The 56,276-nt window shown below is 72.3% G+C and carries 53 protein-coding genes (2 of these 53 running past the window's edge); 28 read left to right on the top strand and 25 right to left on the bottom strand.

Features of this window, described 5'->3' with window-relative positions; translation table 11 throughout:
• A protein-coding gene (locus tag ACK8GG_RS06475; protein ID WP_440355825.1) for a PucR family transcriptional regulator crosses the window boundary here: on the bottom strand, positions 1 to 183 show its beginning. 1,047 nt of this gene lie to the left of the window's left edge; the window shows 183 of its 1,230 coding nt (coding positions 1–183); it begins with the start codon at positions 181 to 183; its stop codon lies beyond the left edge, outside the window.
• An 85-nt stretch (positions 184 to 268) separates the two neighbouring features.
• Between ACK8GG_RS06475 and ACK8GG_RS06470 the strand changes: the two genes are divergently transcribed.
• Together ACK8GG_RS06470 and ACK8GG_RS06465 are read left to right on the top strand one after the other, a co-directional pair.
• Positions 269 to 1,360: a ferredoxin reductase gene (locus tag ACK8GG_RS06470; RefSeq protein ID WP_440352949.1), complete on the top strand. Its 1,092-nt coding sequence runs from the start codon at positions 269 to 271 to the stop codon at positions 1,358 to 1,360.
• Between the two features lie 14 nt (positions 1,361 to 1,374).
• Positions 1,375 to 2,520, top strand: coding sequence for a fatty acid desaturase family protein (locus tag ACK8GG_RS06465; RefSeq protein WP_440352950.1), 1,146 nt, complete (start codon positions 1,375 to 1,377; stop codon positions 2,518 to 2,520).
• 138 nt (positions 2,521 to 2,658) lie between these two features.
• Here the strand turns inward: ACK8GG_RS06465 and ACK8GG_RS06460 are convergent, their stop codons facing one another.
• Positions 2,659 to 3,189 carry a DUF421 domain-containing protein gene (locus tag ACK8GG_RS06460; protein ID WP_440352951.1) on the bottom strand — a complete coding sequence of 177 codons (531 nt, stop codon included), beginning with the start codon at positions 3,187 to 3,189 and terminating at the stop codon, positions 2,659 to 2,661.
• A 136-nt stretch (positions 3,190 to 3,325) separates the two neighbouring features.
• On the opposite strand from ACK8GG_RS06460, the gene recQ reads away from it, so the two are divergent.
• Positions 3,326 to 5,155, top strand: a complete 1,830-nt coding sequence (gene recQ, locus ACK8GG_RS06455) for a DNA helicase RecQ (protein WP_440355824.1) — start codon at positions 3,326 to 3,328, stop codon at positions 5,153 to 5,155.
• A gap of 15 nt (positions 5,156 to 5,170) precedes the next feature.
• On the opposite strand, the gene ACK8GG_RS06450 is transcribed toward recQ, so the two are convergent.
• A complete protein-coding gene (locus tag ACK8GG_RS06450) occupies positions 5,171 to 6,745 on the bottom strand; it encodes a glutamate synthase-related protein (RefSeq protein ID WP_440355823.1) in 1,575 nt (524 codons plus the stop codon).
• Positions 6,746 to 6,838: 93 nt separating this feature from the next.
• Here ACK8GG_RS06450 and ACK8GG_RS06445 point away from each other — a divergent pair, with 93 nt between their 5' ends.
• The gene (locus ACK8GG_RS06445; RefSeq protein WP_440355822.1) at positions 6,839 to 8,986 is read left to right on the top strand and encodes an amylo-alpha-1,6-glucosidase; all 2,148 of its coding nucleotides are present in this window, start codon (positions 6,839 to 6,841) and stop codon (positions 8,984 to 8,986) included.
• Positions 8,987 to 9,092: 106 nt separating this feature from the next.
• Here the strand turns inward: ACK8GG_RS06445 and ACK8GG_RS06440 are convergent, their stop codons facing one another.
• A complete protein-coding gene (locus ACK8GG_RS06440) occupies positions 9,093 to 9,692 on the bottom strand; it encodes a hypothetical protein (RefSeq protein ID WP_440355821.1) in 600 nt (199 codons plus the stop codon).
• Positions 9,693 to 9,977: 285 nt separating this feature from the next.
• Here ACK8GG_RS06440 and ACK8GG_RS06435 point away from each other — a divergent pair, with 285 nt between their 5' ends.
• Genes ACK8GG_RS06435 through ACK8GG_RS06415 form a run of 5 tightly spaced genes read left to right on the top strand, consistent with a single transcriptional unit; the run spans position 9,978 to position 15,504 of the window.
• Positions 9,978 to 11,504 (top strand): ABC transporter substrate-binding protein, encoded by a 1,527-nt coding sequence (locus ACK8GG_RS06435; RefSeq protein ID WP_440355820.1) that lies wholly within the window; start codon positions 9,978 to 9,980, stop codon positions 11,502 to 11,504.
• A gap of 16 nt (positions 11,505 to 11,520) precedes the next feature.
• A complete protein-coding gene (locus ACK8GG_RS06430) occupies positions 11,521 to 12,465 on the top strand; it encodes an ABC transporter permease (protein WP_440348796.1) in 945 nt (314 codons plus the stop codon).
• Positions 12,462 to 13,388, top strand: a complete 927-nt coding sequence (locus tag ACK8GG_RS06425; protein WP_440355819.1) for an ABC transporter permease — start codon at positions 12,462 to 12,464, stop codon at positions 13,386 to 13,388. Before ACK8GG_RS06430 ends, ACK8GG_RS06425 begins: the two co-directional genes overlap by 4 nt.
• Complete coding sequence (locus ACK8GG_RS06420; protein WP_440348794.1) at positions 13,385 to 14,374, top strand: ABC transporter ATP-binding protein; 990 nt, start codon at positions 13,385 to 13,387, stop codon at positions 14,372 to 14,374. Before ACK8GG_RS06425 ends, ACK8GG_RS06420 begins: the two co-directional genes overlap by 4 nt.
• Complete coding sequence (locus tag ACK8GG_RS06415; RefSeq protein WP_440355818.1) at positions 14,371 to 15,504, top strand: ABC transporter ATP-binding protein; 1,134 nt, start codon at positions 14,371 to 14,373, stop codon at positions 15,502 to 15,504. Before ACK8GG_RS06420 ends, ACK8GG_RS06415 begins: the two co-directional genes overlap by 4 nt.
• On the opposite strand, the gene ACK8GG_RS06410 is transcribed toward ACK8GG_RS06415, so the two are convergent.
• Positions 15,478 to 16,455, bottom strand: coding sequence for an ArsR/SmtB family transcription factor (locus ACK8GG_RS06410; protein WP_440355817.1), 978 nt, complete (start codon positions 16,453 to 16,455; stop codon positions 15,478 to 15,480). The genes ACK8GG_RS06415 and ACK8GG_RS06410 overlap by 27 nt on opposite strands.
• A gap of 121 nt (positions 16,456 to 16,576) precedes the next feature.
• Between ACK8GG_RS06410 and ACK8GG_RS06405 the strand changes: the two genes are divergently transcribed.
• Positions 16,577 to 16,870, top strand: a complete 294-nt coding sequence (locus ACK8GG_RS06405) for a DUF4287 domain-containing protein (RefSeq protein WP_440355816.1) — start codon at positions 16,577 to 16,579, stop codon at positions 16,868 to 16,870.
• 18 nt (positions 16,871 to 16,888) lie between these two features.
• On the opposite strand, the gene ACK8GG_RS06400 is transcribed toward ACK8GG_RS06405, so the two are convergent.
• From ACK8GG_RS06400 to ACK8GG_RS06375, 6 genes are all read right to left on the bottom strand, one after another.
• Entirely contained in the window at positions 16,889 to 17,854 is a 966-nt protein-coding gene (locus ACK8GG_RS06400; protein ID WP_440355815.1) for an anti-sigma factor RsbA family regulatory protein, read from the bottom strand.
• Positions 17,854 to 18,681: an MEDS domain-containing protein gene (locus tag ACK8GG_RS06395; protein ID WP_440355814.1), complete on the bottom strand. Its 828-nt coding sequence runs from the start codon at positions 18,679 to 18,681 to the stop codon at positions 17,854 to 17,856. Before ACK8GG_RS06395 ends, ACK8GG_RS06400 begins: the two co-directional genes overlap by 1 nt.
• Positions 18,682 to 18,755: 74 nt before the next feature.
• Positions 18,756 to 19,376 (bottom strand): L-threonylcarbamoyladenylate synthase, encoded by a 621-nt coding sequence (locus ACK8GG_RS06390; RefSeq protein WP_440348788.1) that lies wholly within the window; start codon positions 19,374 to 19,376, stop codon positions 18,756 to 18,758.
• Positions 19,377 to 19,466: 90 nt separating this feature from the next.
• Positions 19,467 to 20,837, bottom strand: a complete 1,371-nt coding sequence (locus ACK8GG_RS06385) for an MFS transporter (protein WP_440355813.1) — start codon at positions 20,835 to 20,837, stop codon at positions 19,467 to 19,469.
• A complete protein-coding gene (locus ACK8GG_RS06380; protein ID WP_440348786.1) occupies positions 20,834 to 21,679 on the bottom strand; it encodes an SDR family NAD(P)-dependent oxidoreductase in 846 nt (281 codons plus the stop codon). Before ACK8GG_RS06380 ends, ACK8GG_RS06385 begins: the two co-directional genes overlap by 4 nt.
• On the bottom strand, positions 21,676 to 23,040 hold the full coding sequence (locus ACK8GG_RS06375; RefSeq protein ID WP_440355812.1) for a flavin-containing monooxygenase: 1,365 nt from the start codon (positions 23,038 to 23,040) through the stop codon (positions 21,676 to 21,678). Before ACK8GG_RS06375 ends, ACK8GG_RS06380 begins: the two co-directional genes overlap by 4 nt.
• An 88-nt stretch (positions 23,041 to 23,128) precedes the next feature.
• Here ACK8GG_RS06375 and ACK8GG_RS06370 point away from each other — a divergent pair, with 88 nt between their 5' ends.
• On the top strand, positions 23,129 to 24,262 hold the full coding sequence (locus ACK8GG_RS06370; protein WP_440355811.1) for a PucR family transcriptional regulator: 1,134 nt from the start codon (positions 23,129 to 23,131) through the stop codon (positions 24,260 to 24,262).
• Positions 24,263 to 24,268: 6 nt separating this feature from the next.
• On the opposite strand, the gene ACK8GG_RS06365 is transcribed toward ACK8GG_RS06370, so the two are convergent.
• A complete protein-coding gene (locus tag ACK8GG_RS06365) occupies positions 24,269 to 24,781 on the bottom strand; it encodes a hypothetical protein (RefSeq protein WP_440355810.1) in 513 nt (170 codons plus the stop codon).
• A gap of 81 nt (positions 24,782 to 24,862) precedes the next feature.
• Complete coding sequence (locus ACK8GG_RS06360) at positions 24,863 to 26,362, bottom strand: NAD(P)/FAD-dependent oxidoreductase (RefSeq protein ID WP_440355809.1); 1,500 nt, start codon at positions 26,360 to 26,362, stop codon at positions 24,863 to 24,865.
• 207 nt (positions 26,363 to 26,569) lie between these two features.
• Between ACK8GG_RS06360 and ACK8GG_RS06355 the strand changes: the two genes are divergently transcribed.
• The gene (locus tag ACK8GG_RS06355) at positions 26,570 to 27,817 is read left to right on the top strand and encodes a hypothetical protein (RefSeq protein ID WP_440355808.1); all 1,248 of its coding nucleotides are present in this window, start codon (positions 26,570 to 26,572) and stop codon (positions 27,815 to 27,817) included.
• 93 nt (positions 27,818 to 27,910) lie between these two features.
• On the top strand, positions 27,911 to 28,903 hold the full coding sequence (locus tag ACK8GG_RS06350; RefSeq protein ID WP_440355807.1) for a serine hydrolase: 993 nt from the start codon (positions 27,911 to 27,913) through the stop codon (positions 28,901 to 28,903).
• A gap of 61 nt (positions 28,904 to 28,964) precedes the next feature.
• On the opposite strand, the gene smpB is transcribed toward ACK8GG_RS06350, so the two are convergent.
• Entirely contained in the window at positions 28,965 to 29,486 is a 522-nt protein-coding gene (smpB, locus tag ACK8GG_RS06345) for an SsrA-binding protein SmpB (protein WP_440349219.1), read from the bottom strand.
• Between the two features lie 409 nt (positions 29,487 to 29,895).
• Here smpB and ACK8GG_RS06340 point away from each other — a divergent pair, with 409 nt between their 5' ends.
• From ACK8GG_RS06340 to ACK8GG_RS06330, 3 genes are read left to right on the top strand one after another with little or no spacing between them, the layout of a single operon-like run.
• The gene (locus tag ACK8GG_RS06340; RefSeq protein WP_440356081.1) at positions 29,896 to 30,645 is read left to right on the top strand and encodes a LamB/YcsF family protein; all 750 of its coding nucleotides are present in this window, start codon (positions 29,896 to 29,898) and stop codon (positions 30,643 to 30,645) included.
• The gene (gene pxpB, locus ACK8GG_RS06335; protein ID WP_440355806.1) at positions 30,642 to 31,277 is read left to right on the top strand and encodes a 5-oxoprolinase subunit PxpB; all 636 of its coding nucleotides are present in this window, start codon (positions 30,642 to 30,644) and stop codon (positions 31,275 to 31,277) included. The genes ACK8GG_RS06340 and pxpB overlap by 4 nt, the downstream gene beginning before the upstream one ends.
• Before the next feature lie 19 nt (positions 31,278 to 31,296).
• A complete protein-coding gene (locus ACK8GG_RS06330) occupies positions 31,297 to 32,169 on the top strand; it encodes a 5-oxoprolinase subunit C family protein (RefSeq protein ID WP_440355805.1) in 873 nt (290 codons plus the stop codon).
• Between the two features lie 85 nt (positions 32,170 to 32,254).
• Here the strand turns inward: ACK8GG_RS06330 and ACK8GG_RS06325 are convergent, their stop codons facing one another.
• From ACK8GG_RS06325 to ACK8GG_RS06305, 5 genes are all read right to left on the bottom strand, one after another.
• Positions 32,255 to 33,460, bottom strand: a complete 1,206-nt coding sequence (locus ACK8GG_RS06325) for an MFS transporter (protein ID WP_440355804.1) — start codon at positions 33,458 to 33,460, stop codon at positions 32,255 to 32,257.
• A 232-nt stretch (positions 33,461 to 33,692) separates the two neighbouring features.
• Positions 33,693 to 35,195 carry an SDR family NAD(P)-dependent oxidoreductase gene (locus tag ACK8GG_RS06320; protein WP_440353351.1) on the bottom strand — a complete coding sequence of 501 codons (1,503 nt, stop codon included), beginning with the start codon at positions 35,193 to 35,195 and terminating at the stop codon, positions 33,693 to 33,695.
• A 187-nt stretch (positions 35,196 to 35,382) separates the two neighbouring features.
• The gene (locus ACK8GG_RS06315) at positions 35,383 to 36,111 is read right to left on the bottom strand and encodes an ABC transporter ATP-binding protein (RefSeq protein WP_440355803.1); all 729 of its coding nucleotides are present in this window, start codon (positions 36,109 to 36,111) and stop codon (positions 35,383 to 35,385) included.
• Positions 36,084 to 36,923 (bottom strand): ABC transporter permease, encoded by an 840-nt coding sequence (locus tag ACK8GG_RS06310; protein ID WP_440355802.1) that lies wholly within the window; start codon positions 36,921 to 36,923, stop codon positions 36,084 to 36,086. Before ACK8GG_RS06310 ends, ACK8GG_RS06315 begins: the two co-directional genes overlap by 28 nt.
• Positions 36,920 to 37,900 carry an aliphatic sulfonate ABC transporter substrate-binding protein gene (locus ACK8GG_RS06305; RefSeq protein ID WP_440355801.1) on the bottom strand — a complete coding sequence of 327 codons (981 nt, stop codon included), beginning with the start codon at positions 37,898 to 37,900 and terminating at the stop codon, positions 36,920 to 36,922. The genes ACK8GG_RS06310 and ACK8GG_RS06305 overlap by 4 nt, the downstream gene beginning before the upstream one ends.
• Before the next feature lie 192 nt (positions 37,901 to 38,092).
• On the opposite strand from ACK8GG_RS06305, the gene ACK8GG_RS06300 reads away from it, so the two are divergent.
• From ACK8GG_RS06300 to ACK8GG_RS06275, 6 genes are all read left to right on the top strand, one after another.
• A complete protein-coding gene (locus tag ACK8GG_RS06300; RefSeq protein WP_440355800.1) occupies positions 38,093 to 39,253 on the top strand; it encodes an LLM class flavin-dependent oxidoreductase in 1,161 nt (386 codons plus the stop codon).
• Between the two features lie 119 nt (positions 39,254 to 39,372).
• Complete coding sequence (locus ACK8GG_RS06295) at positions 39,373 to 40,815, top strand: S8 family peptidase (protein WP_440355799.1); 1,443 nt, start codon at positions 39,373 to 39,375, stop codon at positions 40,813 to 40,815.
• A gap of 162 nt (positions 40,816 to 40,977) precedes the next feature.
• Positions 40,978 to 41,778, top strand: a complete 801-nt coding sequence (locus ACK8GG_RS06290) for a DUF1707 SHOCT-like domain-containing protein (RefSeq protein ID WP_440355798.1) — start codon at positions 40,978 to 40,980, stop codon at positions 41,776 to 41,778.
• A 153-nt stretch (positions 41,779 to 41,931) separates the two neighbouring features.
• Complete coding sequence (locus tag ACK8GG_RS06285; protein WP_440348771.1) at positions 41,932 to 42,435, top strand: flavin reductase family protein; 504 nt, start codon at positions 41,932 to 41,934, stop codon at positions 42,433 to 42,435.
• A 79-nt stretch (positions 42,436 to 42,514) separates the two neighbouring features.
• Entirely contained in the window at positions 42,515 to 42,811 is a 297-nt protein-coding gene (locus ACK8GG_RS06280; protein WP_440348770.1) for a hypothetical protein, read from the top strand.
• A complete protein-coding gene (locus ACK8GG_RS06275) occupies positions 42,808 to 43,206 on the top strand; it encodes a hypothetical protein (RefSeq protein ID WP_440355797.1) in 399 nt (132 codons plus the stop codon). Before ACK8GG_RS06280 ends, ACK8GG_RS06275 begins: the two co-directional genes overlap by 4 nt.
• Before the next feature lie 113 nt (positions 43,207 to 43,319).
• On the opposite strand, the gene ACK8GG_RS06270 is transcribed toward ACK8GG_RS06275, so the two are convergent.
• The 6 genes from ACK8GG_RS06270 to ACK8GG_RS06245 form a co-directional block, all read right to left on the bottom strand.
• Complete coding sequence (locus ACK8GG_RS06270) at positions 43,320 to 43,823, bottom strand: NUDIX domain-containing protein (protein ID WP_440352970.1); 504 nt, start codon at positions 43,821 to 43,823, stop codon at positions 43,320 to 43,322.
• Between the two features lie 88 nt (positions 43,824 to 43,911).
• Positions 43,912 to 44,493: a GNAT family N-acetyltransferase gene (locus ACK8GG_RS06265; RefSeq protein WP_440352971.1), complete on the bottom strand. Its 582-nt coding sequence runs from the start codon at positions 44,491 to 44,493 to the stop codon at positions 43,912 to 43,914.
• Positions 44,483 to 46,531: a penicillin acylase family protein gene (locus tag ACK8GG_RS06260; RefSeq protein ID WP_440355796.1), complete on the bottom strand. Its 2,049-nt coding sequence runs from the start codon at positions 46,529 to 46,531 to the stop codon at positions 44,483 to 44,485. Before ACK8GG_RS06260 ends, ACK8GG_RS06265 begins: the two co-directional genes overlap by 11 nt.
• Positions 46,528 to 47,361: an ABC transporter ATP-binding protein gene (locus tag ACK8GG_RS06255; RefSeq protein WP_440352973.1), complete on the bottom strand. Its 834-nt coding sequence runs from the start codon at positions 47,359 to 47,361 to the stop codon at positions 46,528 to 46,530. The genes ACK8GG_RS06260 and ACK8GG_RS06255 overlap by 4 nt, the downstream gene beginning before the upstream one ends.
• Before the next feature lie 50 nt (positions 47,362 to 47,411).
• Positions 47,412 to 48,440 carry a FecCD family ABC transporter permease gene (locus tag ACK8GG_RS06250; protein ID WP_440348764.1) on the bottom strand — a complete coding sequence of 343 codons (1,029 nt, stop codon included), beginning with the start codon at positions 48,438 to 48,440 and terminating at the stop codon, positions 47,412 to 47,414.
• Complete coding sequence (locus ACK8GG_RS06245; protein ID WP_440356080.1) at positions 48,437 to 49,471, bottom strand: FecCD family ABC transporter permease; 1,035 nt, start codon at positions 49,469 to 49,471, stop codon at positions 48,437 to 48,439. Before ACK8GG_RS06245 ends, ACK8GG_RS06250 begins: the two co-directional genes overlap by 4 nt.
• Positions 49,472 to 49,633: 162 nt before the next feature.
• On the opposite strand from ACK8GG_RS06245, the gene ACK8GG_RS06240 reads away from it, so the two are divergent.
• The 6 genes from ACK8GG_RS06240 to ACK8GG_RS06215 form a co-directional block, all read left to right on the top strand.
• Positions 49,634 to 50,665, top strand: a complete 1,032-nt coding sequence (locus ACK8GG_RS06240) for an ABC transporter substrate-binding protein (RefSeq protein ID WP_440355795.1) — start codon at positions 49,634 to 49,636, stop codon at positions 50,663 to 50,665.
• Positions 50,666 to 50,669: 4 nt separating this feature from the next.
• On the top strand, positions 50,670 to 51,521 hold the full coding sequence (locus ACK8GG_RS06235) for a siderophore-interacting protein (RefSeq protein WP_440355794.1): 852 nt from the start codon (positions 50,670 to 50,672) through the stop codon (positions 51,519 to 51,521).
• Between the two features lie 98 nt (positions 51,522 to 51,619).
• Complete coding sequence (locus tag ACK8GG_RS06230) at positions 51,620 to 53,197, top strand: pyridoxal phosphate-dependent decarboxylase family protein (RefSeq protein ID WP_440355793.1); 1,578 nt, start codon at positions 51,620 to 51,622, stop codon at positions 53,195 to 53,197.
• Between the two features lie 72 nt (positions 53,198 to 53,269).
• Positions 53,270 to 54,562, top strand: a complete 1,293-nt coding sequence (locus ACK8GG_RS06225) for a lysine N(6)-hydroxylase/L-ornithine N(5)-oxygenase family protein (protein WP_440352977.1) — start codon at positions 53,270 to 53,272, stop codon at positions 54,560 to 54,562.
• Positions 54,559 to 55,149, top strand: a complete 591-nt coding sequence (locus ACK8GG_RS06220) for a GNAT family N-acetyltransferase (RefSeq protein WP_440348759.1) — start codon at positions 54,559 to 54,561, stop codon at positions 55,147 to 55,149. Before ACK8GG_RS06225 ends, ACK8GG_RS06220 begins: the two co-directional genes overlap by 4 nt.
• Positions 55,146 to 56,276, top strand: the 5' portion of a protein-coding gene (locus ACK8GG_RS06215; protein WP_440355792.1) for an IucA/IucC family protein. Its footprint extends 660 nt past the window's final position; only the first 1,131 of its 1,791 coding nucleotides appear in the window; the start codon lies at positions 55,146 to 55,148; the stop codon falls past the right edge of the window. Before ACK8GG_RS06220 ends, ACK8GG_RS06215 begins: the two co-directional genes overlap by 4 nt.

Here is a 56,276-nt window from a genome sequence, read left to right as displayed (position 1 = left end):
GACGGCGTACTCGATCTTGCCGCGCATCTGCTCGGTGATGGCGCCGGAGTAGCTCGGCACGGTGGTGACGGCGTTGGCTGTCCGTTCGGCGACGAGCGCCAGCCGGGACCGCAGGGCCGCGACGACCTGCTCGCCGAGTTCGAGGGGCGCGACCGGCGGGGTGGGCCCGTTCTGCTCCGACATGATTGTTCGCTCCGAACAAAAAGCTGTGCCTGATTCACTTCCGTTGGTCAAGACCTTATGCCACCAGGGCGATCATGATGAGATCATGAGCACCACCACCCCGCGGCCGTCCGGGAAGATCGCCCTGCGGGACCGCGTTCTGCGGCTCGCCGAGACGATCACCACCCCGCTGCTGCCGGAGGACTACCTCGACATCGTGGCGCCGCTGCGCTCCGGCGCGGACCTGCGCGGCCGCATCGTCGCCATCGACCCGGAGGGGCCGGACGCCGCCACGGTCACCATCCGCCCCGGCCGCGGCTGGCGCGGCCACGTGCCCGGCCAGTACATCCGCGTCGGCGTCGACGTGGACGGAGTCCGCCAGTGGCGGGCGTACTCGGTGACCTCCGTCGCCAGCCGGGCCGACGAGTGCATCTCGATCACCGTGAAGGCCATCCCCGACGGTGTGGTGAGCAACCACCTGGTCCGTCGCGCGCAGCCCGGCACGGTCATCCAGCTCGACCAGGCGCAGGGTGACTTCGTCCTGCCGGACCCGGCCCCCGCCAAGATCCTCTTCCTGACCGCGGGCAGCGGCATCACCCCGGTGATGGGGATGCTGCGCAATGGCGCGCACACCGCCGCCGACGTGGTGCTGCTGCACTCCGCGCCCACCGAGGCCGACGTCATCTTCGGCGCCGAACTGCGCCGCCTCGCCGCCGAGGGCGCGATCCGGCTGGTGGAGCGCCACACCGACGTCGACGGCATGCTCACCGTCGACGAGCTCGACGACCTCGTCCCCGACCACTGCGAGCGTCAGACCTGGGCCTGCGGCCCGATCGGCCTGCTCGACGCCGTCGAGGAGCACTGGGCCGGCCGGGGCGTCGCAGAACAACTGCACACCGAGCGGTTCCGCCCGACCGTCATCTCGCCCGGCGAGGGCGGCACGGTCACCTTCAGCAAGGCCGGCGTGACCCTCGACGCCGACGGGGCCACCGCGATCCTCGACGCCGGGGAGTCGGCCGGGGTGCTGATGCCCTCCGGTTGCCGGATGGGCATCTGCTACGGCTGCGTGCTCCCGCTGCGTGAAGGCGCCGTCCGCGACCTGCGCACCGGCGACATCACCGTGGCCGTGCCCGGTGACGGCGTGCTCATCCAGACCTGCATCTCCGCCGCTGCCGGCGCCTGCGACATCGAACTCTGACGGGAGACCCCGACATGACCGTTATTCAGAAGAAGCCCGACAACGCGATCGCGCACCTGACCGCCGAGGACATCGAGACCCTCGGCAAGGAGCTCGACGCGATTCGTGACCAGGTCATCGCCAGCCGGGGCGAGAGCGATGCCGCCTACATCCGCAAGATGATCTCCCGGCAGCGCAAGCTGGAGATGAGCAGCCGGGTGATCCTGCTCTTCTCGATCTTCCCGCCGGCCTGGATCGTCGGGACCGCGGGTCTGTCGGTGGCGAAGATCCTCGAGAACATGGAGATCGGCCACAACGTCCTGCACGGACAGTGGGACTGGATGCGCGACCCGAAGATCCACTCGACGACCTGGGAGTGGGACCACGTCACCCCGGCCGATCAGTGGAAGCACTCGCACAACGAGCTGCACCACACCTACACCAACGTCATCGGCAAGGACAACGACCTCGGCTACGGCATCATGCGCGTCGACGAGGACCAGAGGTGGCACCCGTTCTACCTCGGCCAGCCGCTCTACAACTTCGTCAACGCCTGCTTCTTCGAGTACGGCATCGCCGCGTACGACCTGGAGCTGGGCAAGAACCTGCGCAAGGGGCGGCACAAGGACCCGGTCTTCCGGGCCCGGGCCAAGGCCGTCGGCCGCAAGATCCGCAAGCAGGTGCTCAAGGACTACATCATCCACCCGCTGCTCTCCGGACCGTCCTTCCTGCACACCCTCGCCGCGACCTTCACCGCGAACATCGTGCGCAACCTCTGGTCCCACTCGGTGATCATGTGCGGGCACTTCCCGGAGGGTGTCGAGACCTTCGAGCGGCGGTCGATCGTGGGCGAGACCCGCGGCGAGTGGTACCTGCGGCAGATGCTCGGCTCGGCCAACATCAGCGGCAGCAAGCTGATGCACATCATGACCGGCAACCTGTCGTTCCAGATCGAGCACCACCTCTTCCCGGACCTGCCGAGCAACCGCTACCAGGAGATCGCCCCGCAGGTGCAGGCGCTCTTCGCCAAGTACGGCCTGAAGTACACCTCCGGCTCCCTGCCGCGCCAGGTCTTCTCCGCCTGGAAGAAGGTCGTGCGCCTCTCCCTGCCGAACCGCAAGCCCACCGACGCCCGCCGCGTCGAGGACCCCACCCCGGCCCTCGCCGGCGCGAACGCCTGATCCACCGCTTCCGGCCGACCACCGCGCGGGTCGCCGGAGTCGCTCCTGCGCCCTGGTCGCAACTTCGGGGATGTCGCCGCTTTCCACGTACGGGATGCGGCAGCATCCCCGAAGTCGTGGACCGGGGGCGCCGCCGGGTCACTCGGTGCGGTCGGGTGGGGGTTGCTGTGGCGGGGGCGAGGAATCCGGGTCGCGGCGGATGATGCTGAACCGGCCGTCGGGCTCCATTCGCAGCTCACGGACCTCGGCGAGGTCCTCGATGCCCTGCTCGCGCAGTTCGCTGCGCAGCTCCGGCACCGAGATCAGCTCCCGGCGCATGTTGCCCCGCATCAGTCTCCCGTCGCGGACCAGCAGCAGCGGCGCCGGGCGGATCAGACGCCCCGCGAATGGCCAGTAGTAGGCCACCGCATCGAGCAGGTACGCCCACCCGATGATCACCACCACCAGGATCACCCCGTCCGCGACGGAGTTGTATCCGCCCGCCATGCCGTTCTGGGCCGCGTCGGCGATCAGCACGATGACCAGCAGATCGGTGACGCCCGTGGTGCCGCTCTGCCGTTTGAGCACCACCCGCAGCAGCGTGAAGAGCGCCAGGTACATGACGCTGCCCCGGAAGACGATCTCCAGAACCGGGGTGTCCGGGAGGAACACCTTCGACCAGTCGGGCATCCCGCTACCTACCCCGGTACGAACCACCCATGCCGTGCTCGGCCGGGCGGCCCTGGTTGATCACCCGTTTTGCGGCTGTCCACAGGCGGCGCGCGCGGTGCGCCGGGCCGGAGGAGGGCGGTCGTAGGATCGGCGGGTGACCTTCCCCCTGAGCCCGGCCGACGACGCCGCCCTCGACGTGCTCCGCCGGGTCTTCGGCTACGACGCCTTCCGCGGCCCGCAGCAGGAGATCGTTGACCACCTCATCGGCGGCGGCGACGCCCTCGTGCTGATGCCCACCGGCGGCGGCAAGTCGCTCTGCTACCAGATCCCGGCCCTGGTGCGGCCGGGCGCCGGGGTGGTGATCTCGCCGCTGATCGCGCTGATGCAGGACCAGGTGGACGCGCTGACCGCCGTCGGCGTACGGGCCGGCTTCCTCAACTCGACCCAGGACCTCGACGCCCGTCGCCGGGTCGAGGCGGACTTCCTTGCAGGCTCGCTGGATCTGCTCTACCTCGCCCCGGAGGCGCTCGGTAACGGCTACACCCAGCAGCTGCTGGATCGGGGCAAGATCTCGCTCTTCGCCATCGACGAGGCGCACTGCGTCGCCCAGTGGGGGCACGACTTCCGCCCCGACTACCTGGCGCTGTCGATGCTCTACGAGCGCTGGCCGGAGGTGCCGCGGATCGCCCTGACCGCCACGGCGACCAGCGCGACCCGGGCGGAGATCGCCACCCGGCTCGGTCTGACCGGCGCGCGGCAGTTCGTCGCCAGCTTCGACCGCCCCAACATTCAGTACCGCATCGAGGCCAAGCGGGAGCCGCGCAAGCAGCTGCTCGAACTGCTGCGCACCGAACACCCCGGCGACGCCGGCATCGTCTACTGCCTCTCGCGGGCCTCGGTGGACAAGACCGCCGACTTCCTGGTCGCCAACGGCGTCGCCGCCCTGCCGTACCACGCCGGGTTGGACGCGGCCACCCGCGCGCGGCACCAGCAGCGCTTCCTGCGTGAGGAAGGGCTGGTGATGGTGGCGACGATCGCCTTCGGGATGGGCATCGACAAGCCCGACGTGCGCTTCGTCGCCCACCTCGACCTGCCCAAGTCGGTGGAGGGCTACTACCAGGAAACCGGCCGCGCCGGCCGCGACGGCCTGCCCTCGACCGCCTGGCTCGCCTACGGCCTGCAGGACGTCGTGCAGCAGCGCAAGATGATCGACCGCTCCGACGGAGACCGGGCGCACCGGCGGTCGCTCGCCGCGCACCTGGACGCCATGCTCGCCCTCTGCGAGACCGTCGACTGCCGCCGGGTGCAGCTGCTCAACTACTTCGGCCAGGAATCCGCGCCCTGCGGCAACTGCGACACCTGCCTGACCCCGCCGCAGTCCTGGGACGGCACGATCGCCGCCCAGAAGCTCCTCTCCACCGTGCTGCGCCTGCACCGCGAGCACAACCAGAAGTTCGGCGCCGGGCACAGCATCGACATCCTGCTCGGCCGCCGCACCGACAAGGTCGCCCAGTACGGCCACGACGCGCTGAGCGTCTTCGGCATCGGCGCAGACCTCGGCGAGGCCGAGTGGCGGGGGGTGGTGCGGCAGCTGCTGGCCCAGGGGCTGCTCGCCGTCGAGGGCGACTACGGCTCGCTGGTGCTGACCGAGGCCAGCACCGAGGTGCTGCGCCGCGAGCGCAGCGTGCCGATGCGCCGCGAGCCGGAACGCCGGGCGGCATCGACGCGGACCGCCAAGGGCAAGCCCGCCGCGGTGGAGCTGCCGCCGGAGGCGGAGCCGGTCTTCGAACGGCTGCGCGCCTGGCGGGCCGCCAGCGCCAAGGAGCAGGGCGTGCCGGCGTACGTGATCTTCCACGACGCGACGCTGCGGCAGATCGCCACCGAGGCGCCGACCACGCTGGAGCAGCTGTCGCGCATCAGCGGGGTGGGGGAGAACAAGCTCGCCAAGTACGGCGAGCAGCTCCTCGCCGCGCTGGCCGGCTGACCCGCCGGGCGCAGGTCAGCCGGTGGCGTCCGGGGAGGGGGTGGCGCTGCCGCCCTGCGGGACGGTGCCGGTCATCAGCGCGATGATCGTCTCGCGGTCGGCGGCCGAGGGCAGCCCCCATCCGGGCCGGTAGTCGTAGACGTCGGCCAGGCCGGTGGCGCGGGTGCGCCCGTCGAGGATCTCGACCGCGTCGGTGGAGATCAGCCCCGGGTGCTCCACCCCGCAGGCCTCGGCGACCTTCATCAGGTCCCGGCGCAGCGTGCCGATGTAGTTCGCCGCCCGGACCGCCTTGCGCGCCGGGTCCAGTCCCCGCGCCAGCCAGGGGTTCTGGGTTGCCACGCCGGTCGGGCAGGTGTCGGTGTGGCACTTCTGGGCCTGGATGCAGCCGATGGCCAGCATCGCCTCCCGCGCGACGTTGACCATGTCGCAGCCGAGCGCGAACGCGACGATCGCGTTGTCCGGCAGGCCGAGCTTGCCGCCGCCGACGAAGACGACCCGCTCGTGCAGCTCGCGTTCGGCGAAGATCCGGTAGACCCGGCTGAAGCCCTGCTGGAAGGGGAGGGAGACCGAATCCGTGAAGATCATCGGGGCGGCGCCGGTGCCGCCCTCGCCGCCGTCGACGGTGATGAAGTCGACCCCGCGGTCGCCGGACCGCATCAGATCGGCCAGCTCGGTCCAGAAGTCCAGGTCACCGACGGCGGACTTGATCCCCACCGGCAGCCCGGTCTCCGCGGCGAGCAGCTCCACCCAGTCCAGCAGGCTGTCGGTGTCGGAGAACTCGGCGTGCCGGGACGGGCTGACACAGTCCACGCCCTCCCGGACCCCGCGGGTCGCCGCGATCTCCGCGCTCACCTTCGCCCCGGGCAACAGCCCGCCGAGGCTCGGCTTCGCGCCCTGGGTCAGCTTGATCTCGATGGCCCGTACCGGGGCGTTCGCCACCTGCTCCTTGAGGCGATCCAGGCTGAAGCGCCCCTGGTCGTCCCGGCAGCCGAAGTACGCGGTGCCGATCTGGAAGATCAGCTCCCCGCCCCGGCGGTGGTACGGCGACAACCCTCCCTCGCCGGTGTTCTGCAGGCATCCCGCCAGTGCGGCGCCCTCGTTGAGCGCGGCGATCGCGTTGCCCGACAGCGACCCGAAGCTCATGGCGGAGATGTTGACAACCGACTCGGGCCGGAAGGCGCCTGGCCGGCCGCGCGCGGCGCCGAGCACCTTGGCGCAGGGCAGCCACACCTCGTGACCGGCGGTCGGCGACGACGGGGGGACCGCCCGTCCGAACGTACGGTGCTTGATGATCGCGTACCCGGGGGTGTACTCGATGTCGTTGTCGGTGCCGAAACCGAAGTAGTTGTTCTCCTTCTTCGCCGAGGCGTAGATCCAGCGGCGCTGGTCCCGGGTGAAGGGCCGCTCCTCGTTGTTGCCGGCCACGATGTACTGCCGCAGCTCCGGTCCGACCTTCTCCAGCAGATAGCGCGCATGCCCCAGCACCGGGAAGTTGCGCAGCAGCGCGTGGTCACGTTGCAGGAGGTCCCGCGCGGCCAGCGCCGCCAGCGCGGCGCCGACGGCGGGTACGGCTCGATTCACCCACTTCATGCCCCGGTCAGTGCCCAGCGGCGCGGCTGCCCACACGTCGGCGACGGCCGGTGGCAGGTGTACCGGTCAGCGCGGCGGGTACCCGCCGCCGTCATGAACCGCGTACAGAACCTGCGGGTTCGTCCCGATCTGCTCTACCAGGCCAGCGGCTGGAGCACGCTGGTCACCGACGTACGCGGCCGGATCGCCGGCGACGGCGCCCAGGGCTACTACTTCCGCAACACCCGGTTGCTGCATCTGGAGACGATCACCGTCGACGGCGACGAACCGGTCCCCTTCAGCACCGCGAACATCGGCGCCCACGCCCAGCTCTCGTACGCCGAGATCGGTGACCGGGAGGCGGTGCCGGTGACGACGGCGTACCTGCTCGTCGAACGGTTTCTGGGTGAGGGGCTGCGGACCCGGCTGCGACTGGTCAGCTATGCCGGCCGCGAGCTGCGCCTGCTGCTGCGGGTGCGGGTCGCCGCCGACTTCGCCGACACCGCCGAGGCCCAGTCCGGGCGGCGCCGCCAGCGGGCCGACGTCGCGACACAGTGGAACGCCGACCGCGATGAGCTGCTGCTGCGGTACCTGCACGAAGGGCTGGACCGGGCGGTCGCGGTCCGGGTCGAGACGACGGCCCCGGTGCGGTGGGAGGCCGGGTCGTTCACCGTCGATGTCACCCTGGCGCCGCGTTCCGAGGCGACGGTGGAGTTGGTCTGCGAACCCGTCTTCGACGGCGAACGCTTCGCCGCCCCGCCGGCGGGCTACCGCGAGACCGCCACGACGGCCGGCCGCGCCCGGCAGCGCCTTGCGGCGGAGATGACCCGGCTGGCGGCCAGCGCCCCCGACGTCACGGCGGCCTGGCACACCGCCGTCGCGGACCTCGCCGCGCTGCCGCTGGGTGAGCCGCCCGGGCCCGCCGCGCCGATCGCCGGGCTGCCGGCCTACCAGGAGATCTTCGGCCGGGACACGATGACCGCCTCGTGGCAGGCGATGCTGGCCGGTCCGACGATGCTCGCCGACAGCCTGCGGCTCGCCGCCGCCCACCTCGGCCGGCGCGTCGACAACTGGCGGGACGAGGAGCCCGGCAAGCCGCTGCACCAGGGCCGGCACGGGCCGCTGTCGGTGCTCGGCGACAACCCCTTCGACGCGTACTACGGCGACTGGTCCACCGGGCCCGACTTCCTGATCTTCCTCGCCCAGTACTTCGCCTGGACCGGGGACCTGGACCTGGTCCGGGAGCTGATGCCCGCCGCCCGCCGGGTGCTGACCTGGATCGAGCGCTACGGCGATCCGGACCGTGACGGGTTCCTGGAGTACGCCTCCCGTTCCCGGGCGGGCCTGCGCAACCAGGGCTGGAAGGACTCCGACAGCGCGGTGGTCGACCACGCCGGGCGGCTCGTCGACACCCCGCTCGCCACCAGCGAGCTCCAGGCCTACTGGTACGCCGCACTGCGCCACGCGGCCGTCCTCTTCGCCGCGACCGGGCATCCGAGAGCCTCCCTCGGGTTGCTGACCCGGGCGGCGGCGCTGCGGCGGCGCTTCCAGCGGGCGTACTGGATGCCCGACGAGGGCTGTTACGCCATGGCGCTCGGCCCGGACAAGCGGCAGGTGCGCTCGGTGAACTCCAACGACGGTCAGTTGCTGGCGTGCGGCATCGTCCCCGCCCGGCTGGCGCCGACGGTCGCCCGACGGCTCTTCGCCCCGGACATGTTCAGCGGCTGGGGGGTGCGCACGCTCTCCTCGGCGCACCCGGCGTACAACCCGTTCAGCTACCACCGGGGCAGTGTCTGGCCGGTGGAGGCCGGCACGATCGGGCTCGGCCTGGCGCGGTACGGGTGCCGGGACGAACTGCACCGTCTCGCCGAGGCGACCTTCTCCGCCGCGGCGCTCTTCGACGGCCACCGGCTGCCGGAGGTCTTCGGCGGGCTGCCGCGCACCGGCGACCATCCGTACCCGGGGGTCTATCCGGATGCCTGCTCGCCGCAGGCCTGGTCGGCGAGCGCGCCGATCGCGCTGGTGCAGGCGCTGCTGACGCTGCGCCCGGCGGCCTCGGCCGGGATGGTGCTGGTGGATCCGCACCTGCCGCCGTGGCTGTCCCAGCTGCGCCTGGAGGGCGTGCGGATCGGACGCCACACCTTCGACCTGGCCGTCCGGCGCCGGCGGGGCGGGCGTACGTCGATCGGGACCCGCGGTGACGCGGTCCGGGTGGTCCGCGCTCCGACCCGCCAGGCGCTCACGGCCCGCCGGCATCGGTGACCCGGCCCCCAATGCGGTGACCCGGCATCCAAGGCGGTGACCCGGCGCGCAAGGTGGTGACCCGGCACCAAAGGCGGTCACCCGGCGCCGAAGGCCGTGGCGCCGGTCAGGCGGTGGCGCGCGCCTGCCGGTTGCCGCGGTGCCGCAGGAACAGGATCAGCGCCGCGGCGACCGTGCCGAGCAGCCCGGCGGCGACCACGAGCCAGAGGCCGACCCCGACCGCCAGCTGCACGGAGGTGTCGACCGCGCCGTCGAAACCGAGAAGGCTGTTCTGCTGGGCGATGCTGTCGACAGTGCTCTGCAACCCCGGCCGCGACTGCCCGATGCCGCGGATCTGCTGTACGCCGACGGCGACCAGGACCAGGGCGAGCAGTCCGCTCAGGACCGACATGCCCAGGTGGTGGTCGCGTCCGGCCACGTTGACCGCGCCGTAGCCGGCCAGGACCAGACCGAGCGTGATCACCAGCCAGCCCTCGGTGCCGTCGAGGCCGGTGAGCACGACCGTGGAACCGAACGCGGTGACCGTCATCCAGGGCAGGAACGCCGCCGCGATCGCGATGACGCCGGCCGCCACCGCCAGCAGCGAGAGGAGGATCTGGACGCGGCGACCGGGCCGGCGACCCGCGTCGGCGGCGGCGTCCGCGGCGGCCGCAGCCGGCCGCGCGGAGGGATCGTCCGGGTGTGACGTGCCGGACGGGGTCGACATGGCAGGCGGCACCGGTCCACCTCTCTGCTCGAACAAACGATTCGCCGCCGGCGGATCACCGCCGGAGTCCGCGGCGCGTCGTGGCGATGCCAGCAACGTAAACCAGCCGCCGACTCCGCGCCAGGCGTGCGGGGAGCGCCGGCGCGCTCCCCGCACATTCGTCGTTAGCGATTCGAGACAGTCACATTGATCGATTCGCCGTGTCTGGAGTGGCGGGGTCCGGCCGGAGCCGCAATGGTGGGAGATCGGCAACTTGTTCGATCCGCCGGGACTTCGGAGGGGAACATGTCCAGAGGACACCGCACACTGGCCGGTGCCGCACTCGCCCTGACCGTCGCGCTGCTCGCCGGCTGCAGCAGCGGTGCGGGCGTCGACGTCGGCGGGGGCGACGCGGCCAAGGGCGGCGTGCTCCGCGCGGCCATCGGCGGCGAGCCGGACCAGCTCGACCCGCACAAGACCTCGGCCTACTACAGCTTCCAGGTCCTGGAGAACGTCTACGACACCCTCGTCGAGCCCGACGCCGAGCTGCAGATGCGCCCCTCGCTGGCGACCGAGTGGCGCACCAGCGACGACCAGCTGACCTGGACCTTCACCCTGCGTGAGGGCCTGAAGTTCTCCGACGGCTCGGCCCTGACCGCCGAGGACGTCGTCTACTCCTACCGGCGCATCATCGACGAGAAGCTCAACGCGGCGTACAAGTTCGCCACCGTCAAGGAGGTGGCGGCGCCGGACGCCACCACCGTGGTCATCACGCTCACCGCGCCCACGCCGAACCTGCTCGCCAACCTCGGTGGCTTCAAGGGCGTGGCGATCGTGCAGAAGGCCAACGTCGACTCCGGTGACATCCGGACCAAGCCGGTCGGCAGCGGGCCGTTCAGCGTGGCCGGCTACACCAGCGGCGACCGCATCGAACTGGTCCGCAACGAGAACTACTGGGGCTCCCAGGCCAAACTCGACGGGGTCACCTTCACCTTCGTCAAGGACCCGACCGTGGCGCTGCAGAACCTGCGCGGCGACGAGGCCGACTGGACCGACAACCTGCCCCCGCAGCAGGTGCCCGGGCTGCGCGACGGCGGCAACCCGACCGTGCAGACCGTTGCCTCCAACGACTACTGGTACCTGGCTCTCAACCAGGCCCGCAAGCCGTACGACGACCCGGCCGTGCGGCAGGCGATCGCCTTCGCCCTCGACCGTGAGGCGATCGCCAAGGCGGCCAAGTTCGGCCTGGCGACGGTGAACCAGACCGCCATCCCGCGCGCCAGCTCCTGGCACTACGACTACGCCCCGTACAACCGGGACCTCGACAAGGCAAAGTCGCTGCTCGCCGGCAAGAGCGGGCTCAACCTGGAGCTGATGGTCACCACCGAGTACCCGGAGACGGTCACCGCCGCCCAGGTCATCGCCGCCAACCTCGACGAGATCGGCATCGAGGTCAAGATCCGTACGCTCGACTTCGCCCAGTGGCTCGACGAACAGGGCAAGGGCAACTTCGACGCGTTCCTGCTCGGCTGGCTCGGCAACATCGACCCCGACGAGTTCTACTACGCCCAGCACCACAGCGAGGGCACGTTCAACTTCCACAACTACCGCAACGCCGAGGTGGACAAGCTCCTGGACCAGGCCCGGGTCCAGACCGATCAGGCAGCCCGCAAGCAGGAGTACGACCGGGCGGCGAAGCTGATCGTCGACGACGCCAGTTACATCTACCTCTACAACCCGGACGTGGTGCAGGGCTGGTCCGACAAGGTCTCCGGTGTCGAGGTCCGCACCGACCGGGCCATCCGCTTCCGCGACGTCGCCCTGGCGCGCTGACCGGGGCCCGGAAGCGATGAGGCGCTTCATCCTCCGCCGGCTGCTCCAGTCGGCAGTGGCGCTGCTCGGGGTGACCCTGGTGGTCTTCCTGCTGCTGCAGATGGTTCCGGGCGATCCCGTCCGGGTGGCGCTCGGGACCCGCTTCGATCCGGAGACGTACGAGGCGTTGCGCAGCCGCGCCGGGCTCGACCAGCCGGCGGTGGTGCAGTACTTCAGCTACCTCGGCAACGCACTCACCGGTGACCTGGGGGTGAGCTTCCGCAGCGGCGAGCCGGTGACCGACATCGTGCTGGCGCGGCTGCCCGCGACGCTGTCGCTGGCCTTCACCGCGCTGCTGCTGGCGCTGCTGATCGCCTTCCCGCTCGGGGTGATCTCCGGGGTCCGCTCCGGCTCGCCGATCGACCACGCCGTACGGATCTTCAGTCAGTTCGGGGTCTCGGTCCCCGACTTCTGGATGGGGATCATGGGGATTCTGCTCTTCGCCGGTGTGCTCGGCTGGCTGCCGCCGTCGGGTTACGTGGCGCTGAGCGAGGACCCGGCGGGCTGGCTCGCGCACGTGATCCTCCCAGCGGCCACCGTCGGGTTGGTGACCGCCTCGATCCTGACCCGCTTCATCCGCTCCTCGGTGCTGGAGGTCCTCTCCCAGGATTACGTCCGCACCGCCGAGGCCAAAGGGCTGCGCCCCCGGGTGGTCGTGCTGCGGCACGTGCTGCGCAACGCGCTCATCCCGGTGGTGACCGTGGTGGCGGTGCAGTTGGCGAGCCTGCTCGGCGGGGTGATCGTCATCGAGGTGCTCTTCGCCTGGCCCGGCATCGGCCGGCTCACCTTCGACGCCGTGCAGGCCCGCGACTACCCGGTGCTGCAGGGCGCGGTGCTCCTGGTGGCCGGGCTGTTCCTGCTCGTCAACCTCCTTGTCGACCTCCTCTATGCCCGCCTCGACCCGAGGATCTCCGTGCGATGAGCCAGGACACCGAAAGCGCCGTACGCGGTGACGCCGGCACCGGCGGCCGTGATGCCGAGAGCGCCCTGCGCCGGGTGCTGACCGCGCTGCGGCACGACCCGCCCGCCATCGCCGGCACCCTGGTGCTGCTCCTGCTCGTGCTGGTCGGCGTGGCCGGTACGCAGCTCGCACCGGCGGGCATCAACGACATCGATGTCGACAACATGCTCGCCCCGCCGAGCCGGGAGCACCTCTTCGGCACCGACGAACTGGGCCGTGACGTGCTCAGCCGGGTCCTGGTCGCCGCCCGGGTGTCGCTGCAGGTGGGCGCGGTCAGCGTCGGCATCGCCCTCGCCGTCGGCCTGACCCTCGGCCTGCTCGCCGGCTACTACCGGGGCTGGGTCGACACCGTGCTGATGCGCTGCATGGACGTGCTCTTCGCCTTCCCGGTGCTGCTGCTCGCGGTGGCGATCGTCGCCGTGCTCGGCCCGGGACTGCTCACCGCGATGGTGGCGATCGGTGTGGTCTACACCCCGATCTTCGCCCGGGTCACCCGCGCCGGAGTGCTCTCCGTACGCGAACAGGTCTTTGTCCGGGCGGCCGTGTCGATCGGCACCTCCGACCTGCGGATCATGCGCCGGCACATCCTGCCGAACATCGCCGCGCCGCTGATCGTGCAGACGTCGCTCTCGCTGGCCTTCGCCATCCTCTCCGAGGCGGCCCTCTCCTTCCTGGGGCTGGGCATCCAGCCCCCGGCGCCGGCCTGGGGGCGGATGCTCTTCGACGCCCGCGGGTTCGTCACCGACGCCTGGTGGCTCGGAGTCTTCCCCGGCGCGGCCATCTTCCTGACGGTGCTCGCCTTCAACCTGGTCGGCGACGCCCTGCGGGACGTGCTCGATCCGCGCCAGCTCACCGTCAGCGAGGCGAGAAGGAGCACCGAATGAGCGACGCGCCAGTGCTCTCCATCCAGGACCTCACCGTCAGTCTCGGTACCCGGCGGGGTGCGGCCCGAGCGGTGGCCGGTGTCGACTGGTCGGTGCGGGCCGGTGAGACCTTCGCCCTGGTGGGCGAGTCGGGCAGTGGCAAGAGCATGACGGTGCTCGCCGCGACCGGCCTGGCTCCGGAGGCGGCCCGGGTCACCGGCCGTGTCGAACTGCTCGGTGAGGAGCTGACCACGATGCCGGCGCAGCGCCGTCGCCGGATGCGGGGGCGGCACGTCGGCTTCGTCTTCCAGGATCCGATGACCTCGCTGAATCCGGTGCTCACCGTCGGCCGGCAGATCGCCGAGCCCTGCGAGGAGCATCTGGGCATGAGCCGCCGGGCGGCCCGCGACCGCGCCGTCGAGCTGCTCGACCTGGTCGGCATCCCGTCGGCCGCCCAACGGGTGGAGGCCTATCCGCACCAGTTCTCCGGTGGCATGCGGCAACGGGTGGTGATCGCGATGGCACTGGCCTGCGAGCCGGATCTGCTCATCGCCGACGAGCCGACCACCGCCCTGGACGTCACCACCCAGGCGCAGATCGTCGAGCTGATCGCCGCGCTGCAGCAGCGCCTCGGCACCGCCGTCGTCTGGATCACCCATGACCTCGGTGTGGTGGCCGGTGTCGCCGACACCGTCGCGGTGATGTACGGCGGGCGCATCGTCGAACAGGGGCCCGTCGAGGCGGTCTTCGCCGACCCGTCCCACCCGTACACGGCGGCGTTGCTGGCGGCGCGGCCCGAACCGGGGCGCGTCGTCGCGCAGCTGCCGGCCATCCAGGGTTCCCCGCCCAGTCCGTTCGAGCTGCCGCCCGGCTGCGCCTTCTGGTCGCGCTGCCCGGTGCGGGCCGACGCGCGCTGCGAGCACGAACTGCCGCCGCTGGCCGAGGTGGCCCCCGCGCACCTGGTCCGCAGCTTCTACCAGCAAGCCCGACAAGGGGAGGGGCGATGAACCGACCCGAGCCGCAGGCCCCGCCGACCGCGCCGCCGACCGCACCGGCTCCGGCCGGCGACATCGTCGCCGAACTCGACGAGCTGAAAGTCTGGTTCCCGGCGCCGGGGCGTACCTCGGTGCGGGCGGTGGACGGGGTGTCGTTGCAGATCCGGCGCGGGGAGACCCTCGGGCTGGTGGGGGAGTCCGGCAGCGGCAAGTCCACCACCGGCCTCGCGCTGCTGCGCCTGGTCGAGCCGACGGCCGGGCGCATCCACGTCGCGGGCGAGGAGGTCACCGGCTGGTCCCGCCGCCGTCTGCGGCGGCTGCGCCGCCGGGTCGCGATGGTATTCCAGGATCCGCAGGCATCACTGGACCCCCGGCGCACCATCGCCGACAGCGTCGCGGAGCCGCTGATCGTGCACGGGCTCGGTGGTGACCGGGCCGGCCGTCGCCGCCGGGTCGCCGAGCTGCTGGAGCTGGTCGGGCTGCGCGGCGATCTCGCGGACCGGCATCCGCACGAACTCTCCGGTGGTCAGCGTCAGCGCGTCGGCATCGCCCGGGCGCTGGCCGGGGAGCCGGATCTGATCGTCCTCGACGAGCCCATCGCCTCGCTCGATCTGAGCGTCCAGGCGCAGATCATGAACCTGCTGCGCGGGCTGCAGGCCGAACTCGGGCTGACGTACCTGTTCATCGCCCATGACCTTGCCGCCGTCGAGCACATGAGCGACCGCATCGCGGTGATGTACCTGGGCCGGATCGTCGAGACCGGCACCCCGGCCCAGATCTACGGCAACCCGGGGCACCCATACACGGCGGCGTTACTCTCGGCGATCCCGGTCGCGGACCCGCTGGTGGAACGCCGGCGGCGGCGCATCATCCTCACCGGTGAGATCCCCAGCCCGGTGGATCCGCCGAGCGGGTGCCGGTTCCGCACCCGCTGCCCGCAGGCCCGCCCCGACTGCGCCGAGACCGACCCGGACCTGATCGAGGTGGAGACCGGGCAGTACGCCGCCTGTCTCTACGCGGTGGAGGCGGTACGGCAGATGCGCGCCCGGCAGGAGGAGCCCGCCCCGCCGAAGCCGCGCTTCGAGCCGGACACCACGACCGGTGGGGAGGCCGGGCTAAGCCGATCGGCCGGGCTGGATTAGGGCTTCGCCGAGGGTGGTGCGGGTGTGCAGGACGCTGGCTCCGGCGCGGCGCGAGTCGATCAGTCCCGACCCTCGCAGGATCGTCAGGTGATGCGAGACGGTGGAGACCGCCAGGCCGCAGGCGTGTGCCAGTTCGGTCGTCGACAGTGGTTGTTCGACAGCCAGCAGGATGCGCGCCCGCCCCTCGCCGAGCAGGGCGGCAAGTGCCTGTGAGCGTTCGGCGGTCTGGCTGGTCCAGGTCTCCGAGACCCCTTGTGCCGGATAGAAGAGGGTTGGCTGAGCGGCGTGTTCGGTCAGGACGGCGCACCGGTTGGCCATCACCGAGGGGACGAGAACAAGGCCGCTGCCGGCGCAGTCGAGGGTTTCCTCGTGGCGGTGCAACCACACCTGCACCGCCCCTGAACTCCAGCTCACCGCTTCGTGGAGTGTCGCGACCATGTTTCCCGTCCCGCTCTGCGACATCCGCCGGGCGCGTACGCCGATGTCGGCCCGCAGCAGCCGCTCGATCTGCGGCCAGTAGGGCGCCATCGCGGCATTCCAGAACGCGCTCCAGGCCTTGGCGATGACATCGCGTGTGCGTAGCGGATTCAGCGCCAGTGTTTCGAGGCTCCGGCGTTGTGGCCCGGTGGTGCGGAGCACGCGTTTGCCCAGATCCGCCGCGACGAGCGCGGGATCGTGCTCGGCGAACCGCGCGATCTCGTCCTGGGGTGTCAGGTCCCATTCGGACCGGACGGTGAAGAAGTCCGGGGCGTATCCGTCGTCGCCCACGACGAGCCGCAGCAGTGTGAGGTCCTCGGGCGCGACGAGCGCTCGGGTGCTGCGCAGCCAGCCCCACTGGAGAGGATGCAGCTGCGGATTCGACATCACGCGCACGGCATGGACAAGTTCGTGCCCGGAGGAGATGCCGAAGCGGATCGCCGAGAGATCGTCGGGAGCGAGCCGGAACTCCACCAACTTTCGATGCACATCGAAACACTAGGCCCGTCCTGCCGTGTGCGGGGATGCTGGACCACGAAGCCCCGCACATTCTGTGCGGCTACCCATTTGACACTGTCGATCAGGAGAAGAGCCGATGTCTTTCCAGGCCTACCTCGACACCATCGAGAAGAAGACGGGTCTCACGCCGCGCCAGCTGGTCGGTCTCGCCCAGGAGCGCGGTTTCGCCGCCGACACCAAGGCGGCACCGATCCTGCAGTGGCTCGCCGACGACTACGGTCTCGGGCGAGGCCACGGGATGGCGCTGGTGTACGTCATCACCAGGGGCGAACAGATCGGCGCAAAGCACGTCGGGACCACCGGTAGCCACCGTGATCCCAAGGACCATCTCTGGCTCGACGGCATCGCCACCAAGCCGGAAGGCTACTGACCCTCGGGCCCCGGACCGTCAGACGGTCTGGAGGTCGAAGTGCGGATCGCCCGCCGTCAGCCACACCGTGTAGCCGTCGGGCTGCTGCTCGAACGAGACGTGGCTGCACGCCTGATGGGTGATCCAGAGCCCCAGCCCGCCGGCGGGCCGGTCGGTGCGGGGGAGCAGTCCGGCCATCGGGTCCCGGGGCCCGGGGCCCGCGTCGGTGACCGAGACGAGCATGCGCTCCTCGGCCACCCAGACCCGCACCCGCACCGGGGGCCGGCCGTGGCGCATCGCGTTGGTGACGGTCTCGCTGACGGCGATGACGAGGTCGTCGATGTCGTCGGCGCCGAGCCGTCCGGGGTCAGCGTCGTAGACCGCCTGGCGGGCCCGGGCCGCCGAAGGATCGATCAGCTCACAGACCGGCGCCGCGTGGTGCAGCGGGTCGCGCAGGACCGGCCGCGGCCGGCTCAGGTAACTGTGCGGGTCGAGGTAATCCCGGCTCGGCAGCCGGCCGCCGTCGGCACTGACGAAGACCGGATGGGTACGGGCGACATCCGCCAGCACCGCGGCCGGGGTGGTGCGGGTGTCATAGGTGCAGATGCCCCAGAGCGGGAAGGCGTCGTAGGCGTCGTTGACGGCCGACTCGTAGCGGCACCACCCGTCCCAGGTGGCCGGCGCGGTGGGAACCTCTCCGGCGACACGGATCTGCGTGGCGCCCTCGGCCACCAGCGTGGCGAGCATCTCCCGGTACGTCTTGATCGCGGCCGCCGGTCGCAGGTACTGCTGCTCGCCGGCGGCGAAACGGATGCCGGAGTTCGCCGGCAGGGCCGAACGCAGCAGCGCGTTGGTCTCTTCCCCGAAGACGGCGAAGGTGGGCTCGCCGGCGGCGAGCCCATCGGTGAGGAAAGGCACCACGACGGCGAGGAACTCCTCGTCGGTGGAGTAGCAGACCGCATCGTGCAGGTAGCCGCGATGCCCGGCTGCCGCGCCCGTCCTCATCAGGCAGCCTCCACCCGCACGTTCTCGAGGCCGAGCATGTCGACGACCCGCGCCGCGGCGGTGTGCGGCGTACGCAGCACGACGTCGGCGTCGCGGCGGCGAGCGTACTCGTGCAGTTCGATCAGACAGCGGTGGTCGATGAACCGCAGCTCCGGCGCCTGGAGCACCAGTTCGCCGTCGACGGGCCGCAGGTCGACGCGGGTCAGCGCGGTGGCGAGGAGCTGCTGGTGGGAAGGATCGAGTTCGCCGGCGACCGTGACGGAGTCGGCCTCGTCGCCGGCGCAGAGCCGGAAGAGCACGTCGTCGGCGTTGGTCGCCGGGTGCATGCAGGCGAGCTGGGCGATGACGTCGCTGCCCAGGACGGTGCGGCTGTAGGCGCACATCGCGGCCATTGGCGCGGTGCGCATGTACCGGTCGATGAGGTGTTCGTAGCGAGCGAAGGCGTCCACCTGCTCGGCACTCCCGATGAGGGCGGTGACATCGGCGGCGACGCGCAGGCCGCGGTAGCCGGCGGCCAGCGCCGCCTCGGTGGCGGCCCGGTAGGCGCTGACCTGGTGCTCGGGCTCGATGACGCTGCCGTAGTCGTAGGCCTCGCCGAGGGAGACGACGTCGGCCGCGCCGGAGGTCAGCGCGGCGGCGAAGCCGTCGATGGCGCTGAGGCGACTGATCAGCGTCGAGCAGTCGCCGTCGGCGACATACCAGACACGCTCGCCCGCAGCCAGGCCCTGCGCGAGGTAGGACCGTGCCTGCTCCTCGAACGCCGCCGGGTCCTCGTACGCCCAGCAGATGTGCCCGTGTGGAGCCAGGAACTCCAGATCGCTGTTCACCCGGGGATCACCATGGGCGAATTGTATGCCTACCCGGCGGGGAAGGCATGAGTGTGTTCACGGGGTGCCGCCGGTCATTGGAAACGGCTGGGGTCCCCGGCGCCTTCGCGCAGGATCTGCGGCTCGGGCAGCGAGAAGTCGACGACCGTCGTCGGCACCACACTGCAGTCGCCGGCGTCGACCACCGCGTCCACGGCGTGATCCAGCCGGTCCTTGATCTCCCAGCCCTGGGTCAGCGGGTCCTCCTCGCCCGGCAGCAGCAGGGTGCTCGACAACAGGGGCTCGCCGAGTTCGGCGAGGATCGCCTGGGTGACGACGTGGTCGGGGATGCGGACGCCGACGGTCTTCTTCTTCGGGTGCAGCAACCGACGGGGGACCTCTTTTGTCGCCGGCAGGATGAAGGTGTAGCTGCCGGGGGTGGCCGCCTTGATGACGCGAAACAGCGAGTTGCTGATGGTGACCAGCTGGCCGAGCTGGGCGAAGTCGCTGCAGACCAGGGTGAAGTGGTGGTCGTCGCCGAGCCGGCGGATGTCCCGGATCCGGTCGATGCCGGCCTTGTTGCCCACCCGGCAGCCGAGCGCGAAGCAGGAGTCCGTCGGGTAGACGATCAGGCCGTCGTTGCGAAGGATCTCCACCACCTGCCCGATGGCCCGGGGCTGCGGGTTGTCCGGATGCACGTCGAAGTACTTCGCCATGTGCGGAGCTTAGGCGACGCGTCCGCCGGTGCGGGCAGCGCCGCGCAGTTGTCGTCAGGTGCCGGGCGCACATCAGGTGCCGGGTGCACGTCAGGTGCCGGGGGCCGGATCGAGCCGGTAGCGCCGCTGGAAGAGCAGCGCGGCGGCCATCAGCACGGCGGGCACCACCGTGAAGCCGATCAGCAGCGCGGTCAGGGCGCTGCCGGACTGGGCGACCGCCTGGCCGGAGGTGGTCGAGACGAAGCCGCCGAGCGCGAGCACCGCCGAGTAGACGTACGGCCCGATCGCCGTGCCGGTCGCCTCCGTCGCGGTCCAGACCCCGGTGTACGCCCCGGCGCGGGAGTCCCCGCGCGCCTCGGCCGCCGCCACGGCGTCCGGCACCATCGAGAAGGCGAAGAGCTGCAGGCCGGCGAAGGCGATGCCCAGCCCGACGGTCACCACCACGGTCACCGCCACCCCGAGCGCCTCGCCGGCCAGCAGCGCCAGCGAGCCCACGATGAAGATGATCTGGGACAGCAGCAGGCCGCGCTGCTTGCCGATGCGCTTGGAGATCCGCAACCAGACCGGCCCGGCGAAGATCGCCGGCGCGAGGAAGGCGCCCATGAAGACCGCGGTCAGGCCGCTGCGGCCGAAGACGTACTCGGTGTAGAAGGGCACCGCCGCCAGGAAGAGGTGGGTGGTGGTGCCGGTGAACAGGTAGGAGAGCACGAGCATCCGGAAGTCGCGGTCGCGCAGCGAGACCCGCAGGTCGTCGAGGGTGGAGTGCGACCGCTGGTCCGGCCGGCGGAAACCGCTGTGCGTGGTGAGTCTGCGGACTCCGCGTATGGCGATCAGTGCGGAGACGGCCATGCCGGCGGCGAGCAGCAGCGCCATCCGGGTGTAGTCGCCGCGGCCGCCGGCGGCGACCAGGGCGGGTGCGGCCACACCGGCGGCGAGCAGTCCGACGGTGAGGAAGAGCATCCGCCACATGAAGACGCGGGTGCGCTCGTGGTAACCGATCAGCAGGTCCGACGGGGTGGTCAGGTACGGGACCTGGAAGCAGGCGAAGAGCAGGTTGCCGACGATGTACCAGCCGCCGACCCAGAGCGCGGCCGAGGTGCCGGTCAGCCCGGCGGGGACGGTGAACATCGCCACCATCGCCAGGGCCAGGAGCACGCCCCAGCGCAGCAGACCGCGCCGGTGGCCGTGCCGGCGCGCCTCCCGGTCGGAGGCGGTGCCGAGCAGCGGGTGGACCACCGCGTCGATGACCTTCGGCAGCAGCAGGGTCAGACCGGCGATGAAGGCCGGCACGCCGAGGGTGTGGGTCAGGAAGTAGAGCAGCAGCAGCCCGGGGACGGTGACCCAGACGCCCATGCCGAGCGAGCCGGTGGCGTAGGCGGCCAGGTCGGGCTTGCGGGTCCGGACGGCCGGCCCGTCGGTGGCGGGCGCGGTGGCCGGAACCGGCTGGGTGGGGCTGCTCATGCCTTCTCCTCGTGGCGCCGCACCACACCGGCGGCGAGTTCGGCGCCCGCGAAGGCGCCGGAGCGGGCCCGGCCGGCGAGCGTCCGGGCGATGATCCGGTCGGTGACCCGCGGCAGGTGCCGGGCCAGGAAGAACTCCACGGCGCCGCGGCGGGTGGTCGTCAGGTCCCGGCGTCCCCGGCGGCCCAGCGCGGCCTTGAGGACCGTGTCCACCACGCCGTCGAGCGGCTCGTAGGAGCTCATGCCTTCCAGGGAGAGCCCGGCGGCGGCGGTGGAGTCGTGGATCGGGCTGCGGACCGCCGACGGATAGACGCAGGTGACGTCGACGTGGGTGCCGATCTCCATCCGCAGGGCGTCGGCGTAGGCGACCATGGCGCGTTTGGAGGCCCCGTACGCGGCGGCCAGCGGCAGCTGCATGACCGCCATCCGGGACGTCAGCATCACGACCCGGCCGCGGGCGGCCACCAGGGCGTCGACGCAGGCCGCGGTCGTGCGCCAGGTGCCGAGCAGATTGATCTCCAGTTGCCGGCGCACCTCCGCGCCCGGAGGCAGTTCGGCCGGGGCCGGCCCGCCGACGCCGGCGTTGTTGATGAGCACGTCGAGGCCGCCGAGCCGGTCGATCGCGGCGGCCACCGCCCGGCGCACGCTCTCGTCGTCGGTGATGTCGCAGGCGAGCACCTCGACCGGGTCGTCGGCGCGGGGTGCCAGGTCGAGGCCGACGACGCGCGCGCCGAGGGCGGTGAGCCGGGCACTGACCGCCTGGCCGAAGGTGCCGGAGGCGCCGGTGACCAGGACACGCAGGCCCTGGGCGTCCCCGCGGCGGCGGGCGGTGGTGCTGCTCATGCGGAGGTCCGTTCGGCGGTGGGGCGGGCGGTGGTGCGGGCGCGCCGGGTCCGGCCGGCCCGGATCTCCCGGGGCAGGTCGGCGACGTAGGCGTCGAAGTCGATGCGCATCATCGGACGGCGGTCACCCCAGCGGGCGGTGGCCGCGCGCAGCGCCCGTTCGACGTCGCGCCGCTGCCGGTCGGGCGGTGGCAGGGCGTAGTCGCCGGCGTACCTCGCTGCGGCGAGTTTCGCCTGGGCCTCGACGACCGGCAGCGCCGCGCCGGTGGACTGCATCAGCCCGACGAAGGTCAGGCTCGGGTCGTCGAGGTGGAAGACCCGCTTGTACAGCGGCATCCGCTCCGGGTCCGGACCCAGCCACCGCGGGGACAGGAACGGAATGCTCACCCGGTAGCCGGTGCACCAGACGATCACGTCCACCGTGTCGGCGCGGCCGTCGGTGAAGACGACCCGGGTGCCGTCGAGGCGGGCGATGCCGGGCCGCGGCTCGACCTCGCCGTGGGTGAGCCGGTGCAGGATGGTGTCGCTGATCGTCGGATGGTTCTGGAAGAAGCCGCCGGCCGGCGCGGGCAGCCCGTACCGCTGGGGCGGGCCGACCGCCAGCCGCAGCATGGTCTCGGCGATGCGCTGGCGGATCCGCCACGGCAGCGCCGCGATGGCGCCGCCGGTGGCGTCGGCGGGGCGGCCGAAGAGGTACTTCGGCATGATGTGCACCCCGTGCCGGGCGGAGAGCAGCACCGGTGCGCCGCCGACGTGGGAGGCGTCGACGGCGATGTCCATCGCCGAGTTCCCCATCCCCACCACCAGGACCCGGCGGCCGCGGAAGATCTCGGCGTCGCGGTAGTCGTGGGCGTGCAGCTGGGTGCCGGCGAACTCGCCCGGGTACGCCGGGTCGGGCAGGCGCGGGTCCCAGTTGTGCCCGTTGGCGACGACGACCCCGTCGTAGCGGTCGGTGCCGCCGTCGTCGGTGCGTACGAGCCAGCCGTCGTCGGTGCGCTCGACGGCGGCGACGGCGGTGTGGAAACGGATGTGCCGGGTCAGCCCGAAGGTCTGCGCGTAGTCGGCCAGGTAGCCGGCGACGAGATCGGCGCTGGGGTAGTCGCTCCACTGCGCCGGCATCGGGAAGTCGGCGAACTCGGTGCGGCCCTTGCTGGTGTTCAGGTGCAGCGAGGCGTACGCGGGGGAGAGGCCGCTGCTGTTGTCGCGGGCCCAGAGCCCGCCGGGGCGGTCGCCCTTCTCGTAGGCGACGACCTCGACGCCGGCGTCGAGCAGCGCCTTGATCGCGGCGAGCCCCGCGGCGCCGGCGCCGATGACGGCGACCCGGCTGGGCCGCAGGCCGGAGGGTTCCAGTGGTGGTGTCACCGCAGCACCATAAAGTCTACTGATGCGGTAGGGAATAGGTGGGGGGACGAGATTGGCCCTGTCGTTGTGCGGGAGCACAATTCAGGCCATGCCGAGCAGTGCCGACTGGACCGCCGTGATCAACCTGATCGAAGAGGTGATGACCGAGGAGGACCTGCTCTCCTCGGCGGTCACGAGCGCCCGTACGAATGTGCGGGAGATCGCCGCGCTCCCCGCCGCCGATATCGCCGGTCACACCCGGGGACTGCTCGCCGCGGCGACCAGGGCGCTGGCCGACCGGCGCGGACCCACCGACGCCGAGCTTGCCTTCGTCGCCGAACTCGCCGCCACCCGGGCCCGGCAGGACGTGCCCATCGAGGCGGTGCTGATGGCGATCCACGTCGCCTCCCGGGTGATCTGGTCCCGGGCACGGGAGATCGCCGCGATCCGCGAGATCCCACCGGCGGCGCTGCTGGACGTTCGGGAACTCTACGAGGACTGGGCCGAGGCGGTACGCGCCCGGCTGATCAGCGAGTACCACGCGGTCAAGCTCAGCCAGGGCACCCGGGCCGGCGACCGGGAGGCCGTCCTGCTGCGGCGGCTGCTCGCCGGGGGCTCCACGGCGGTGCTCGCCGCCGCGGAGGCGGGCCTGCCGGCCGGGGGCGGGCTCTGGCTGCTGACCGCCCGCGCCGGCGAGGACGCCGCCGTCGGCAGGTTGCAGCGGGCACTGCGCGCCCAGCGGCCGATGCTGCTCTCCTTTGACGGCGGGTTCCTCGTGGGCGTGGCGGCCCGGCCGCCCGCCCCGGGGCTGATCGGTGCGGACACGGCGGTGGGGATCGCCGGTCCAGGGGAGCCGGGCGGGCTCGCGGCGCTGCGGCGGCTGGCCATCGCGGCGCTGGCCGCGGCGGAACTCACCGGACGCCGCGGGCTGACCCACATCGCGGAGGTCGCCGTCCTCGCCGCGATCGCCGACCGGCCCGACCTGTCCGGTGCGCTGCTGGAGCGGCACGCCGCCGCGCGTACCGCGCTCGGTGCTCAACTGCGACCGGTCGCGACCGCGGTGCGCGCCTGGCTGGAGGCGGACCGGGACGCAGCGCTTGCCGGGCAGCGCCTCTTCGTCCACCCCAACACCGTGCGCAACCGGGTGCAACGCTTCACCGAGGTGACCGGGATCGATCCGGCCGGCACTGTCGGCGGACTGAACGCCTGGTGGCTCTGTGGCGGCTGGCTGGGCGGGGGCTGAGCGCGGTCACCGGCGTCCAGTGCGGGGCCGTGGCGCGGGACGGGTCCCACCGGACGTGGTCCTGCCCGAGCCGGCGGCGTCACTGCCGGTACCACCCGCCGGTGAACCGGCGGTAGTGCCGGTCGACGATCCGCCCGTCGTGCCGGTGGAAGATCCGCCCGTACTGCGTCCGGTCGTGGGCGGCGGCACGTAGCCCGGCGGCTGCTGCCGCGGCGGCGACCAGCCCGTCGGCGGCGTGAGCCGGCCGGCGCGCACCCAGTCCCACTCCTGGTAGACGCCGTTGACCAGGCGTCCGCAGTCGGGCATCTCCTGGTCGCGGCGGTCCTCGGCGTCGCAGTCGCCGATCTCGGACCGCTGGTAGCGGCTGTCGCTGTACTCGGTGGACGTCCGGGTGCGGTTCGGCGCGGAGCAGCCGGCCAGGCCCACGGCCAGGCTTACGGCGGCCAGCGCCGTCACCACCCGGTGGGCCGGGAAGCTGAGGGAGACGGACGAACCCGCGCGGGGTTGCGGCTGTGGCATCGAGGGTCCTCGTGTCGTTCGGCAGGCGAGCGACATTGTGCGTGATCCTGTCCACAGTGGTGCGAGAGGCCCCCTGCCGGGTCACCCCCGGCTGCGGGCGGGCACGACCGGGGCGTCGCGACCGGTGCCCCCGCGCCCGTTGCCGCCCTTGTCGTGGCTCTGTTCGTGATAGTCCTGCTCGACGTTGACCGACCAGACGTCGTGCTCGGCGCCGTCGGCGATGTTCTCCGCCACCAGCATGGCCGTCAGCATCGAATGGTCCTGGTTGTTGTACCGGTGCATGCCGTTGCGCCCCGCCGGGTGCACGTTCGGGACCTGGGCGGCGAGCCACTCGCGGATCACCTCGACGTTGTGCTGGTAGCGCTCGTCGTAGACCGGGTACGCCTTCGGCATCCGCACCACGTGCCCCGACCCCACGCAACCCGGCCGCACCAGGCCGAGCTGCTCCAGCTCCGCGGTCGCCAGGGCGATCAGATCGGCGTCGGAGCTGTTCCACATGTCGTCGTTCTCGAAGACGAAGTACTCCAGCCCCAGGCAGGTGTGTCCGTCCTTGACCAGGTACGGCGACCAGGAGCCGAAGTTCTGGATCCGCCCCACCCGCGCCCCGGGGTCGTGTACGTAGATCCAGTTGTCCGGGAAGGAGAACTCCGAGGGCACCACCAGGGCCACGGTGAGGAAGTCGCGGTAGCGCAGGTCGTCGGCGGCGGCGCGTACCGGCGGGGGCGCCGGCGGGTCCATCACCCGGACCAGCTCCGAGATGGGCATGGAGGAGACGATGTGGTCGGCCTGTTCCCGGCGGGGGCCGTTGCCGTCGTCGACGGTCACCCCGGTCGCCCGCCGCCGCTGCGGATCGCGGTGCACCCGGCTGACCCGGTGCCGCAGCGTCACCTCGCCGCCGAGGTCGCGGACCCGGTCGGTGCAGCGTTCCCACATCATCCCCGGGCCGAGCTTCGGGTACTGGAACTCCTCGATGAGGCTGGTGACGTCCTTGCTGTTGCGCCGCGGCAGCAGGGCGTTGAGCACCGCCTTGGCCAGCGACAGGTTCTTGATCCGCTGCGCCGCCCAGTCGGCCTGCAGCTGGTCGGCCGGCATGCCCCAGACCTTCTCGGTGTACGTCTTGAAGAAGATCGAGTACAGCCGCCAACCGAAGCGGGCCGAGACCCAGCCCTCGAAGTGCGACTGGTCCTTCGGCGGGCGCAGCCGGGCCCGGGCGTACGAGCCCATGCAGCGGGCCGCCTCGAGCAGGCCCAGGTTGCGCAGGGCGTTGACGGCGCGCAGCGGATAGTCGTAGAGCCCGCCCCGGTAGTAGATGCGGCTCATCCGCGGCCGCAGCAGGAAGTCCTCGTCCGGCAGGATCTCGTGCCAGAATTCCTCCACCCGCGGCACCTTGGTGAAGAACCGGTGACCGCCGATGTCGAAGCGCCAGCCGTCCCGCTCCACCGTGCGGCTGATCCCGCCGATCACGTCGTCGGCCTCGAAGACCCGGGCCCGACGGTCCCGCCTGAGCAGTTCGTAGGCGGCGGTCAGCCCGGCGGGGCCCGCTCCGATGATCACAGTGCCGGGTTCCTGGCCGATCGTCATGATGCTCCCTGTCGCCGCCTGGTCGGTGCGGGCGGCGCTTACCCGTCCTGGCGCGGCTCTCACGTCGCAATCGCGGTCCGTGCTGATCGGCGCGGCACCGCAGACGGCAGTCCCGCCGGTGGTGACGCATCCGGAGGCCGTCGGCGGTGTTTGGCGAACAGGAATCGCGGTATCCCGTCGTTCCGACCCAGGGTCCGGGGGATCACGATGACCGACAGCGGGCAGGCCGCCACCGACCGGGACCGGCCGACCCGCGACGGCCCCGGCCCCGTACGCCGTTACGGCCGCAGAGCCTCGGCGCTCGCTGACCGCTTCCACCCGTGGGGCCTGGTCCTCGGCCTCTTCCTGGGTTCGAAGATCGTCCTGACAGTCACCGGGGTGGTCGCCACCGTCGCCGGGCGGTCCGTGCCGGGAATTCCGCCTCTGGACCGCGCCCAGATGTGGGGGCAGCAGCAGGAGATCTCTCCGTACCGGGCGGTCAACATGTGGTTCGCCTGGGACTCGTTCATCTACGACGGGCTCGCCCGGGCCTCGCTCACCGGCGACTGGACGGGCTTCGCGTTCCCGCTGCTCTATCCGTTTCTCGGCAAGGCACTGGCCGTCGTGCTCGGCGGAAACACCGCCATCGCGCTGCTGGTGATCAGCAACATCGCCTTCCTGGGAATGCTCTACTACGCCTACCGGCTCGGCGAGCGGCTGCTCGGTGACGCCGGCGGGGCGCGGCGCTTCACCACCTACCTGGTGCTGCTGCCGACGGCTTTCCTCTTCCAGGCCGCGCTGACCGAGTCGCTCTTCCTCTGCCTGACCCTGGCCTGCTTCTACTACGCCGAGCGGCGGCGGTGGCTGCTCGTGGGTGTGATCGGTTTCTTCCTCGGGACGAGCCGTTCGGTCGGGTTCCTCGTCGCCGTGCCGTTGGCTCTGGTGCTGTTGCAGCAACACCGGTACCGGCTCGGTCCGCGCTCACTGTGGCGCTACGTCCGTACCGGCTGGCCACTGCTGCTGATCCCGGCCGGCTGGCTGACCTTCATGGCGTTCTGCCGCTGGAAGGGCGGCGACTGGTTCGCCTACAAGAAGGCTCAGGAGGCGGGCTGGAGCATCCGGGTGCAGAACCCGCTGCCGGTGCTGATCGAGGGGTTGGGCAACGGGCGGCCCGCCGACGCCGCCCGGGTGTGGCTGGCCGTGGTGGTGCTGGTGGTGGTGCTCGCGGGGCTGCGCCGGGCCTGGTTCCCGTACCTCGTCTACGCCCTGATCATGGTGGCGGTGCCGTTGTCGATGGGGCCGCCGGTCTACAAGAGCCTGCTGCGGTATCTGCTGGCGGTCTTCCCGGTCGCTCTGGTGCTGGCCCGCTGGACGCGCGACCGGACCGCCGATGTCTGGCTGAGTGCGGCGATGGCACTGCTGCAGGGCGGTCTCTTCGTGGTCTGGCTGGCCTACTGGACGCACTTCATCATCTGAGGCCGGGGTCGTCTATCGTCCTGGGTCGAAGGTCTGCGGCCGGACGGCGGGGGAGCGGTGCGGAGCATTTCCAGGCGAAGAGTCCTCACCGGCGTGCCGATTCTCGGCGCCGGAACCCTGATCGCCACCGCGTGTGGCCCGCAGCCCGCGACACCCAGCTGGGAGCCGGGCGGGGCGTCCGCCCCGGGCACCGCCTCCCCGACGGCGGGCGCCTCCGCTTCCTCCGCACCCTCGGCAACGCCCAGCGCTGTCACGAGCCCCACCTCGGCCGCCGCAGCGGACGGCTGGGCGCGGCTGACGACCGATCTGGGAGCGCTGGTCGCGGCGGCGGCGAGCGCCGGGATCACCATGTCCGTCGCCGTCACCGACCTCGGCGGGCGGTGGGGCGGCGGGTCGCTGACCGCCGGGGCCGGGGCCCGGGTGAAGGCCGCCAGCATCATCAAGGTCGGCCTGCTGGCCGCCCTGCTGCACCAGGTCGACCGCGGCGCCATCGCCCTGGACAAGAAGGTGACCATCCCCGCGGGCGACGCCAATATCGTGGGCGGCTCGGGCACCCTGCGCAACCGCCGTTTCCCGGTCGGGATCAGCCTGCGCGAGCTCGCCGAGCTGATGGTGCAGGTCAGCGACAACACCGCCACGAACGTCCTGATCGACCAGGTCGGGGGCTTCGCCGCGGTCAACGCGTACCTGCGCGGGGCCGGCTTCGCCGAGCTCTACCTGGGCCGGAAGATGCTCCAGCCGGCTGCGCCACCGAAACGGGAGAACTACATCGCCGCCGCCGCGGTCACCGCCCTGCTGGCGGCGATCTGGAACGGCACACTCCTCGGCCGCGGCGCGAGTGACCTCGTGCTCGACCTGATGCGGGGCCAGCGCGTCGACACCAAGTACGGCGCGGTCGTTCCCCGTCGCCACCTGGCGAACAAGACCGGCGAGCTCGCCGACGTCTCGCACGACTGCGGCGTCATCACGCTCTCCGGGCGGGAACTGGCACTGAGCACCACCACGTCCTTCGCCGGCTCCGCTGCCCGCGCCGACCGGTACGTGCAGGACTCCGCCCGGCTCGTCTACGACTTCGCCCGCGCCTGACCGGCGAACCGCCCGGCAAGCCGGGGTCGTGGGTCGGATCCGGCTGGTCCGGCCGCTCCGGTCAGCGGGTGCGGCCTTTGAGGCGCCGGCCCAGCTCCCGGGCGATCTCCCGGTTGGCGTCGCGCTCGGCCAGCGTCTGACGCTTGTCGTAGGAGCGCTTGCCACGCGCCAGGCCGAGCTCCACCTTCGCCCAGCCGTCGGCGAAGTAGAGCGACAGCGGCACCAGCGTGACCCCGCCCTCGTGCAGCTTCACCAGGATCCGGTCGATCTCCACCCGGTGCAGCAGCAGCTTGCGGATGCGCCGTGGGGCGTGGTTGGTCCAGGTGCCGTAGCCGTACTCGGCGATGTGCAGCCCGTGCAGCATCAACTCGCCCTCGTGCTCCTGGGCGAACGCGTCGACCAGCGACACCCGACCCTCGCGCAGCGACTTCACCTCGGTGCCGGCCAGGACCAGCCCCGCCTCGTACGTCTTGAGGATCGTGTAGTCGTGGTGGGCCTTCTTGTTGGTGGCGACGACCTTGCGGCCGGTTTCCCTGGACGCGGCGACCTCCGGTGAAGAGTCGGAGCGGTGACGGACGGGTATCACGATACGACCTCCGCAGATCGGCCCGGCCTCTGTGACGGCTGGGTCGTGACGCAGCCAGCGCGCACCTCAACGGTGCGGTGGCGTCGCCGCCGATCCGTTGCCGCTGCGGGTACGGTCGGTGCCGCTGTGGGTGCGGTCGAGGAAATCCCGGATCAACGGCGCCATCTGCGGCAGGTGGGTCTCCAGCAGCCAGTGCCCGCCGTCGAGAGACCGTCGACCCGCACACGGCGGTGACGCACCGGTGACACCGGCATGGCACTCCTTTCGCCGTCGGCTCCTGCTTCAGGCTGCCCAACGAGGCGGGTGCGCGGGGCCGAAACCGGCGGCGACGCGAAAGTGACGTACGGTTCCAGGCCATGGAAGCGCGGTGCGGCACCGGCCGACAGGAGAGCTGATGTCGGTCCTGATCGATCTCAATAGCGACCTGGGTGAGGGCTTCGGCATCTGGCAGCTCGGCGACGATCTGGCGCTGCTGAAGGTGGTCACCAGCGCCAACGTCGCCTGTGGCTTCCACGCCGGCGACCCGAGCATCATGCGGCGGGTCTGCGCCGAAGCCGTCGCCGGTGACGTGGTGATCGGCGCGCAGGTCGGCTACCGGGATCTGGCCGGGTTCGGCCGCCGCGCCATCGACATGGAGCCCGACCAGCTGCGCGACGAGGTGATCTACCAGATCGCCGCCCTGGACGGGATGGCCCGCGTCGCGGGCGGCCGGGTCCGCTACGTCAAACCGCACGGGGCCCTCTACAACCGCGCTGTCCACGACGTGGCCCAGGCGCGGGCGGTGGTCGATGCCGTGGCCGCCTACGACCGGGCGCTGCCGCTGCTCGGCCTGCCCGGCTCGCAGCTGCTGCGCCAGGCGACGGCGGCGGGGCTGCGGGCCGTACCGGAGGCGTTCGCCGACCGCGGCTACCGGGCCGACGGCACCCTCGCGCCACGCGGCACCCCCGGTGCGCTGATCACCGACGCCGACGAGGTGGCCCGCCGCTGCGTCGCGCTCGCCACCGGCGCCCCGATCACCGCAGCGGACGGCAGCGCCGTCACGGTGGGCGCCCGATCGGTCTGCGTGCACGGCGACACCCCCGGCGCCGTCGACCTGGCCCGCCAGGTGCGGGCCGCTCTGGAGGGGGCGGGCCTGCACCTCACCGCGTTCGCATGAACACCGCCGGCGAACTGCGCGCCCTCCCCGCCGGGCCGCGCGCCCTGCTGCTGGAGACACCCACCCCGGCGTACGCCCGGGCGCTCGCCGCCGAGCTGCGGCGCCGTCGCGACCGGGGTGAGCTCGGCCCGGTCGACGACATTGTCGGCGGCGAGGTGACCGTCCTGGTCGACGGCGTCGACGATCCGGCCGGGCTGGCTGTCCGCGTCCGTTCCTGGGTCGTCCCGGCCGGAGCGGACGGGGACGGCCCGCTGGTCGAGGTGCCGGTGCGGTACGACGGCGCGGATCTGACCGAGATCGCCCGTCGCTGGGGGGTCAGCGAGCTGGCCGCGGTACGCCTGCACACTGCCGTGGACTACCGGGTGGCTTTCTGCGGCTTCGCGCCCGGCTTCGCCTACCTCACCGGCCTGCCGCAACGGCTGCACCTGCCACGCCGGGACACGCCCCGGACCCGGGTGCCGGCCGGTGCGGTCGCCCTGGCCGGCGCGTACGCGGGAATCTATCCGCGCAGCTCGCCCGGGGGCTGGCAGCTGATCGGCCGTACCGAACTGCTTCTCTTCGACGCCGGCCGGGAAGCGCCGGCGCTGCTCACTCCCGGCACCCGGGTCCGATTCGTCGAGGTGCCGGCGTGAGCTTCGTCGAGGTGCCGGCGTGAGCGGCGGACACCTGCGGGTGCTGCACCCGGGGGCGCTGAGCACCGTGCAGGATCTCGGGCGGCGCGGCTGGGCGCACCTGGGGGTGCCGCGCTCCGGCGCGCTGGACCGGGCGGCGCACCTGCTGGCCAACCGGCTCGTCGGCAACCCGGCCACCGCCGCGACCGTCGAGACCACCCTGACCGGGATCGCGGTACGGCTGAGCCGGCCGGCGACCGTGGCAGTCACCGGTGCCTGGGCGGCGGTCACCGTGGACGACCGTCCGGTGCCGTGGGCGGCGCCGGTCGCGGTGCCGGTCGGGGCCCGGATCGAGATCGGCCCCGCGCAGCGCGGTGTGCGCAGCTACCTGGCGGTCGGTGGTGGTCTCACGCCGCCGCCGGTGCTCGGCAGCCGCTCCACCGACCTGCTCTCCGGTCTCGGCCCGGACCCGCTGGCGGTCGGCACCCGGGTCCCGCTCGGCGACGACCCCGGTGTGCCGGCTCCCGTGGACGTGGCCCCCACCGCACTCATCCCCGACGAGCTCTGGCTGCGGCTCCACCCGGGGCCGCGGGCGGACTGGTTCACCGAGGACGCCCTGGCGACGCTGCTGCGGGTGCGGTACCGGGTGTCCGGGCAGTCCGACCGGGTGGGCGTGCGGCTGGAAGGGCCGGGCCTGACCCGCCGGATCACCACCGAGCTGCGCAGCGAGCCGGTGGTGCTCGGTGCCGTGCAGGTGCCGCCGGCGGGGCAGCCGCTGGTCTTCCTCGCCGACCACCCCACCCTGGGTGGCTACCCGGTCGTCGGTGTGGTGCACCCCGACGACCTGGACCTGCTGGCCCAGGCCCGTCCTGGAACCGTGGTGCGCTTGCGGAACGGGCCCGGGCCCGCCTGACGGCGGTTCAGGCCGGGCGGTCAACGCCGGGTCGACCGGGCCCGCGCCGGGCGGGAGCAGGTCGGTCGGCAGGTCGGTCGGCAGGTCATGCGTCGGCTTCGCGCAGTGGCCGCCAGGCCGACAGGACGACCGCCGCCATCACCGCCGCAGCGGCCCAGAACGGGGCGGTGACACCCCAGAGCGCGGCGACCAGCCCGCCCAGGAGCGCGCCCAGCGCCGCCCCGCCGAGGTCGAGCAGGCTGAAGACGCTCCCCACCCGGCCGCGCAACTCCTCGGGCACGGCCCGCTGCCGCACCGAGGTGACGGTGATGCCCCAGACCATCGCGTGCACACTGAAGACGATCAGCACCGCCGCGGCCACCCCGGGACTCGTCGCGAGCGCGAGCGAGATGTGGGTGACCATCTCGATGACCAGACCGGCGCGGAGCAGCCACGTGCTGCCGACGGCACGGGTGAGGCGGGTGGCGACCGTGGTGCCGGCGAGGCCGCCGACCGCGAAGGCCGTCAGAAGGAAGCCGTAGCCGACTTCGGAGAGCCCGAGGCGGTCCCGGCAGTAGAGGACGAAGACCGCAAACGCGGCCCCGAACGCGATGTTGCCCACCCCCATGCTCAGCCCCAGCGTCCGCAACAGGCGATGCCGCCACAGCCACCGCAGGCCGGCCGCGACCGCGTCCCGCACGGAGGACCGTTGCGTTTCCGGTGCCGCAGGGGCACCGGACCGGATGCCTGCGATCAGTGCCGCGGCCGCGGCGAACGTGAGCGCGTTGAGCCCGAAGGGGACCGCGGCGGAGACCACGAACAACCACGCACCCAGCGGTTTCGCGACGAACTGGTTGCCGATGGTGAAGCTCGCGTAGAGCCGCGCGTTGGCCGCCGGTAGCCGTTCGGGGGCCACCACGGCCGGCAGCAGAGCGCTCATGGCGGTGTCGGCGAGGGTCTCCCCGGTGCCGAGCAGGAAGAGCACCAGGTAGATGACGGCCACGGTGACGGTTCCGGTCGCCACGGTCAGCATCAGCGCGGCCAGGGCGGCGGCGCGCAGGAGATTGACGATCACGACCAGGCGGCGCCGGTCGAGCCGGTCGACGAAGGCGCCACTGATCAGGGCGAAGAGCAACCAGGACAGTTGCTGGACGAAGACGGCGCCGGCGACGTACGCCGGGTTGTCGGTGACGGCGGCGACCAGCAGCGGGCCGGCGGCCATGGCGACGCCGTCGCCGACGTTGGAGACCGCCGATGCGGTCCAGAGTCGGGTGAAGTCCGCGCCGGGACGCGCGGATACGGGGGCACGCAAAACAGCTCCTCGAGCCAGGAGAGGGAAACGGTCGTCGTGGGACCGCTCCGCGGCGAGGAGCCCGCGCCACCGGCGTACGGTGGCGGGCGGTCAGCGCGTGGCGTGCGCTCGCGGCGAAGCGGGGACCGTGACCAGGTCGAGGCGCATCTGGACTCCCGGGTGTCGGCGAATGGTCAGCGCAGTGTGACAGGCGTGGCGCGGCGCCGCGAGTCCCTTTTGGACCGCGCCGCGCTCACCAGTCGCTGGGGGCGTAGTCCTTGAGGAAGCAGCCGTAGAGATCCTCGCCGGCCTCACCGCGCACGATCGGGTCGTAGACCCGGGCGGCGCCGTCGACGAGATCCAGCGGCGCGTGGAAACCCTCGTCGGCGAGCCGCATCTTGGTGGGGTGCGGCCGCTCATCGGTGATCCAGCCGGTGTCGACGCTGGTCATCAGGATGCCGTCGGTGAGCATCTCCTCGGCGCTGGTGCGGGTGAGCATGTTCAGCGCGGCCTTGGCCATGTTGGTGTGCGGGTGGCCGGGGCCCTTGTAACCGCGGCTGAACACGCCCTCCATCGCGGAGACGTTCACGATGTACTTGCGCCGGGCCGCCGCTGCGGCCATCGCCGGTCGCAAGCGGCTGACCAGCACGAACGGCGCGGTCACGTTGCAGAGTTGCACTTCCAGCAGCTCGACCGGGTCGACCTCGTGGACCCGCTGCACCCAGCTGTTGACCGGGGCGAGGTCGGGTACCAGGCCGCCGGCGTCGATTGCGGTGTCGTTGGCGATCCGCGCCGGCGTGGCGGAGCCGCTGGTCAGCGCCAGCGCGGTGAGGGCGTGCGGGGTCATCGCCGGAGCTTCGCGGCGCTGCGTGGGCAGGGCGGGCGTGACCGCGCCGGCGCCGATGCCGGTGAAGGTGACAACCTCCGGCAACGGCCCCTCCGGCAGGGCCGCGTTCTCGGCGGCGGCCAGGTGCGCGTACGCGCCGGGGGAGCGGCGTACCGTCTGCGCCGCGTTGTTGATCAGGATGTCGAGGGGGCCCTGGGCGCTGACCGAGTCGGCCAGCGCGACAACCTGGGAAGGGTCGCGCAGGTCGATCCCGACGATGCGCAGCCGGTCCAGCCACTGCCCGCTGTCGGGCATGGCGGTGAAGCGCCGCACCGCGTCGTTGGGGAAGCGGGTGGTGATCGTGGTGTGGGCGCCGTCGCGCAGCAGCCGCAGCGCGATGTACATGCCGATCTTGGCGCGTCCGCCGGTGAGCAGCGCGCGCCGCCCCGTCAGGTCGGTACGCGCGTCCCGGCGTTCGTGGTTGAGTGTGGCGCAGGCCGGACAGAGCTGGTGGTAGAAGGCGTCCACCTCGCGGTAGCGCTGCTTGCAGATGTAGCAGCCGCGCGGGTTGTGCAGGGTGCCGGCGGTGGCGCCCGCCGCGCGCGAGGCGAGCGGAACGCCCTGGGTCTCGTCGTCGATGCGGTCCGGTGCGCCGGTGGCGGTGGCGGCGGTCACCGCCCGGTCGGCGGCGAGCAGCGTGTCGCGCCGCTGCTGACGGCGCAGCTGCTTGACCGTCTTGTAGAGCCGGGCCGTGGCGCGCTGGACGGCGACGACGTCTGGGTGCTCGGGTGGCAGCGTCTCCAGCGTCTCGAACACATCGAGGCAGATGCGCAGTTGCTCCGGGTCGACCCCGGCCGGTTCGGTCCCGTTGTCCCGCTCGGTCCCGTTGTCCTGCTCGGTCCAGTTGTCCCGTTCGTCCACGTGCTCCATGCCCACCGACTGCCTCGTCCCTGCTCACCGCACCGACCGGTCCGGCCCGATCCGCCCCGGCACTGTACGCACCCGGCACGCCACGGCCAAGTCCGGCGCATTGGCCGCTGGTCCGGTTCCGCCCACCGGCGGCGGAACCGGACCAGCGAACGCTTCGCGCCCCCGACGGCCGGCACCCGCTGGTCGGTCAGGTCGTCGCGGGTACGCCGAGCCGGTCGAGCAGCCGCCGTCGCAGCGCGCCGAAGGCCGGGTCCTCGGCCGGCCGGGCCGGCCCGAGGTCCACCTCGATCTCCTCGGCGATGACGCCCTCTTCGAGGACGAGGATGCGGTCGGCGAGCAGCACCGCCTCGTCGACGTCGTGGGTGACAAGCAGGGCGGCGAAGCCGTGCTCGGCGCGCAGCCGCCGCAGCAGCTGCTGCATCTTGAGCCGGGTGAGCGCGTCCAGCGCGCCGAACGGCTCGTCGAGCAGGAGCAGGTCCGGGTTGCGGACCAGCGCGCGCGCCACTGCCACCCGCTGTGCCTGCCCGCCGGAGAGCTCACCGGGCCAGGCCCGGTGCCGCTCGGGGAGCCCCACTTCGGCCAGCGCCCGCCGGACCCGGTCGGCGACGTCCGGGCCGGAGAGCCCGAGGGCGATGTTGTCGGCGACCCGTTTCCACGGCAGCAGCCGGTGCTCCTGGAAGACCACGGCCATCGTGCCGCCGACGGCGATCTCGCCGCCGGCCTCGGCGTCGAGCCCGGCCAGGACGCGCAGCAGGGTGCTCTTGCCGGAGCCACTGCCGCCGAGCAGCGCCACTACCTCACCCGGCGCGATGGTCAGATCCACCTCGGCGAGCACCACGGCGGCACCGAAGCAGCGGCGTACGCCCCGGGCCGTCAGCACGGCGCCGGTCAGGTCGCCCGCAGTCCGCGTCGCCACGTCAGCACTCTCCTCTCCACGATCCGCAGGCCCAGGTCGGAGGCGAGGCCGAGCAGCGCGTAGATCAGCAAGCCGAGGAGCACGACGTCGGTCTGGCTGAAGTCGCGGGCCTCCATCATCAGGAACCCGATGCCGGTCTGGGCGTTGACCTGCTCGCCGACGACGAGGCTCAGCCAGGCCGCCCCGATGGCCAGGCGCAGCCCGAGAAAGAGCGAGGGGAGCGCGCCGGGGAGGATCACGTGCCGCAGCCGGGCGGCGGCGCCGAGCCCGCAGGTGCGTGCCGCTTCCACCAGCCGTTCGTCGATGTCGCGGATCCCGGCGTAGGTGTTGAAGTAGATCGGGAAGAACGCCCCGAGCGCCACCAGGGTGATCTTGAGTTCCTCGCCGATGCCGACCCAGATGATCAGTAGCGGGACCAGGCCGAGGTGGGGCAGCATGCGGGCCATCTGCACCGGCGGGTCGACCAGGTCGTCGCCGAGGCGTAGCAGCCCGGCCGCGGCACCGAGTGCCAGGGCCAGCGCGCCGCCGATGAGCATGCCGATGGCGGCGCGGGTGACCGAGTCGGCCAGGTGCACACCGAGCGTGCCCTCCTGGGTCAGACGCCACCCGGCCGCCACCACGTCGGCCGGCGCGGGCAGCTTCTCCGCCGGGAGCAGGCCGGTGCGGGTGGCCGCCTCCCAGGCGACCACCAGCACGACGGGGCTGACGGCCCGGCGCCAGCGCCGGGACGGGCGCTGCGCCGGCGTCTCCTCGGCGGCGGCCGGCGCCGCAGCCGTCGGCTGCGGCGCCTCGACGAGTACGGCCCGGCTCACTCGAAGACCTCGTTGAACCGGTCGTCGATGCGGCCCTTGATGTCCACCTCGCCCGGGATCAGGCCGAGACCGGCGAAGCTGTCGGCGATCGCCTGGATCTCGTCGCCGACGGCGGGGGTGACCGGCGCGAGGGGCTTGGCGGCGCGGGCCAGGGCCCGGGTGGTGGTCTCCTGCGACATCTTCAACTCCGGCGCGAGGATCTTCGCCCGTTCCTGCGGATTGGCGATGCCCCACTCGGTCACCTCGTCGTAGGTGGTGAGGAAGCCACGGATCAGGTCGGTCCTGTGCTCCAGCGCGTCCGGGTTGGCCAGGATGTACTCACGGTTGTTGGCCAGGCCGGTGGCGTCGGCGAGGACCTTGACCCCCTCCTGCTCGGCGAGGGCGAAGTACGGGTCCCAGATGATCCAGGCGTCGACCTGGTCGTTGTCGAAGGCCGGTCTGCCCTCGGTGGGCTTGAGGTAGGAGACGTCCAGGTCGTCGATGGTCATGTCGTGCTTCTCCAGCAGCCGCACCAGCAGCCAGTGGACGTTCGAGCCCTTGTTGAGCGCGACCTTCTTGCCCTTGAGGTCAGCGAAGCTGGTGAAGCCGCTGCTCTCCTTGACCAGCACCGCCTCCCCCTCGGGCAGTGGCTCGGAGGTGCCGATGATCGAGAACGGCACCTTCCCCGCGGCGGCGAAGATCGGCGGCGCCTCGCCGGTCTGTCCGATGTCGATGGCGCCGGCCTTGAGTGCCTCGGTCACCGCGGTTCCGCTCTCGAAGAGCGACCACTCGGCGTCCGGGGCCAGCTCGCGGGCCTTGACCAGACTGAGGCCCCCGAAGCGCTGGTAGCCGATGCGCAGCTTTCCGTCACTGCCACCGGTGCCGGTGTCGTCGCCGCAGGCCGTGATGCTGCCGACCGCGAGCAGGGAGAGGGCAGCCAGCGCCGCGGTCGCCAGGTGGCGCCAGCGGGCGGGACGGCTCGGGAACGAGCGGGACATGTCGACTCCTCGTCGATCGGTGCCCCCGGGCCGGTCGGGGCCGGGGGAGGGCTGACCCGAGTAAGCCTACTAATCAGGTAGGTTTTATGGAGATGGCCCGCGCCGCAATTCCAATTCCTAGGAACCGGCGGTGCCGTGCAGCCCGGCCGACCACCGGCGCAACCCCCAGCGCCGCTCACCGAGGAGACCTTGATGCCCCTGACCTTCCACTGGTTTCTGCCGACCTACGGCGACAGCCGCGACATCGTCGGGGGTGGACACGGGGTGGCGGTCGGCGCCGCCGGTGGCGCCCGGCCACCGAGCATCGCCTATCTCGGCCAGATCGCCCGCAGTGCGGAGCAGCTCGGCTTCGTCGGTGCGCTCACCCCGACCGGGGCCTGGTGCGAGGACGCCTGGCTGACCACCGCGATGCTCAGCGAGGTGACCGAGCGGCTGAAGTTCCTCGTCGCCTTCCGCCCTGGGCTCACCTCACCGACGCTGGCCGCGCAGATGGCCTCGACCTTCCAGCGGCTCTCGCGCGGACGGCTGCTGCTCAATGTGGTCACCGGCGGTGAATCGCAGGAGCAGCGCGCGTACGGCGATTTCCTCGACAAGGACGCCCGGTACGCCCGCGCCGACGAGTTCCTCGATGTGGTGCGCAGCCTGTGGCGGGGCGAGACCGTCGACCACCACGGCGCGCACGTGCGGGTCGAGGGCGCCCGGCTGGCGCAGCCGTTGCAGGAGTCGGTGCCGATCTACTTCGGTGGGTCGTCGGCGGCGGCCGGTCCGGTGGCCGTCCGGCACAGCGACGTCTACCTGACCTGGGGCGAACCGCCGGCGCAGGTCGCCAAGAAGATCGACTGGATCCGTGGTCTCGCCGCCGAGACGGGCCGGCAGTTGCGCTTCGGCATCCGGCTGCACGTCATCACCCGCGACACCGCCGAGCAGGCCTGGGCGCAGGCACACCGGCTGATCGAACGGATCGACGAGGCACAGATCCGTTCCGTGCAGGAGGGGCTGCGCCGCAGCGAGTCCGAGGGGCAGCGGCGGATGCTGGAGCTGCACGGCGGCTCGCGTGACGGGCTCGAGGTCTCCCCGAACCTCTGGGCCGGCGTCGGCCTGGTCCGGGGCGGGGCGGGCACGGCGCTGGTGGGCAGCCACACCGAGATCGCCGACCGCATCGCCGAGTACCACGCCCTCGGCATCGACGAGTTCATCCTCTCCGGACACCCGCACCTGGAGGAGGCGTACTGGTTCGGCGAGGGCGTGCTGCCGATCCTGCAGCAGCGCGGCCTCTGGAAGCACCCCGCCGGCGACCAGACGACCGGTCAGCCGGTCGTGCCGTTCGCCGCCGACCTTGCGCCCCGCCGCTGACTCGCGCCCTCCTGCAATCGGGTAGGGAACCGTTGTCTCGTGTCGAGACAAGTCATAGGTTGCCGGTGACCGGGATTTCCCGGTAGCAGGACAGCAGCACCTTTCGATGGGAGAACTGAGTGAAGTCCCTTCGCCACAAGGCGTTCGCCGCGACCTCGGCCGCGGCACTCTTCGCCGGGATGGCCGTGACGGCCGGCTTCGCCGTGCCGGCTGCCGCCGCCGGTCCCGACACCACGTACCTGGTCCTCGCGCCGGGCAACTCGACGAACCAGGCCGCCAAGCGCGTGGCCGCCGCCAACGGCACAGTCGTCGCCGACTACGGCCAGATCGGCGTGCTCGTCGTCCGCTCGACCAACCCGTCCTTCTCGATCCAGGTCAAGGGCGGCGGCGTGCAGTCGGTCGCCTCCACCGAGGGCCTGGGCGCGCAGCTCGACGAGGGCGAGACCGTCGAGGTCGACGCCGCCGCGCTGGCGCAGGCCGCCGGTGACCCGACGGCCGAGCCGATGTACGCCCAGCAGTGGGACATGGACCAGATCGACGTCCCGCAGGCGCACCAGGTGACCACCGGCAGCGCCGACGTCGTCGTCGGTGTGCTGGACAGCGGCATCTCCAGCAGCCACCCCGACCTGGCGACCCAGATCGACAAGTCGCGCAGTGTCTCCTGCCTCAACGGCGTGCGGGACACCGCCGAGGCCGCCTGGAACCCGACCACCTCCGACCACGGCACGCACGTGGCCGGCACCATCGCCGCCGCCATCAACGGCGTCGGCGTGACCGGTGTCGCCCCGGGTGTCAAGGTCGCCGCGGTCAAGGTCGTCGACGACGAGGGCATGATCTACCCGGAGGCAGCCGTCTGTGCCTTCCTCTGGGCCGCCGAGACCGGCATCCAGATCACCAACAACAGCTACTACATCGACCCGTGGCAGTTCAACTGCCGCAACAACCCGGAGCAGCGGGCGGTCTGGCAGGCCGTGCAGCGCGCCATCCGCTACTCCGCCAACGGCGGTGTGCTCCACTTCGCCTCGGCGGGCAACTCGAACGTCGACCTGCAGCACAAGAACAACGACAGCGACGGCGAGATCACCAACGCCTGCCTGGTGCTGCCGGCCGAAGCCCCCGGCGTGGTCACCGTGGGGGCCACCGGCCCGACGCGGCAGAAGAGCTACTACTCGTCGTACGGCCAGGGAGTCGTCGAGGTGACGGCGCCGGGTGGCGACACCCGCTTCCGTACCGAGGGTGCGCGCTCGACCTCCACCGACGGCATCCTGTCGACCACCTTCAACACCAGCACCCGCACCAACGGCTGGGGTTACAAGCAGGGCACCTCGATGTCGAGCCCGCACGCGGCCGGTGTCGCGGCGCTGGCCCTGTCGGCCCACCCGGGCCTGCAGCCGGGCGCGCTGAAGTCCTTCATGCAGCGCACCGCCGAGCCGCTGGCCTGCCCGGCCGGCGTCTACAACCCCGTCCCGCTGCTCAGCGGGTACGAGGCGAACTGCTACGGCGGCAAGGTCAACGGCTTCTACGGCCACGGTGAGGTCAACGCCTACAACGCGGTGAAGTAGACCCTCCACGCATCACGCGGACCCGTCCGGCCTCTGTGCCGGGCGGGTCCGTCGCTTCCGGCGTCCGCGCGCGATGTGGGTCGGGGAGGGGTTCTGCTGCCGCTTCGCCGCCGGGCGCGGTCGGTTTCCCGTCCCATCTGGCTCATGCCTTAGGCTCGGGGAATGAGCGACCTGGCAGGGCCGGTGGACCCCCGGCGGATGCGCGCCGCAGATTCGGACCGGGAGCGGATCGTCGAGATCCTGCGGGAAGCGGTCGCCGAGGGGCGCCTCGACCTCAGTGAGCTCGACGAGCGGATCGGGCAGGCGTACGCGGCCCGCACCTACGGCGAACTGGAGCCCCTGGTCGCGGACCTGCCGGTGGCCGGCGCGGTGCCGGTGCCGGCGGTGCGGCCGGCGGTGGCCGGGGAGCCGGGCGCCCTCGACAGTGCGGTGGACCGGGGCGGCCTGCAGGCGTCGACGACCGCCGTCGCCGTGATGAGCGGCTTCGAACGGAAGGGGCGCTGGGCGGTCGGTTCGACCTTCAACGCTGTCGCCCTCTGGGGCGGCGGCCTCATCGACCTGCGCGAGGCCGACTTCACCGCCGGGCACGTCAGGATCAACGCGTACGCGGTGATGGGTGGCATCGAGATCATCGTGCCGGAGCACGCGCACGTGGACGTCTCCGGCATCGGCGTGATGGGTGGCTTCGACGGACCACGCTCCAGTGCCGCCTCTGCCGCCGGCGGGCCGACGGTCGTCGTCGCCGGGCTGGCCTTCTGGGGCGGTGTCTCGGTGGAGCGCAAACCTTCCGACGAGGTGATCCGGCAGCGCAGGCTCGAGCGTAAGCGGGAACGCGAGCTCGAGCGGCTGGAGCGTAAACGCGAACGGCTGGAGCGCGGACGGCAACGGGAGCGCGAGCAGGTGGAGCGCAACCGGGAAGACGATCGGGCGCACTGGGAGCACAATCGGCGCGAGCCGGATTGATGGCGGCGGGCAGCTCGCCCGAAGCCTCGTCGGACGGGGCCGCCCGCTGCTGTCAAGCGCAGGCGCCGTCCCACCTCATAAAACCTACTTGACGAGTAGGAATAGTGGGTTGGATGCTGTGGAGGCTGGTTTCCCGTCAGGAGGGGAGGCGACGTGACCGTCGCAACCGACCTCGTCGCACCCATGCGGGCCGACACGTTCCGGGCCCTGCTGCGGCACCAGGCGGCGACCGTCACCGTGGTCACCGCCCCCGGTGCGCCGCCGGCCGGATTCACCGCGACCTCCTTCACATCGGTGTCGCTGCATCCACCCCTGGTGTCGTTCTGCCTGAACCGGGGCTCCTCCAGTTGGCCCGCGGTGGCCCGCGCCGGTCACGTCGCGGTGCACCTGCTCGACGAGGGGCAGCAGGAGGTGGCGGGCATCTTCGCCACCAGCGGGATCGACCGCTTTGCCGCGTACGGGCGGGTACAGCCCGGGCCCTACGGAGTGCCGTTGCTGGAGGGGGCGGTGGCGCGCATGGTCTGCCGGGTCACCGCGCGGGTGCCCGCCGGCGACCACGTCGTCGTTCTCGCCGAGCCGCTCTTCGGGGAGCAGGAGCCGGGCGGGCGCCCGCTCCTCTATCACCAGGGCCGGTACGCCGGGCTGACCCACGACTGACCACCCCGGGTCCGGCCGCCGCAGGTGGCCGACCGTGCATCCTGGCGGGGGCCGGTGCTACCGAGTACCCTCAGATGGTATGACCGCGAAGATCTCGATCTCCGTGCCGGACGATGTCGCGCAGTGGCTCGCCGGTAAGGGCCGGAGCAAGGCCTCCGGGGCGCTGACCGAGGCCGCGCGCGCGATGATGCGCCGCGAGCAGTTCGAGCAGCTGCAGCTCGCACACGGCCGGCCGCTGCCCAGCGCCGAGGGCAAGGCCCGCGCCCGGCGGCTGCTGGACGACGCCGCCGCTGCGGGGCCGGCGCAGAGCGCCCAGGCCCGCGCGGAGCTGCAGCGCCGCATCGCCGCCGGTGACCCGCCGGGCCCACGGCGGTGAGCGAGGGTCGCAGCCGGGTCGCCGTCATGCTCTGCCCGAGCGCGGTGACCGCGTACGTCCAAGGACTCATGGGCGCGGTGGAGGTCATCGGTGAGGTGGTCGACGACGGCGCCGTCTGCTTCGGCCTGGCCGACGTCGCGCTCGCCGAGGTTGCGGCCCGGGCTGAAGAGCCCGACGAGCGGGCCCTCCTCTACGGCCTCGCGGAGATAACCGCCTGCCGGCTGCTCGGCTCGGCCGGGGACGACCCGCGGGAGCTCGAGTGGCTGCTGCGGCTGACCGGCGCGCCGGGCAGGGCGGTCACCGCGCAGCTCGCGATGCGCCACGGCTGCCACGTGCTGACGGCCACCCCCGCCGTGTACGGCGATTTCGGACTGCCGGTCATCCCCATCGACTGAACCGCCCTGCGCGCACCGGCCGCAACCGGGCGGGGCGCCGACCGCACGGCCGTGGCGAGCTGTACCGATGCCGGCATCGGCAGCCCGCGTCGGCCGATGTCGACGGGCGGATGTCAGTGCCGGGCGAGGTAGGCGGCGAGCACCTCGCTGTGGGTGGAGAAGGCCAGCTCGATCGGCTCGGTGACCACCAGCCACTCGGTGGACTCCGGCGTCGGCGCGGAGACGGGCAGCTCCTCGGCTCGGCGGGCCGGCAGCTCACCGAAGATCATGATCGTGCCGCCGGAGGGGGCGCTGCGCACGTCGATCAGGTTCACCGTGTCGGCTGCGGCCTGCAGCCCGGTCTCCTCCCACAGTTCGCGGACCAGGGCGGCGCGCCAGTCCTCGCCGTGTTCGATGAATCCGCCGGGCAACGACAGCAGGCCGCGCGCCGGTTCGATGTCCCGGCGCTGCACCACCACGCCCAGGCCCTGGGCTGTCAGCACCGGCAGCACGGCCACCGCGACCGGCAGCGGATTGCGCCAGGTCGTCTCGCCGCAACCCGGGCAGAGCCGCGGCCACCGCGTCCCGGGATAGGCCGAGCCGCAGTACGAACAGTGGGAGTGCTGAGCGCGGATCACCTGGCGACGATACCGCCGTGAACCGGCCGGGCAGCGCCGGCGGCCGCCGGGCGGGCGGCGCGGGAAGCGGGCGCAGTGGCGCGGCGGGTCAGCGGCGGTGGGCGGTGCGGGGCAGGAAGAGCAGCTGCGCCGGCTTGTGTGGCAGTTCGACCCGCGGGCCCGGTACGAAACCGGCGCGGCGCAGCCGGGCGAGCACCTTGTCGTTGCGGGCGTCGGGCTCGGCCACGATCCGCAGCCGGGCCGGGTCGGCGAGCACGAAGGTGAGAAACTCCTCCAGCAGCGTGCCGGTGAAACCCGGTACCGGCGGCCCGGCCGGGGGCCCGATCAGCAGGTGGATGCCGAAGTCGCCCGGCCGCACGTCGTAGTACTCGCCGATCGGGTCGTGCTCCGGTTCGTACGTCTGGAAGAGCGCCACCGGCGCGTCGTCGCGGAGCATCAGGTACGCGTGGTGGGTCGGCAGCGAGTCCAGGTGTGCGTAGATCTCCCGGACCCGTTCCCGGCTCGCGTCGGCCATGCCCCAGAAGCGGGCCCGCTCCTGGGTGACCCAGCCGTGGAGCAGGTCGGCGTCGCCGGCCGGGTCCACCGGCCGCAGCCGGATCAGGCCGAAGCCGGGCAGCTCGCGGGTGTGGACGTCCGGCCGGGCGGTGGGCGGGGCGGCATCAGTCGGCATCTCGCTCCTCGGTGAGGTCGGCCCAGTCGGTGGTGACCGGGATCAGCTCGCCGCTGCTCCACAGGGGAAGCTGGTCGCGGGCGTGCGGGGCGCCGGGTACGCCGTCGGCCCCGAGCGGGACAATCCAGCGGCTGCGGGACCGGTCGGCGAGGTCCCAGACGTAGCGGGCGGCCGGGCCGCGGGCGCAGTGGTCGGTGATGCCCGGCACGCTGGAGGTGGCGAGCACGCAGTCGTGGTCACCGGCGAGCCCCGGCCAGTTCTGCCCGTCCGGGTCGGGCAGTGCCTGCCAGGGCGCTAGCCGGTGCCGGTCACCCCAGGTCCCGGTCGGCCCGGCGGTGGCGACCTCCTCCAGCGCCTCCCGCGCGAGTGCGGCGCAGTCGACGCCGGGCAGTTCCGCGCCGAGCAGGGTGCCGAGGGCGAAGGCGACCCGGCCGGTCAGGTCCAGCCACGGGGCGAAGACCGCCGGGTACGGCATGGGTTCGGCGAGCACGGCCAGACTCGGCGCGGCGGCGAGTCGCCGGACCAGGGCCGACCGTACGGCGGCGAAGGCGGCCGCCTCGTGGCTGGCGGCCGCCATCCGCCGGTCCCAGCTCAGCAACCGGTCCCGCAGTCGCGCGGCCGCCGGGCTGAGCGCGTCGAGACCGGCCAGCAGTGCCAGCACCGGCGTGGCCGCGCCGAGCAGGGTGTCGGTGTGGATCTGGGCCATCCGGTCGGCGGACCACGTCCGTTCGCCGGCGAGCAGCTCCCGGATCCGGTCGGCCCGGTACGGCGGCGCGAACTCGACACCGAGCCCGGCGGCGAGCCCGCGCTCGTTGGCCATCACCGTCACGTCCTCCACTGCGGCCCGGGGCATCGGCGCGTGCCATCCGCGCCACTGGTGACCCGGATCGGCGGCGGGCACCACCCGCCGCCGGTTCTCCTCGTGCCGCAGCGGCACCGCGCCCGCTACCCGGTGCAGCAGGCCGCCGGCCACGTCGGCGGCGAGCACCACGTTGACCGGCTCGGCCCAGTGGTCGAACGCGCGGTCGACGTCGGCGGTGCTGCGGGCCCGCAGCAGCATCGGCAGCGCCGCGAAACCGAGGTCGGCGCGGACCCGGGGCGGATAGCGCAGGCTGATCGCCGGCTCCTCGTCCGGGCTGCCGATGATCACCGGTCCGCGGGCGGTCTCGATCACCTCGATCTCGACCGGTTCGCCGCCGGCGACCTCGACGGTCTCCCGGTGCGCCGTCGCCGGTTCCCAGCCGCGCGGGCCGTGCGCCCGTACCGTCGCGCCGTCGCGGCGCAGCTGCTCCCGGAAGAGGTCCTGGTAGTCGGCCATCGCGTTGGTGATCGCCCACGCCACCGGCCCGGCGTGCCCGAAGTGGGCGATGCCGGGCACCCCCGGCACGGCCAGCCCCACCACGTCGTACGCCGGGCAGGCGAGCCGGACCTGCTGGTAGACGCCGGGGTTCTCGATGTAGCGGTGCGGGTCGCCGGCGATCAGCGCGGCTCCGGTGGCGCTGCGGTGACCCGGGATCAGCCAGCCGTTGCTGCCCGAGCCGGCCGGCCCGTCGGCCGCGAAGAGGTCGGTCGCCGCGGCGCCGAGGCGGCGGGCCACCTCCTCGCGCCAGAGCTTCGCCGGGAAGCCGGCGAAGAGGATGTGGTGGGCCAGCCAGACCGCCAGCGGGGTCCAGGACTCCCAGCGGCCCGGCGTCAGGCCGGTGGCAGCGAACTCCGGTGCGCGGGCGGCGCCGGCGGCCAGCCCGGCGTTGACTCCCTCCACGTAGGCGTCCACCCAGGCCGCGGTGTCGGCGTCCAGGTTGTCCCGGCATCGGCGCGCGGTGTCGGCCAGCCGTGCGCGCCGGGCGAAGACGTCCCAGCCGAGCGCCTCCGCGCCGAGGAAGGCCGCCGTCGCGCCCTGCGCCCGGTGCCGCTCGAACTCCAGCTGCCAGGCCCGGTCCGTCGCCGTGGTACGGCCCTGCAGGAAGGCCAGCTCCCGCTCGTCGTCGCCGCGCAGGTGGGGGATGCCCCACGCGTCGCGGAAGACCCGGCCGCTCATGCCGGGAAGGCCAGCGCGCCGGCGGCGAGCGCCGGGGCGCCGGGACGGCGGCGCCGGGCCGCGGGAATCACCAGCGGTGCGCCGGTCTCCGGGTCCTCGATCACCCGGCAGGGGAGTCCGAAGACCCGTTCCACCAGCTCGGCGGTGACGATCTCCCGTGGCTGGCCGGCTGCGACCAGCTCCCCGTCGCGCATCGCGATCAGGTGGGTGGCGTAGCGGGCGGCGTGGTTGAGGTCGTGCAGCACCGCGACCATCGTGCGGCCCTGCTCCTCGTGCAGGTGGGCGCAGAGGTCGAGGATCTCGATCTGGTGGGCGATGTCCAGATAGGTGGTGGGCTCGTCGAGCAGCAGCAGGGGCGTCTCCTGCGCCAGCGCCATCGCGATCCAGACCCGCTGACGTTGCCCGCCGGAGAGCTCGTCGACGAGCCGGTCGGCCAGCTCCTGTACGCCGGTGGCCCGCATCGACTCGGCGACCACCCGCTCGTCGTCGGGCGACCACTGCCGCAGCAGCCCCTGGTGCGGGTAGCGGCCCCGCGACACCAGCTCGGCGACGGTGATGCCGTCGGGCGCGATCGAGGACTGGGGGAGCAGCCCCAGGATCCGGGCGACCTGCTTCGCCGGCCGGCGATGGATGTCATCCCCGTCGAGGAGCACCGTCCCGGTCGACGGCCTGAGCATCCGCGACAGGGCGCGCAGCAGCGTCGACTTGCCGCAGGCATTGGGCCCGATGATGACGGTGAAGGAGTTGTCGGGGATGGTGACGTCCAGATCGCGGGTGATGGTGCGCTGGTCGTAGGCGAGGGTGAGGCCCTCACCGCGTAGCCGTGTCACGCCGGACTCCGTCATCTCGCTGCTCCGTTCCCCGCCGATGCTCGCAGGTGTCATAGCCGTACCGCCCGCCGGGACGTGGCGAGCAACCAGACGAGGTAGGCCCCGCCGATGGCGCCGGTGACGACGCCGACGGGGAGCTGGTGTCCGGTGAAGAGGCGCTGCGCCGCCCAGTCGGCGGTCACCAGCAGCACCGCGCCCATGCTGAGCGCCGGCAGCAGGTTCGGCCCGGGCGCGCGGGTCAGCCGCTTCGCCAGCTGCGGCGCCGTCAGGGCGACGAACGAGACCGGCCCGGCCGCCGCGCAGGCGAGCGACACCAGCAGCACCGCCGCGGCGAGCAACATCAGGCGGACCCGTTCGACGCGGATGCCGAGAGCGCTGGCGGCGTCGTCGCCCATCTCGATCATCCGCAGCGCGGGGCCGAATGCCAGCAGCACCAGCGGCACCAGCACCGCCAGGGCGGCCAGCAGCGGCACCGCGTGCGTCCAGCCACGACCGTCGAGGCTGCCGGTCAGCCAGAGCATCGCCCGGGAGGCGTCGGTGAGCTGGGCGCGGGTCAGCAGGTAGCCGTTGACGCCGGTCAGGATCGCGGCCGTGCCGATGCCGACCAGGATCAGCCGCTGGCCCTCCACGCCCCGCCGCCACGCGATCAGGTAGACGAGTCCGCCGGTGGCGAGGCCGCCGGCGAGCGCCCCGGCGGAGAGCGCGAGGGTGCTGCCGCCGGCGACCACCACCAGCAGGGCGCCGACGGCAGCACCCTGGGTGAAGCCGAGCATGTCCGGGCTGCCCAGCGGGTTGCGTACCAGCGACTGGAAGACCGCACCTGCCAGCGCCAGCGCGGCCCCGACCAGCAGGCCGGTCACCAGCCGGGGCAGCCGCAGTTCGAGAACGATGAAGTCCTGCGCCGGGGTGCCGCCGCCGGCCAGGGTGCGCAGCACCTCGGCGGGGGCGATCGGGTAGTCGCCGCCGCCGACGGAGAGGACACCGACGACCAGCGCCAGCAGGGCGCAGCCGGTCCCCACCGCCAGCGGCCGGGGGTGCAGCCGCACGGAGAAGCCGTTCGGGGTGCGGAGCACGATCATGTCCGGATCCCCTTCCGGCGTACGACGAGCCAGAGGAAGACCGGTCCGCCGAGGACGGCGGTCATGACGCCCACCTGCAGCTCGCCGGGGCGCCCGAGCACGCGGCCCAGCACGTCGGAGCCGAGCAGCAGGACCGGGGCCAGCAGGGCGCAGTAGGGCAGCAGCCAGCGCAGGTCGGGGCCGGTCAGGCCGCGGACCAGGTGCGGCACGATCAGCCCGACGAAGACGAACGGCCCGCAGGCGGCCGTCGCCGCGCCGCAGAGCAGCGTGATCGCCACGATCGCGGCGGCGCGGACCAGCGCCGGGTGGGCGCCGAGCGCCCGCGCGGAGTCGTCCCCGAGCGCCATCGCGTTGAGCGGTCGCGCCGTGGCCAGGGCGATCAGCAGGCCGGCGGCGACGAAGGGGAGCGCCCGTACGACCGTTGTGTGGTCGGCGCCGGCCAGCGAACCGACCGTCCAGAAGCGCATCTTCTCCAGGGCCGCGGCGTCGAGCAGCATCACCGCGTTGACGTAGGAGAAGAGTGCGGCGTTGAGCGCGGCGCCGGCCAGCGCCAGCCGGGCCGGGGTGGCACCCCGTCCACCGCCCACGGCGTACACCAGCACGGACACGGCGGCGGCGCCGAGCATGGCGAACCAGATCTGGCCGGTGAGGCCGCCGATGCCCAGGAAGAGGGTCGAGGTCACCACGGCGGCGGAGGCTCCCGCGTTGATGCCGAGCAGACCGGGGTCGGCGAGGGGGTTGCGGGTCAGCGCCTGCATCACCCCACCCGCGAGGCCGAGTGCCGCGCCGGCGAGCAGTCCCAGCAGTGTGCGGGGCAGGCGCATCTCGTGCACCACGGCGTAGTGCGCGGAGGCGGGGTCGATCAATCCGTGCCAGACCTCGCCGAGGCCGAGGGGCCGGGCGCCGACGGCGATGCTCGCCGCGGCGACCGCGATCAGCACGGCGGCCGCGCCGATCAGCCCTGCGCCACGGAGTGCGGAGCGGCTGCGTGTCGGTCGTTCGCGCGGGGCGGGTGGCGCCCGGAATCCGATGAGTTGATCAGTGGGAGGCAGTTTCTGCTCCGAAGTGGTGAGAAGTCGTCGGATGCCCCATCTTGGCGGGCGACTTAGGTTAGGCTATGTTGACCAAGGTTAGGCAAGCCTAACGGATGACGGCCTTCGGGGTCGCCCGCATCTGCAAGAGAGACAGATTCCATGCTGAATGCCAGAACCACCAACCTGTCCCGCCGCGGTCTGCTCACCGCAGGTGGTGCGATCACGCTCGGGGTGCTGCTCGGCGCCTGTGGCAAGGGGGAGTCGGACTCCACCTCCGGCAAGAAGGCCGACGGTGGCCCCTGGTCCTTCACCGACGACCGTAACGAGAGCGTCCGCACCGACGCCACCCCGAAGAGCATCGTCGCCTTCACCGGCACCGCCGCCGCGCTGGTCGACTTCGGAGTGGACAAGCAGATCGTCGGTGTCTTCGGCGAGACCCTGCTCCCCTCCGGGGAAGCCGACCCGCAGGCGGGCGACCTCGACGTCGCCGGCGTCGAAGTGCTCGGAAACGTGTGGGGCGAGTTCAGCCTCGACAAGTACGCCGCGCTCAACCCCGATCTGCTGGTGACCCACATGTACGACCCGGGCGCGCTCTGGTACGTACCGGAGGAGAGCAAGGACAAGATCCTCCAGCTCGCCCCGAGTGTCGCCATCACCACCGCCCGGGTGCCGATGACCAAGCCGATCGAGCGCTACGCCGAGCTGGCCGCCTCCCTCGGCGCGGACCTGAAGTCGCAGGCGAACACCGCGGCGAAGGAGCGCTTCGATGCCGCAGCCGAAGCGGTGCGGGCCGCCGTCGCCGCCAACCCGGGCATCAAGGTGCTGGCCGCCTCCGGCAGCGCCGACGTGCTCTACGCCTCGAACCCGCAGGTCAACACCGACCTGATGTACTTCGCCGAGTTGGGCGTGGAGATCGTCAGGCCGGACAAGCTCGACGCGGGCGATTACTACGAGTCCCTCAGCTGGGAGAACGCCGACAAGTACCCGGCGGACCTGATCCTGCTCGACCGTCGCGGAGTGGCCCTGCAGCCGGCCGACCTCGCGGCCAAGCCGACCTGGGCGCAGCTGCCGGCGGTCAAGGCCGGGCAGATCACCGGCTGGGACTCGGTGCCACGCTTCTCCTACGCCGGTGCCGCGCCGCTGCTGGAGAGCCTCGCCGGGGCGATCCGCGACGCCAGGAAGCTCGCCTGATCCGATGACGACCGTCACCGCCACCGCTCCGGCCGCGCTCATCGCGGGCCAGTTCCGGTTCTTCCGGGCCGAGGTCGCGCGGGTACGCCCGCTCGGCCCCGGCATGGTCCGGATCACCCTGCACGGCGCCGACCTGCGCGACTTCGCCGGTGGCGGCCGGGACCAGAGTTTCTCGCTCTTCCTGCCCCACCCCGGTCAGGAGGAGCCGCTGGTTCCGATCGAGGCGGGGGCGGGCTGGTTCGCCGGCTGGCGTGCCCTCGACCCGCAGGTGCGCGCGGTCATGCGCTCCTACACGGTCCGGACGCAGCGTCCCGAGGCCGGCGAGGTCGACGTCGACTTCGCCCTGCACGGGCTGACCGGCCCGGCATCGCGCTGGGCCGGCCGGGCCCGCGGCGGTGAGCGGGTCGTGCTGCTCGGGCCGGCTGTCGCCGACAACCGCAGCGTCGGTTTCCGGCCCGCGCCCTCGGCCGACTGGACCCTGCTGGCCGGCGACGAGAGTGCCTTGCCGGCCATCGGCGCCATCCTGGCCGGGCTGCCCGCCGGCGCGCCGGTCAGGGCCTGGATCGAGGTCTCCCGGCTCGCCGACATGCAGGCGCTGCCGACCTGCGCGGACGCCGAGGTGACCTGGCTGTTCCGCGATGCGGGCGGTACGTCCCGGCTGGCCGGCGCCCTCCGCACGGCCCGCTGGCCCGCCGGCACGCCCTACGCCTGGCTCGCCGGCGAGTGCGGGGTGGTGCGGGACCTGCGCCGGCACCTGGTCAACGATCGCGGAGTGCCGCGGCGCAGCATCACCTTCTCCGGCTACTGGCGCCGCGGCGCATCGGAGGAGGACCTGCGCGCCGAGGCCGCCGACTGACCCGACCTCACCGCTCGCCGGGTGCCCGGGTGCTGCCCGGGCACCGACGCGGTGCGCTGCGCCGTGCCCCGAACTGTTCACGATCGCGAAGGACCGTCATGAGGCTGCAGGGACAGAGAGTCCACAGTGCCAGGTCGGAGGCTGCCGACGGCGCGCCGCCGTCCGCCGGGCCCGCCGGCCCGGCGGGCCCGCGCGAACAGCTGCTCACCAACGACACCGCCGCCGCGTACCGGCAGGTCCTCGCCGAAGGAGTGGAGCGTGTCGCCGACCGGATCGCCGGCACGCGGCACCCGTTCACCGGGATCACCCCGGCGCGGCTCGCGCCGCAGGTCGCCGGGATCGACCTGGACCGGCCGCTCGGCGACGTCACCGCGGCGCTCGACGAGCTCGACACCGTCTACCTGCGCGACGCCGTCTACTTCCATCACCCGCGCTACCTCGCCCACCTCAACTGCCCGGTGGTCATCCCGGCGCTGCTCGGCGAGGCGGTGCTGACCGCTGTCAACTCCTCGCTGGACACCTGGGACCAGAGCGCCGGCGGGACCCTCATCGAGCAGCGGCTGATCGACTGGACGGCGGAGCGCATCGGCCTCGGCCCGGCCGCCGACGGCATCTTCACCAGCGGCGGCACCCAGTCCAACCTGCAGGCGATGCTGCTGGCCCGTGAGGAGGCGTGCCTGGCCGCCGGCGCCGGTGCGGCCGAACGAGCGGCGCTGCTGCCGCGGCTGCGGATCCTCACCTCCGAGGCGGGCCACTTCAGCATCCGCAAGGCCGCCACCCTGCTCGGGCTCTCCCCGGAGGCGGTGGTGCCGCTGGCAACCGATGATCGGCGGCGGATGTCACCGGCCGCACTCGCCCGCGAACTCGACCGGTGCCGCCGGGAGGATCTGCCCGTGATGGCCGTCGTCGCCACCGCCGGCACCACCGACTTCGGCACCATCGACCCGCTGCCGGAGATCGCCCGCCAGTGCGCCGAGGCCGGCGTCTGGTTGCACGTCGACGCGGCGTACGGCTGCGGGCTGCTCGTCTCGCCGACGCGCCGGCACCTGCTGGCCGGCATCGAGCAGGCCGACTCGGTGACCGTGGACTACCACAAGTCGTTCTTCCAGCCGGTCAGCTCCAGCGCCCTGCTGGTCCGCGACCGCGTCGTGCTGCGGCACGCCACCTACCACGCCGACTACCTCAACCCGGCGCGGATGGTCGAGCAGCGCATCCCCAACCAGGTCGACAAGAGCCTGCAGACCACCCGCCGTTTCGACGCCCTCAAGCTCTGGCTGACCCTGCGGATCATGGGAGCGGACGGGATCGGCGCCCTCTTCGACGAGGTCGTCGACCGGGCCGCCGGGGCCTGGGAGCTGCTCGAGGCCGACCCGCGTTTCGAGGTTGTCACCCGATCCCAGTTGAGCACCGTGGTCTTCCGGTACCTGCCGGAACCGGGACCGGCCCGGGACCTGGCCGACGAGGCCAACCTGTACGCGCGGGAGGCGCTGGCCGCCTCCGGCGCCGCGCTGGTCGCCGGGACCCGCGTCGACGGCCGGCACTACCTGAAGTTCACCCTGCTCAACCCGGCCACCACACTGGACGACGTCGCACAGGTGCGCGACCTGATCGTCACCCACGCCCGGCAGTACCTCACCGAGAGGCTCGACCGGCGGCTCCAGTGCCAGCCGGCCTGAACCGCCGCGCCACCCGGGCCGGCGCCCGCCGACCGGCCCCGCTCACCCCTGCACCGAGCGTACGGAGACTTCATGTACGACTTCATCGCCATCGGCCTGGGCCCCTACAATCTGGGGCTGGCCTGCCTCACCGCGCCCCTCGACGACCTCGACGGGCTCTTTTTCGAGGCGCGTGACGAGTTCGACTGGCACCCCGGCATGCTGCTGGAGTCGGCCACCCTGCAGACGCCCTTCATCGCCGACCTGGTGACCCTGGCCGACCCGACCTCGCCCTACTCGTTCCTGCAGTACCTGAAGGAGAGCGGGCGGCTCTACCCGTTCTACATCCGGGAGAGCTTCTTCCCGATGCGCAGCGAGTACAACGCGTACTGCCGGTGGGCCGCGGCGAAGCTCGGCAACCTGCGCTTCGGGCACCGGGTCACCGAGGTGACGTACGAGGCGGCCGGGGACTGCTACACCGTGACCGTCCACATCGGCGCCACCGGCGAGACGCAGACCCATTCGGCGCGCCGGCTGGTGCTCGGCACCGGGACCGAGCCGTACCTGCCCGCGGCGGTTCGCGACCTCGCCGGCGACCTGCTGCACACCTCGGCGTACCTGGAGCGCAAGGCACAGCTGCAGACCAAGGAGAGCATCACCGTCGTCGGCAGCGGGCAGAGCGCCGCCGAGATCTACCACGACCTGCTCACCGAGATCGACACCCGCGGGTACCGGCTGAACTGGGTGACCCGCTCGCCGCGGTTCTTCCCGCTGGAGTACACCAAACTCACCCTGGAGATGACCTCGCCGGATTACGTGGACTACTTCCACGCCCTGCCCGAGGAGACCCGCTACCGGCTGGAGTCGGTGCAGAAGGGCCTCTTCAAGGGGATCAACTCCAGCCTGATCAACGACATCTACGACCTGCTCTACACCAAGAGCATCCCCGGCCCGCTGCCGACCCGGCTGCTGACCAACACCGCTCTGACCGAGGCGGCGTACGACCCGGCGACCGGGACGTACACCCTGGGGTTGCGCCACCTCGAGCAGGAGCGCGACTTCTCCCTGAGCACCGAAGGGCTGGTGCTCGCCACCGGGTACAGGTACCGGCTGCCGGACTTCCTCGCGCCGGTGCGCGACCGGCTCCGCTTCGACGACCACGGCCGCTTCGACATCGCCCGCAACTACAGCGTCGACGTCACCGGCCGCGGCATCTTCCTGCAGAACGCCGGCACCCACGCGCACAGCGTCACCTCCCCGGACCTGGGCATGGGGCCGTACCGCAACTCCTGGATCATCCGGGAACTGCTCGGCCGCGAGCGCTACCCGATCGAAGAGAGCATCACCTTCCAGGAGTTCGGCGTACCGGCGGGTGGGGCGGCGTGAGCACGGTCGTCTTCGCCCGGACCGATCCGCGGCTCGGGGTTTTCGCGCTGCGGCCGCTGGACGTCGCGGCCGACGCCGCGCTGCTGCACGGCTGGGTCACCCACCCGAAGGCGGCGTACTGGATGATGCAGGACGCCGAGCCGGCCGACGTCGCCGCCGAGTACGGCCGCATCGCCGCCGACCCGCACCACGAGGCGTTCCTCGGCCTGCACGAGGGCCGGCCGGCCTTCCTCGCCGAGCGCTACGATCCCGTCCACGTCGAACTGGCCGGCCGCTATGACGCCGAGCCGGGCGACATCGGGATGCACTTCCTCTGTGCGCCGACCGGGCAGCCGGTGCACGGCTTCACCCTGGCGGTGATCACGACGGTGCTGGCCTGGCTCTTCGCCGACCCCGCGGTGCGCCGCGTCGTGGTGGAGCCGGACGTGCGCAACACCGCCGTGCACCGCCTCAACGCCGCCGTCGGCTTCGACGTCGCCGGCCCGATCACCAAACCGGAGAAGCGGGCGCTGTTGAGCTTCTGCACCCGTGACCGGTTCCTGACCACCACCGGACTGCCCGACCCGGCCCGAGGAGTCACCGCGTGAACCCGACCGACGCCGTCGCCCACCTGCGCCCCGAGCACTGGGACCGCGCCAACCGGCTGCTGGTCCGCAAGGCGCTCGCCGAGTTCTCCCACGAGCGGCTGCTGCACCCCGAACCGGTGCCGGGGCGCGCCGACCACTTCGCCGTCCGCAGCGACGACGGCGCCGTCGAGTACCGGTTCCGTGCCCGGCTCCTCGCACTGGACCACTGGCAGATCGACGCCGAGAGCATTATCCGCCATCGCGACGGTGCGCAGCTGCCGCCGGACGCCGTCGACTTCTGCATCGAGTTCGCCGGCCCGCTGGGGCTGAGCGCGCAGATCCTCCCCGTCTACCTGGAGGAGATCACCTCCACGCTGGCCGGTACGGCGTACAAGCTGGCGGCGCCGCCGGTCGGGGCCGCGGAGCTGGCCAAGGCCGACTTCCAGGAGATCGAGACCGGGATGACCGAGGGGCACCCGTGCTTCGTCGCCAACAACGGCCGGCTCGGCTTCGGCGTGCACGAGTACCGGGCGTACGCCCCGGAGGCAGCCCGCCCGGTCCGGTTGATCTGGCTGGCCGCCGCCCGCGAACACTCGGTCTTCACCTGCGCCGACGACCTGGACTACGAGCGGTTGATCGCCGGCGAACTGGACGAGGCGACCCGGAACCGCTTCGCCGCGACAATGGCCGAACTCGGGCTGGACCTGGCCGATCACCACCTCATCCCGGTGCACCCGTGGCAGTGGTGGCACAAGCTGGCGGTCACCTTCGCCGGCGAGCTGGCGTCCCGCCGGCTGGTGGTGCTGGGGGAGGGGCCGGACTCCTACCTCGCCCAGCAGTCCATCCGCACCTTCTTCAACGTCACCGCACCCGGGAAGCACTACGTCAAGACGGCGCTGTCGGTGCTGAACATGGGCTTCATGCGGGGCCTGTCGGCGGCGTACATGGAGGCGACCCCGGCGATCAACGACTGGCTCGCCGCGCTCATCGCCGGCGACGAACTCCTGCGCGCCACCGGGCTGACAATCATCCGGGAGCGGGCCGCCGTCGGCTACCGCCACCGCCAGTACGAGGCGGCAACCGACCGGTACTCGCCGTACCGCAAGATGCTCGCGGCGCTGTGGCGGGAGAGCCCGGTGCCGGGGCTC

Origin of the sequence: Melissospora conviva (assembly GCF_049523535.1) — a bacterium.
GTDB classification, from domain to species: Bacteria; Actinomycetota; Actinomycetes; order Mycobacteriales; family Micromonosporaceae; genus Melissospora; species Melissospora conviva.
Note: the sequence above shows the minus strand (reverse complement) of the source record. Positions and strands in the feature narration are given on the sequence as shown.

Coding starts and splice junctions, on each gene's coding strand:
- ACK8GG_RS06420 (WP_440348794.1), top strand. CDS start 13,385: ATGAGCGACGCGCCAGTGCTCTCCATCCAGGACCTCACCGTCAGTCTC.
- ACK8GG_RS06445 (WP_440355822.1), top strand. CDS start 6,839: ATGAACCGCGTACAGAACCTGCGGGTTCGTCCCGATCTGCTCTACCAG.
- ACK8GG_RS06290 (WP_440355798.1), top strand. CDS start 40,978: ATGAGCGACCTGGCAGGGCCGGTGGACCCCCGGCGGATGCGCGCCGCA.
- ACK8GG_RS06230 (WP_440355793.1), top strand. CDS start 51,620: ATGAGGCTGCAGGGACAGAGAGTCCACAGTGCCAGGTCGGAGGCTGCC.
- ACK8GG_RS06440 (WP_440355821.1), bottom strand. CDS start 9,692: ATGTCGACCCCGTCCGGCACGTCACACCCGGACGATCCCTCCGCGCGG.
- ACK8GG_RS06360 (WP_440355809.1), bottom strand. CDS start 26,362: ATGACGATCGGCCAGGAACCCGGCACTGTGATCATCGGAGCGGGCCCC.
- ACK8GG_RS06280 (WP_440348770.1), top strand. CDS start 42,515: ATGACCGCGAAGATCTCGATCTCCGTGCCGGACGATGTCGCGCAGTGG.
- ACK8GG_RS06300 (WP_440355800.1), top strand. CDS start 38,093: ATGCCCCTGACCTTCCACTGGTTTCTGCCGACCTACGGCGACAGCCGC.
- ACK8GG_RS06320 (WP_440353351.1), bottom strand. CDS start 35,195: ATGGAGCACGTGGACGAACGGGACAACTGGACCGAGCAGGACAACGGG.
- ACK8GG_RS06400 (WP_440355815.1), bottom strand. CDS start 17,854: ATGAGGACGGGCGCGGCAGCCGGGCATCGCGGCTACCTGCACGATGCG.
- ACK8GG_RS06265 (WP_440352971.1), bottom strand. CDS start 44,493: ATGCCGACTGATGCCGCCCCGCCCACCGCCCGGCCGGACGTCCACACC.
- ACK8GG_RS06370 (WP_440355811.1), top strand. CDS start 23,129: ATGCCGAGCAGTGCCGACTGGACCGCCGTGATCAACCTGATCGAAGAG.
- ACK8GG_RS06355 (WP_440355808.1), top strand. CDS start 26,570: ATGACCGACAGCGGGCAGGCCGCCACCGACCGGGACCGGCCGACCCGC.
- pxpB (WP_440355806.1), top strand. CDS start 30,642: ATGAACACCGCCGGCGAACTGCGCGCCCTCCCCGCCGGGCCGCGCGCC.
- ACK8GG_RS06250 (WP_440348764.1), bottom strand. CDS start 48,440: ATGATCGTGCTCCGCACCCCGAACGGCTTCTCCGTGCGGCTGCACCCC.
- ACK8GG_RS06405 (WP_440355816.1), top strand. CDS start 16,577: ATGTCTTTCCAGGCCTACCTCGACACCATCGAGAAGAAGACGGGTCTC.
- ACK8GG_RS06365 (WP_440355810.1), bottom strand. CDS start 24,781: ATGCCACAGCCGCAACCCCGCGCGGGTTCGTCCGTCTCCCTCAGCTTC.
- ACK8GG_RS06425 (WP_440355819.1), top strand. CDS start 12,462: ATGAGCCAGGACACCGAAAGCGCCGTACGCGGTGACGCCGGCACCGGC.
- ACK8GG_RS06380 (WP_440348786.1), bottom strand. CDS start 21,679: ATGAGCAGCACCACCGCCCGCCGCCGCGGGGACGCCCAGGGCCTGCGT.
- ACK8GG_RS06225 (WP_440352977.1), top strand. CDS start 53,270: ATGTACGACTTCATCGCCATCGGCCTGGGCCCCTACAATCTGGGGCTG.
- ACK8GG_RS06415 (WP_440355818.1), top strand. CDS start 14,371: ATGAACCGACCCGAGCCGCAGGCCCCGCCGACCGCGCCGCCGACCGCA.
- ACK8GG_RS06240 (WP_440355795.1), top strand. CDS start 49,634: ATGCTGAATGCCAGAACCACCAACCTGTCCCGCCGCGGTCTGCTCACC.
- ACK8GG_RS06390 (WP_440348788.1), bottom strand. CDS start 19,376: ATGGCGAAGTACTTCGACGTGCATCCGGACAACCCGCAGCCCCGGGCC.
- ACK8GG_RS06430 (WP_440348796.1), top strand. CDS start 11,521: ATGAGGCGCTTCATCCTCCGCCGGCTGCTCCAGTCGGCAGTGGCGCTG.
- ACK8GG_RS06260 (WP_440355796.1), bottom strand. CDS start 46,531: ATGAGCGGCCGGGTCTTCCGCGACGCGTGGGGCATCCCCCACCTGCGC.
- ACK8GG_RS06460 (WP_440352951.1), bottom strand. CDS start 3,189: ATGCCCGACTGGTCGAAGGTGTTCCTCCCGGACACCCCGGTTCTGGAG.
- ACK8GG_RS06385 (WP_440355813.1), bottom strand. CDS start 20,837: ATGAGCAGCCCCACCCAGCCGGTTCCGGCCACCGCGCCCGCCACCGAC.
- ACK8GG_RS06435 (WP_440355820.1), top strand. CDS start 9,978: ATGTCCAGAGGACACCGCACACTGGCCGGTGCCGCACTCGCCCTGACC.
- ACK8GG_RS06465 (WP_440352950.1), top strand. CDS start 1,375: ATGACCGTTATTCAGAAGAAGCCCGACAACGCGATCGCGCACCTGACC.
- ACK8GG_RS06305 (WP_440355801.1), bottom strand. CDS start 37,900: ATGTCCCGCTCGTTCCCGAGCCGTCCCGCCCGCTGGCGCCACCTGGCG.
- ACK8GG_RS06470 (WP_440352949.1), top strand. CDS start 269: ATGAGCACCACCACCCCGCGGCCGTCCGGGAAGATCGCCCTGCGGGAC.
- ACK8GG_RS06235 (WP_440355794.1), top strand. CDS start 50,670: ATGACGACCGTCACCGCCACCGCTCCGGCCGCGCTCATCGCGGGCCAG.
- ACK8GG_RS06450 (WP_440355823.1), bottom strand. CDS start 6,745: ATGAAGTGGGTGAATCGAGCCGTACCCGCCGTCGGCGCCGCGCTGGCG.